60 protein-coding genes (1 of these 60 cut by a window edge) are annotated in these 54,565 nt (G+C 71.2%); 43 read left to right on the forward strand and 17 right to left on the reverse strand.

What is annotated here, in order from left to right; all coding sequences use genetic code 11:
• The 13 genes from KIP79_RS04375 to KIP79_RS04435 all read left to right on the forward strand — a co-directional run.
• Nucleotides 1–595: the 3' portion of an ABC transporter ATP-binding protein gene (locus KIP79_RS04375; RefSeq protein ID WP_250212644.1), read on the forward strand. 134 nt of this gene lie to the left of the window's left edge; the window shows 595 of its 729 coding nt (coding positions 135–729); its start codon lies off the left edge, out of view; its stop codon occupies nt 593–595.
• Nucleotides 592–1,326: an ABC transporter permease gene (locus KIP79_RS04380; RefSeq protein WP_214103338.1), complete on the forward strand. Its 735-nt coding sequence runs from the start codon at nt 592–594 to the stop codon at nt 1,324–1,326. The genes KIP79_RS04375 and KIP79_RS04380 overlap by 4 nt, the downstream gene beginning before the upstream one ends.
• A gap of 47 nt (nt 1,327–1,373) precedes the next feature.
• Entirely contained in the window at nt 1,374–2,168 is a 795-nt protein-coding gene (gene proC, locus KIP79_RS04385; protein ID WP_214103339.1) for a pyrroline-5-carboxylate reductase, read from the forward strand.
• Between the two features lie 100 nt (nt 2,169–2,268).
• A complete protein-coding gene (locus KIP79_RS04390) occupies nt 2,269–3,480 on the forward strand; it encodes an MFS transporter (RefSeq protein WP_214103340.1) in 1,212 nt (403 codons plus the stop codon).
• Nucleotides 3,481–3,502: 22 nt separating this feature from the next.
• The gene (locus KIP79_RS04395) at nt 3,503–4,858 is read left to right on the forward strand and encodes an efflux RND transporter periplasmic adaptor subunit (protein ID WP_214103341.1); all 1,356 of its coding nucleotides are present in this window, start codon (nt 3,503–3,505) and stop codon (nt 4,856–4,858) included.
• Nucleotides 4,855–5,553, forward strand: coding sequence for an ABC transporter ATP-binding protein (locus KIP79_RS04400; RefSeq protein WP_308169556.1), 699 nt, complete (start codon nt 4,855–4,857; stop codon nt 5,551–5,553). Before KIP79_RS04395 ends, KIP79_RS04400 begins: the two co-directional genes overlap by 4 nt.
• Nucleotides 5,550–6,734 carry an ABC transporter permease gene (locus KIP79_RS04405; RefSeq protein WP_214103342.1) on the forward strand — a complete coding sequence of 395 codons (1,185 nt, stop codon included), beginning with the start codon at nt 5,550–5,552 and terminating at the stop codon, nt 6,732–6,734. The genes KIP79_RS04400 and KIP79_RS04405 overlap by 4 nt, the downstream gene beginning before the upstream one ends.
• Nucleotides 6,735–6,757: 23 nt before the next feature.
• Entirely contained in the window at nt 6,758–7,921 is a 1,164-nt protein-coding gene (locus KIP79_RS04410; protein ID WP_214103343.1) for an acetoin utilization protein AcuC, read from the forward strand.
• Nucleotides 7,918–8,694 carry a phosphatase gene (locus tag KIP79_RS04415; RefSeq protein ID WP_214103344.1) on the forward strand — a complete coding sequence of 259 codons (777 nt, stop codon included), beginning with the start codon at nt 7,918–7,920 and terminating at the stop codon, nt 8,692–8,694. Before KIP79_RS04410 ends, KIP79_RS04415 begins: the two co-directional genes overlap by 4 nt.
• A gap of 302 nt (nt 8,695–8,996) precedes the next feature.
• Complete coding sequence (locus KIP79_RS04420; RefSeq protein ID WP_030456159.1) at nt 8,997–9,200, forward strand: helix-turn-helix domain-containing protein; 204 nt, start codon at nt 8,997–8,999, stop codon at nt 9,198–9,200.
• Nucleotides 9,201–9,408: 208 nt separating this feature from the next.
• Nucleotides 9,409–9,507 (forward strand): 30S ribosomal protein bS22, encoded by a 99-nt coding sequence (locus KIP79_RS04425; protein WP_018654693.1) that lies wholly within the window; start codon nt 9,409–9,411, stop codon nt 9,505–9,507.
• Between the two features lie 20 nt (nt 9,508–9,527).
• Nucleotides 9,528–10,523: an NAD-dependent epimerase/dehydratase family protein gene (locus KIP79_RS04430; protein WP_308169557.1), complete on the forward strand. Its 996-nt coding sequence runs from the start codon at nt 9,528–9,530 to the stop codon at nt 10,521–10,523.
• Entirely contained in the window at nt 10,520–11,350 is an 831-nt protein-coding gene (locus KIP79_RS04435) for a lysophospholipid acyltransferase family protein (RefSeq protein ID WP_214103345.1), read from the forward strand. The genes KIP79_RS04430 and KIP79_RS04435 overlap by 4 nt, the downstream gene beginning before the upstream one ends.
• A gap of 1 nt (nt 11,351) precedes the next feature.
• On the opposite strand, the gene KIP79_RS04440 is transcribed toward KIP79_RS04435, so the two are convergent.
• From KIP79_RS04440 to KIP79_RS04450, 3 genes are all read right to left on the reverse strand, one after another.
• Nucleotides 11,352–12,218, reverse strand: a complete 867-nt coding sequence (locus tag KIP79_RS04440) for an HAD family hydrolase (protein WP_214103346.1) — start codon at nt 12,216–12,218, stop codon at nt 11,352–11,354.
• 157 nt (nt 12,219–12,375) lie between these two features.
• Entirely contained in the window at nt 12,376–13,044 is a 669-nt protein-coding gene (locus tag KIP79_RS04445) for a DUF5667 domain-containing protein (RefSeq protein WP_214103347.1), read from the reverse strand.
• Between the two features lie 81 nt (nt 13,045–13,125).
• A complete protein-coding gene (locus tag KIP79_RS04450) occupies nt 13,126–13,758 on the reverse strand; it encodes a sigma-70 family RNA polymerase sigma factor (RefSeq protein WP_214103348.1) in 633 nt (210 codons plus the stop codon).
• A gap of 167 nt (nt 13,759–13,925) precedes the next feature.
• Between KIP79_RS04450 and KIP79_RS04455 the strand changes: the two genes are divergently transcribed.
• On the forward strand, nt 13,926–15,410 hold the full coding sequence (locus tag KIP79_RS04455; RefSeq protein WP_214103349.1) for a putative quinol monooxygenase: 1,485 nt from the start codon (nt 13,926–13,928) through the stop codon (nt 15,408–15,410).
• Here KIP79_RS04455 and KIP79_RS04460 read toward each other — a convergent pair.
• On the reverse strand, nt 15,407–15,646 hold the full coding sequence (locus KIP79_RS04460) for a glutaredoxin family protein (protein WP_214103350.1): 240 nt from the start codon (nt 15,644–15,646) through the stop codon (nt 15,407–15,409). The two genes, KIP79_RS04455 and KIP79_RS04460, sit on opposite strands and share 4 nt — an antisense overlap.
• A gap of 191 nt (nt 15,647–15,837) precedes the next feature.
• On the opposite strand from KIP79_RS04460, the gene KIP79_RS04465 reads away from it, so the two are divergent.
• The 9 genes from KIP79_RS04465 (at nt 15,838) to KIP79_RS04505 (ending at nt 25,181) form a co-directional block, all read left to right on the forward strand.
• Entirely contained in the window at nt 15,838–16,533 is a 696-nt protein-coding gene (locus KIP79_RS04465; protein ID WP_214103351.1) for a redox-sensing transcriptional repressor Rex, read from the forward strand.
• Complete coding sequence (locus KIP79_RS04470; protein ID WP_214103352.1) at nt 16,530–17,840, forward strand: glutamyl-tRNA reductase; 1,311 nt, start codon at nt 16,530–16,532, stop codon at nt 17,838–17,840. Before KIP79_RS04465 ends, KIP79_RS04470 begins: the two co-directional genes overlap by 4 nt.
• Complete coding sequence (gene hemC / locus KIP79_RS04475; protein WP_308169558.1) at nt 17,837–18,736, forward strand: hydroxymethylbilane synthase; 900 nt, start codon at nt 17,837–17,839, stop codon at nt 18,734–18,736. Before KIP79_RS04470 ends, hemC begins: the two co-directional genes overlap by 4 nt.
• Nucleotides 18,737–18,768: 32 nt before the next feature.
• Nucleotides 18,769–20,319, forward strand: a complete 1,551-nt coding sequence (locus tag KIP79_RS04480) for a bifunctional uroporphyrinogen-III C-methyltransferase/uroporphyrinogen-III synthase (protein ID WP_308169559.1) — start codon at nt 18,769–18,771, stop codon at nt 20,317–20,319.
• A gap of 20 nt (nt 20,320–20,339) precedes the next feature.
• Nucleotides 20,340–21,326, forward strand: a complete 987-nt coding sequence (hemB, locus tag KIP79_RS04485; protein ID WP_214103355.1) for a porphobilinogen synthase — start codon at nt 20,340–20,342, stop codon at nt 21,324–21,326.
• Between the two features lie 138 nt (nt 21,327–21,464).
• A complete protein-coding gene (locus KIP79_RS04490; protein WP_214103356.1) occupies nt 21,465–22,094 on the forward strand; it encodes a bifunctional DNA primase/polymerase in 630 nt (209 codons plus the stop codon).
• A gap of 10 nt (nt 22,095–22,104) precedes the next feature.
• The gene (gene hemL, locus KIP79_RS04495; protein ID WP_214103357.1) at nt 22,105–23,394 is read left to right on the forward strand and encodes a glutamate-1-semialdehyde 2,1-aminomutase; all 1,290 of its coding nucleotides are present in this window, start codon (nt 22,105–22,107) and stop codon (nt 23,392–23,394) included.
• 181 nt (nt 23,395–23,575) lie between these two features.
• Nucleotides 23,576–24,493 carry a LysR family transcriptional regulator gene (locus tag KIP79_RS04500; RefSeq protein WP_214103358.1) on the forward strand — a complete coding sequence of 306 codons (918 nt, stop codon included), beginning with the start codon at nt 23,576–23,578 and terminating at the stop codon, nt 24,491–24,493.
• A gap of 55 nt (nt 24,494–24,548) precedes the next feature.
• A complete protein-coding gene (locus KIP79_RS04505; RefSeq protein ID WP_214103359.1) occupies nt 24,549–25,181 on the forward strand; it encodes a histidine phosphatase family protein in 633 nt (210 codons plus the stop codon).
• Nucleotides 25,182–25,198: 17 nt separating this feature from the next.
• Here the strand turns inward: KIP79_RS04505 and KIP79_RS04510 are convergent, their stop codons facing one another.
• Genes KIP79_RS04510 through KIP79_RS04545 form a run of 8 tightly spaced genes read right to left on the reverse strand, consistent with a single transcriptional unit; the run spans nt 25,199 to nt 31,911 of the window.
• A complete protein-coding gene (locus tag KIP79_RS04510; RefSeq protein ID WP_214103360.1) occupies nt 25,199–26,320 on the reverse strand; it encodes a thiolase family protein in 1,122 nt (373 codons plus the stop codon).
• Complete coding sequence (locus tag KIP79_RS04515; RefSeq protein WP_214103361.1) at nt 26,317–26,715, reverse strand: Zn-ribbon domain-containing OB-fold protein; 399 nt, start codon at nt 26,713–26,715, stop codon at nt 26,317–26,319. Before KIP79_RS04515 ends, KIP79_RS04510 begins: the two co-directional genes overlap by 4 nt.
• On the reverse strand, nt 26,712–28,268 hold the full coding sequence (locus KIP79_RS04520; RefSeq protein WP_214103362.1) for a class I adenylate-forming enzyme family protein: 1,557 nt from the start codon (nt 28,266–28,268) through the stop codon (nt 26,712–26,714). Before KIP79_RS04520 ends, KIP79_RS04515 begins: the two co-directional genes overlap by 4 nt.
• A 6-nt stretch (nt 28,269–28,274) precedes the next feature.
• The gene (locus tag KIP79_RS04525; RefSeq protein WP_214103363.1) at nt 28,275–28,691 is read right to left on the reverse strand and encodes a MaoC family dehydratase; all 417 of its coding nucleotides are present in this window, start codon (nt 28,689–28,691) and stop codon (nt 28,275–28,277) included.
• Entirely contained in the window at nt 28,688–29,134 is a 447-nt protein-coding gene (locus KIP79_RS04530) for a hypothetical protein (RefSeq protein ID WP_214103364.1), read from the reverse strand. Before KIP79_RS04530 ends, KIP79_RS04525 begins: the two co-directional genes overlap by 4 nt.
• Nucleotides 29,131–29,610, reverse strand: coding sequence for a Zn-ribbon domain-containing OB-fold protein (locus KIP79_RS04535; RefSeq protein WP_214103365.1), 480 nt, complete (start codon nt 29,608–29,610; stop codon nt 29,131–29,133). Before KIP79_RS04535 ends, KIP79_RS04530 begins: the two co-directional genes overlap by 4 nt.
• Nucleotides 29,611–29,635: 25 nt before the next feature.
• Nucleotides 29,636–30,805 (reverse strand): thiolase family protein, encoded by a 1,170-nt coding sequence (locus tag KIP79_RS04540; protein WP_214103366.1) that lies wholly within the window; start codon nt 30,803–30,805, stop codon nt 29,636–29,638.
• Complete coding sequence (locus tag KIP79_RS04545) at nt 30,802–31,911, reverse strand: hypothetical protein (protein ID WP_214103367.1); 1,110 nt, start codon at nt 31,909–31,911, stop codon at nt 30,802–30,804. Before KIP79_RS04545 ends, KIP79_RS04540 begins: the two co-directional genes overlap by 4 nt.
• A 250-nt stretch (nt 31,912–32,161) precedes the next feature.
• Between KIP79_RS04545 and KIP79_RS04550 the strand changes: the two genes are divergently transcribed.
• Entirely contained in the window at nt 32,162–32,788 is a 627-nt protein-coding gene (locus KIP79_RS04550) for a TetR/AcrR family transcriptional regulator (protein ID WP_214103368.1), read from the forward strand.
• On the opposite strand, the gene KIP79_RS04555 is transcribed toward KIP79_RS04550, so the two are convergent.
• Together KIP79_RS04555 and KIP79_RS04560 are read right to left on the reverse strand one after the other, a co-directional pair.
• Nucleotides 32,789–33,835, reverse strand: coding sequence for an NAD(P)H-dependent flavin oxidoreductase (locus KIP79_RS04555; protein ID WP_214103369.1), 1,047 nt, complete (start codon nt 33,833–33,835; stop codon nt 32,789–32,791).
• Entirely contained in the window at nt 33,832–35,442 is a 1,611-nt protein-coding gene (locus KIP79_RS04560; RefSeq protein ID WP_214103370.1) for a class I adenylate-forming enzyme family protein, read from the reverse strand. Before KIP79_RS04560 ends, KIP79_RS04555 begins: the two co-directional genes overlap by 4 nt.
• 363 nt (nt 35,443–35,805) lie before the next feature.
• Here KIP79_RS04560 and KIP79_RS04565 point away from each other — a divergent pair, with 363 nt between their 5' ends.
• Genes KIP79_RS04565 through ccsA form a run of 11 tightly spaced genes read left to right on the forward strand, consistent with a single transcriptional unit; the run spans nt 35,806 to nt 46,510 of the window.
• Nucleotides 35,806–36,696, forward strand: coding sequence for a branched-chain amino acid ABC transporter permease (locus tag KIP79_RS04565; protein ID WP_214103371.1), 891 nt, complete (start codon nt 35,806–35,808; stop codon nt 36,694–36,696).
• Nucleotides 36,693–37,601, forward strand: a complete 909-nt coding sequence (locus KIP79_RS04570) for a branched-chain amino acid ABC transporter permease (RefSeq protein WP_214103372.1) — start codon at nt 36,693–36,695, stop codon at nt 37,599–37,601. The genes KIP79_RS04565 and KIP79_RS04570 overlap by 4 nt, the downstream gene beginning before the upstream one ends.
• On the forward strand, nt 37,598–38,332 hold the full coding sequence (locus tag KIP79_RS04575) for an ABC transporter ATP-binding protein (protein WP_214103498.1): 735 nt from the start codon (nt 37,598–37,600) through the stop codon (nt 38,330–38,332). The genes KIP79_RS04570 and KIP79_RS04575 overlap by 4 nt, the downstream gene beginning before the upstream one ends.
• Nucleotides 38,319–39,065: an ABC transporter ATP-binding protein gene (locus KIP79_RS04580; protein ID WP_250212647.1), complete on the forward strand. Its 747-nt coding sequence runs from the start codon at nt 38,319–38,321 to the stop codon at nt 39,063–39,065. Before KIP79_RS04575 ends, KIP79_RS04580 begins: the two co-directional genes overlap by 14 nt.
• On the forward strand, nt 39,062–40,240 hold the full coding sequence (locus tag KIP79_RS04585) for an ABC transporter substrate-binding protein (RefSeq protein WP_214103373.1): 1,179 nt from the start codon (nt 39,062–39,064) through the stop codon (nt 40,238–40,240). Before KIP79_RS04580 ends, KIP79_RS04585 begins: the two co-directional genes overlap by 4 nt.
• A 6-nt stretch (nt 40,241–40,246) precedes the next feature.
• Nucleotides 40,247–41,914, forward strand: a complete 1,668-nt coding sequence (locus KIP79_RS04590; RefSeq protein WP_214103374.1) for a class I adenylate-forming enzyme family protein — start codon at nt 40,247–40,249, stop codon at nt 41,912–41,914.
• A complete protein-coding gene (locus KIP79_RS04595; protein ID WP_214103375.1) occupies nt 41,911–42,723 on the forward strand; it encodes an enoyl-CoA hydratase/isomerase family protein in 813 nt (270 codons plus the stop codon). The genes KIP79_RS04590 and KIP79_RS04595 overlap by 4 nt, the downstream gene beginning before the upstream one ends.
• 51 nt (nt 42,724–42,774) lie before the next feature.
• On the forward strand, nt 42,775–43,338 hold the full coding sequence (locus KIP79_RS04600) for a TlpA family protein disulfide reductase (protein WP_214103376.1): 564 nt from the start codon (nt 42,775–42,777) through the stop codon (nt 43,336–43,338).
• 1 nt (nt 43,339) lies between these two features.
• Entirely contained in the window at nt 43,340–44,068 is a 729-nt protein-coding gene (locus tag KIP79_RS04605) for a cytochrome c biogenesis CcdA family protein (RefSeq protein ID WP_214103377.1), read from the forward strand.
• Nucleotides 44,068–45,621, forward strand: a complete 1,554-nt coding sequence (gene resB, locus KIP79_RS04610; protein ID WP_214103378.1) for a cytochrome c biogenesis protein ResB — start codon at nt 44,068–44,070, stop codon at nt 45,619–45,621. Before KIP79_RS04605 ends, resB begins: the two co-directional genes overlap by 1 nt.
• Nucleotides 45,611–46,510: a cytochrome c biogenesis protein CcsA gene (gene ccsA, locus KIP79_RS04615; RefSeq protein ID WP_214103379.1), complete on the forward strand. Its 900-nt coding sequence runs from the start codon at nt 45,611–45,613 to the stop codon at nt 46,508–46,510. Before resB ends, ccsA begins: the two co-directional genes overlap by 11 nt.
• A gap of 6 nt (nt 46,511–46,516) precedes the next feature.
• Here ccsA and KIP79_RS04620 read toward each other — a convergent pair whose 3' ends face one another.
• Nucleotides 46,517–46,804: a PLDc N-terminal domain-containing protein gene (locus KIP79_RS04620; protein ID WP_214103380.1), complete on the reverse strand. Its 288-nt coding sequence runs from the start codon at nt 46,802–46,804 to the stop codon at nt 46,517–46,519.
• Between the two features lie 232 nt (nt 46,805–47,036).
• On the opposite strand from KIP79_RS04620, the gene KIP79_RS04625 reads away from it, so the two are divergent.
• The gene (locus tag KIP79_RS04625) at nt 47,037–47,840 is read left to right on the forward strand and encodes a hypothetical protein (RefSeq protein ID WP_308169561.1); all 804 of its coding nucleotides are present in this window, start codon (nt 47,037–47,039) and stop codon (nt 47,838–47,840) included.
• Between the two features lie 11 nt (nt 47,841–47,851).
• Nucleotides 47,852–48,088: a hypothetical protein gene (locus KIP79_RS04630; RefSeq protein ID WP_214103382.1), complete on the forward strand. Its 237-nt coding sequence runs from the start codon at nt 47,852–47,854 to the stop codon at nt 48,086–48,088.
• Between the two features lie 260 nt (nt 48,089–48,348).
• Here the strand turns inward: KIP79_RS04630 and KIP79_RS04635 are convergent, their stop codons facing one another.
• Entirely contained in the window at nt 48,349–48,588 is a 240-nt protein-coding gene (locus KIP79_RS04635) for a BldC family transcriptional regulator (RefSeq protein WP_082776639.1), read from the reverse strand.
• 240 nt (nt 48,589–48,828) lie between these two features.
• On the opposite strand from KIP79_RS04635, the gene KIP79_RS04640 reads away from it, so the two are divergent.
• Nucleotides 48,829–49,038, forward strand: a complete 210-nt coding sequence (locus KIP79_RS04640; RefSeq protein WP_214103383.1) for a DUF4229 domain-containing protein — start codon at nt 48,829–48,831, stop codon at nt 49,036–49,038.
• Nucleotides 49,039–49,042: 4 nt separating this feature from the next.
• Here KIP79_RS04640 and KIP79_RS04645 read toward each other — a convergent pair whose 3' ends face one another.
• The gene (locus KIP79_RS04645) at nt 49,043–50,236 is read right to left on the reverse strand and encodes a delta-60 repeat domain-containing protein (protein WP_308169562.1); all 1,194 of its coding nucleotides are present in this window, start codon (nt 50,234–50,236) and stop codon (nt 49,043–49,045) included.
• Nucleotides 50,237–50,442: 206 nt separating this feature from the next.
• Between KIP79_RS04645 and KIP79_RS04650 the strand changes: the two genes are divergently transcribed.
• The 5 genes from KIP79_RS04650 to KIP79_RS04670 all read left to right on the forward strand — a co-directional run bounded on the left by KIP79_RS04650 (nt 50,443) and on the right by KIP79_RS04670 (nt 54,540).
• The gene (locus KIP79_RS04650; protein ID WP_214103385.1) at nt 50,443–51,171 is read left to right on the forward strand and encodes a demethylmenaquinone methyltransferase; all 729 of its coding nucleotides are present in this window, start codon (nt 50,443–50,445) and stop codon (nt 51,169–51,171) included.
• 307 nt (nt 51,172–51,478) lie between these two features.
• Nucleotides 51,479–52,342, forward strand: coding sequence for a helix-turn-helix domain-containing protein (locus KIP79_RS04655; RefSeq protein WP_214103386.1), 864 nt, complete (start codon nt 51,479–51,481; stop codon nt 52,340–52,342).
• 163 nt (nt 52,343–52,505) lie between these two features.
• Nucleotides 52,506–52,745 carry a DUF397 domain-containing protein gene (locus KIP79_RS04660; RefSeq protein WP_214103387.1) on the forward strand — a complete coding sequence of 80 codons (240 nt, stop codon included), beginning with the start codon at nt 52,506–52,508 and terminating at the stop codon, nt 52,743–52,745.
• 98 nt (nt 52,746–52,843) lie between these two features.
• Nucleotides 52,844–53,020, forward strand: a complete 177-nt coding sequence (locus KIP79_RS04665; RefSeq protein ID WP_214103388.1) for a DUF397 domain-containing protein — start codon at nt 52,844–52,846, stop codon at nt 53,018–53,020.
• A 254-nt stretch (nt 53,021–53,274) separates the two neighbouring features.
• Nucleotides 53,275–54,540: a geranylgeranyl reductase family protein gene (locus KIP79_RS04670; protein WP_214103389.1), complete on the forward strand. Its 1,266-nt coding sequence runs from the start codon at nt 53,275–53,277 to the stop codon at nt 54,538–54,540.
• Nucleotides 54,541–54,565: the final 25 nt, after the last annotated feature.

Genomic DNA, 54,565 nt, shown 5'->3' on the forward strand with positions numbered 1-54,565 from the left:
CGGCAAGACCACCCTGATCCGATCGATCGTGGGCGTCCAGGTCGTGGCGGGCGGCGAGGTCACCGTGCTCGGCCAGCCCGCGGGCAGCCCGGCGCTCCGCCGCACTATCGGCTACTCCACCCAGAACCCCGCCATCTACCGCGACCTGTCGGTGCGCGAGAACCTGCGCTACTTCGCCGCCGTACTCGGCGCGCCCAAGGACGACGTGGACCGGGTGCTGGAAGAGGTCGGCCTCACCCCCTACCAGCGGCAGCTGGGCGGCACGCTCTCCGGCGGCCAGCTCAGCCGGGCCAGCCTGGCGGTCTCTCTGCTCGGCAGCCCTGAGCTGCTGCTGCTCGACGAGCCCACGGTCGGCCTGGACCCGGTGCTCCGCAAGGAGCTCTGGGAGCTGTTCCAAGGCCTGGCCGAGCGCGGCACCACCGTGCTGGTCACCAGCCACGTGATGGACGAGGCGGCCCGCTGCCAGCGGCTGCTCATCCTGCGGGAGGGCGAGATCCTGGCCGACGACACCCCCCGTGCGCTGCGCGAGCGGACCAGGACCCTGGACATGGAGGAGGCGTTCCTGCGCCTCATCGAGGAGAGGCAGGCCGCGTGAACGCCACGATCACCCTGGCCACCGCGCGCCGGATCATGACCCAGCTCCGCAACGACCGCCGCACGGTCGCGCTCATGAGCCTGGTCCCCACCCTGGTCATCACGCTGCTCTACTTCGTGATCGACGACGAGCGCTCGTTCACCGCCTGGGCGCCCATCCTGTTGTGTGTCTTCCCGTTCCTGGTGATGTTCCTGGTCACCTCGATCAGCACGCTCCGGGAGCGCACCTCCGGCACTCTGGAGCGGCTGATGGCCTCCCCGCTCCGCCAGCTCGACCTCCTGATCGGGTACGGTCTGGCGTTCGGCTTCATGGCCGTCCTCCAGGTCTCGCTGGCGCTGGCCGTCTCGCTCACCTGGCTGGGCCTGGAGCTGACCGGACCGCTCTGGCCGCTGGTGCTGGTGGCGCTGCTCAACGCCCTGCTTGGCACCGCGCTCGGGCTGCTGTGCAGCGCGTTCGCCCGGACCGAGTTCCAGGCCGTGCAGTTCATGCCGGTGGTGATGATCCCGCAGCTGTTGCTCGGCGGCATCCTGGTCCCCCGCGACCAGATGGCCACCGTGCTGGAGTGGATCTCCAACGTGCTGCCCATGTCGTACGCGATCGAGGGCATGAAGCTGGCCGTGGTCAGCGACGACCTGAGCGGCGACTTCTGGCGGGACGTACTGGTCGTCGGGGGCTCCATCCTCCTCGCCCTGGGCCTCGGCGCGGCCACCTTGCGCCGCCGCACCCCCTAGATCGGTAGGCTGCGGGCGATCCCCAGAACAACGAGGTGTGACACGTCATGATCGCGATTCTCGGTACCGGCAAGATGGGCGAGGCCCTGCTCTCCGGCCTGGTCAGGGCGGGGCGCAGGCCCAGCGAGATCATGGTCACCGCGCGCCGTGAGGACCGCGCCAAGGACCTGACCGACCGGTACGGCGTGCACGTGTGCGGCAACGCCGAGGCGGCGGCCACCGCCGACACGCTCATCCTGGCGGTCAAGCCCCAGGACATGGGCGCGCTGCTGACCGAGATCGCCCCCCACCTGCCCCCCGGCCGCCTGGTCATCTCGGTGGCCGCGGGCATCACCACCGCGTTCGTGGAGGCCCGGCTGGGCGAGGCGACGCCGGTGGTCCGGGTGATGTCCAACACGCCGGTGCTGGTGGACGAGGCGATGAGCGTGATCTCGGCGGGGGCGCACGCCGCCGAGGAGCACATGCGCCGGGCCGAGGCGCTGCTCGCGCCGGTGGGCAAGGTGCTGCGCATCCCGGAGTCCCAGCAGGACGCGGCGACCGCGCTCTCCGGCAGCGGCCCGGCCTACTTCTTCTACCTGGTGGAGGCGATGGTGGACGCGGGCATCCTGCTGGGCATGCCGCGGGCCGCCGCGCTGGACATGGTCACCCAGTCCATCGTTGGGGCGGCGATCATGCTCCGCGACTCAGGCGAGCATCCGGTGATCCTGCGGGAGGCGGTCACCTCGCCCGGGGGCACCACCATCTCCGCCATCGCCGAGCTGGAGCGGCACCGGGTGCGGGCGGCGTTCCTGGACGCGATCGAGGCGGCCAGGGACCGGAGCCGGCAGCTGGCCGCCGGGTGAAAATCGCCTGATGGACCCCTGGTCACCTGGCGAAAAACCATTTAATGGTTAACAAACTTTCCAGATAAGCTTTGCCCTCCTGGACGTATTGGGGGGCAAAGTGGCGCAAGCCGTACAAGTCACGCCGGGGCTGTGGACGCGGGACTTCTCGCTCTACTTCGTCGGGCGGGCGGTGGCGCTGATGGGCGACGCCATGCTGCCGGTCGCGGTCACCCTCGGGGTGCTCAGGCTCTACGGCTCGGTGGGGGTCGGCCTGGTGCTGGCCTGCTGGATGGGCGCCTTCGGGGGTCTGGTGCTCTTCGGCGGGGTGTTCGCCGACTGGTTCACCGCCAGGAAGATGATGATCGGGGCGGACCTGCTCCGGGTGGTCACCCATCTGGTGGTGGCCGTGGCCTTCCTCACCGGCACCCCCGCGCTCTGGCTGATCGCGGTCATGTCCCTGCTCAGCGGGGTCGGGGCGGCGCTCTTTCAGCCCGGCGTGAACAGCATGATCCCGCAGCTGGCGGCGGACCCGCAGCGGGCCAACGCGGTGCTCCGGGTGGCCGACGCCGTCGCCCGCCTGCTCGGCCCGGCTCTCGCCGGGGCCGTGGTGCTGGCCGGGGGCCCCGGCCTGGTGTACGCGGTGAACGCCGGCACCTTCGCGGTCAGCGCGGCCTGCCTGCTCGCCCTGCGGGTGCGCCTGGCCGCGGTCGTCGGCTCCCAGCTGATCAGGGACCTGCGCGAGGGCTGGCGGGAGTTCCGGGCCAGGACCTGGATGTGGGCGGTGATCCTGGTCTGGGTCGTTTACGGCGTGTTGCTCTTCGGCCCGATCTGGCCGCTCGGCGCCGAGCTGGTCACCGGCAGCCTGGGCGAGGCCGCGTACGTCGCGGGGGTGAGCGCGGAGGGCGTCGGCAGCGTGCTGGGCGGCCTGGTGGCCATGCGCTACCGGCCCGCCCGCCCGCTCCTCGCCGGGGCGGTGGCCATGATCGGATTCATGGGCATGCCGCTGGTGATCGCGCTCCGGCTGCCGCTGCCCTGGCTGCTGACCGGGATGACGCTGGCGGGCGCGGCCTGGGCGTTCTGGTCGGTGATGTGGGCGACCAGCGTGCAGACCCAGGTGCCGGGGGAGGTGCTCAACCGGGTCACCGCGTACGAGGTGGCGGGGTCGGTGCTGAGCATCCCGATCGGGCAGGCGCTGGCCCCGGTGGTGGCCGCGCGGGTGGGGGCGGAGACGGTGGTGCTGTTCGGGTTCGGGGCGGGGTTGCTCGGCATCGCCGTCCTGGTCGGGACGCCCGCCGTGCGGAACCTTCAAGCCATTCAAAAGGGCGAGTAATAGCCACATTACGATGGGTCAGGTGGCGATCCGTCGCGGAATTCCCCCGCTTCTCGTCCTCACCTTCCTGCTCACCGGCTGCACCGGGGACGAGCCGCCGAAGGTGCAGCTGGCCCAGGTCGGCCGGGCCTCGGTGAGCGAGGTGGTGGAGGCGCCGGGCACGGTCGGCGCCCGGGCCACCGCGGCGCTCACCTCGCCCGCCGCCGGCACGGTCGACAAGCTCTACGTGAGCGACGGCGACACCGTGGAGAAGGGCCAGCTGCTGGCCAGGATCGACTCACCGGCCGCCAAGGACCAGCTCGACCAGGCCCGCGAGGCCGACCGCCAGGCCAGCGCCAGACCGGCCACCGCCCCCGCCTCGGTACGGCTGCCGCGCCTGCGGCTCCCCGCCGCACTCGACGCCGAGGTGCGCCACTGCTTCGCCAAGGCCAGGAAGGCGGCCCGCAAGATCGAGGACAGGACGGTACGGGAACACCTGCTGACCGCCCTGGACGCGGCGCAAGCCCAGCACAAGGCCCAGCAACGCGCGCTCAGCGAGATCGTGAACGGCCTCAACACCTCCGTACAGCAGGTCTCCGGCCAGCTCGGCGCGGGACTCGGCGGCCTCACCGCCTCGATGAGCTCCCTCCAGGCCGCCTCCCGCACACAGACCAAGGCGGCGGTCAAAGCCGCCAGGTCCACGGTGAAGGCGCTCACCATCAAGGCCCCCTTCGACGGCGTGGTCACCCTCGGCGGCGGCAGCTCCGGCGGCCAGCCGAACCTGGGCGCGCTGCTGCCGGCGGGGCTGAGCGCGGGATTGAGCGCCCCCGCGAGCACCGGCCGGTCCAGCGGCGCGATCGCGGTGGGCGTGCCGGTGGCCGCCGGGGACACCCTCCTCACCGTCACCGACATCTCCGAGCTCACCCTGGCCGCCGACGTGGACGAGACCGACGTGCTCCTGGTCAAGGACGGCACCTCGGCGGTGGTCGAGTTCGACGCGGTCCCCGGCGGCAGCTACGCGGCCGAGGTGACCGGGATCGGCGTCACCCCCAAGGAGGGCGCCACCGGCGGCGTCAGCTACCCGGTCCGGCTCACCCTCGGCCCGGGCAGATACGACGACGGCACCGAGGCGCCCGCCCCCAAACCGGGCATGAGCGCCGTCATCCGCCTCACCGTACGGGAGGCCGTGGATGTGGTCGCGGTGCCCACATCGGCCATCGTCACCAGCGGCCGGGAGAACGTGGTCTGGGTGGACAACGAGGGCCGCGCGCAACGCCGTACCGTGAAGCTCGGGGCCCAGGGCGACACCATGGTCGAGGTCCTCTCCGGCCTGAGCGTGGGCGACCGGATCGTGGTGCGCGGCGCCGACACCGTACGCGACGGCCAGGAACTGGCGTGACCGCCTTCGAGGCGATCGGGCTGACCCGCTCCTACCAGTTGGAGGGGGTCTCGGTGGACGCGCTCCGCGGCGTGGACCTGACGATCGGCGCCGGGGAGTTCGCCGCCATCATCGGCCCCTCAGGGAGCGGCAAGTCCACCCTGATGCACCTGCTCGGCTGCCTGGACCGGCCCACCTCCGGCATCCTGCGGGTGGGCGGCGTGGACGTGGCCACCCTGGACGACGGCCAGTTGGCCGACCTGCGCAACCGCACCATCGGCTTCGTCTTCCAGTCCTTCCACCTGCTGGCCAGGACCACCGCGCTGGACAACGTGGCGCTGCCGCTGGTCTACCGGGGCGTGCCGCGCGGCGAGCGGCGGAACAGGGCCAGGGCCGCGCTGGAGGCGGTCGGTCTGGAACACCGGCTGGACCACCGCCCCTCCCAGATGTCCGGCGGCGAGCAGCAGCGGGTGGCCATCGCCCGCGCCCTGGTCGGCGACCCCCAGGTGGTGCTGGCCGACGAGCCCACCGGCAACCTGGACTCGCGCAACGGCGCCGAGGTGATGAACCTGCTGCGGCGGCTGAACGGGGAGAACGGGGTGGCCGTGCTGCTGGTCACCCACGAGCGGGAGGTGGCCGAACAGGCGCACCGCCAGATCCACGTCAGGGACGGCCGGATCGAGCACGACACCGGGGGCTCGGTGACGCTCGCGTGAGAACCGCAGAAGCCATGCGCATGGCGCTGGAGGCGCTCCGGGTCAACCGGCTGCGCAGCGCCCTCACCATGCTGGGCGTGATCATCGGCGTCTCCGCCGTGGTGATCCTGGTGGCCATCGGCACCGGCGCCAAGGACGCCATCGAACGGGAGATCGCCGGCCTGGGCAGCAACATCATCCTGGTGGTGCCCGGCCAGCTGAACTTCGCCGCCGCGCCCACCCAGAGCCGCCTGGACCTGGGCGACGTGGCCTACATCCGGCGGGTGGTCGGCGACCCGACCAGGGTCACCGTCTCGGTGCAGTCCGGCGAGACCATCCGGGTCGGCCGCCAGGAGGCGTTCGTCACCGTGGTCGGCACCGACCAGTACGTGCCCAACGTCTTCGACCGCCCGCTGCGCCGGGGCAGGTACCTGAGCGAGACCGACGTGGACACCCGCCGCCGGGTGGTCATCCTCGGCTCGGAGGTGGCCGCCCGCCTGTACGGCGACGTGGACCCGATCGGCCGTCAGGCCACCATCTCCGGCGTGCGGTTCCGGGTGATCGGCGTGTACGAGACGGTCGGCGCCACCTTCGGGGTGGCCAGGGACCAGGAGGTGCACGTCCCGGTGACCACCGCGCAGCGGCTGATCGGGGTGGCCCGGATCAACGGCATCGGGATCGGCGCCTCCGGGCCCGACGAGATCGAGCCGCTGCGGGAGCGGGTGGTGGACGCGCTGGTGCAGCGGTACCCGGGGGAGAAGTTCTCGGCGGTCACCCAGACCCAGCTGCTCGGCACCATCGGCAGCGTGCTCGGCATGCTGACCGGCGTGCTGGCCGCCATCGCCGGGATCTCGCTGCTGGTCGGCGGGGTCGGGGTGTCCAACATCATGCTGGTCAGCGTGCGGGAGCGGACCAAGGAGATCGGCCTGCGCAAGGCGCTGGGCGCGCGGCAGCGGGACATCCTCGGCCAGTTCCTGATCGAGGCGGTGCTGCTCACCACCATCGGCGGGGTGCTGGGCATCCTGCTCGGGGTGGGCGGCTCGCTGCTGATCCAGGCGCTCTCCCCGGTCCCGGCCTCGATCACGCTCTGGTCGGTGGCGCTCGCCTTCGGGGTGTCGGCGGGGGTCGGGGTGTTCTTCGGGGTGGCTCCGGCCCGCCGCGCGGGGCGGCTGGACCCGGTGGTTGCGTTACGTGCGGAATAGGGCCGTACGGTAATTTCGTGGGCATGAGCGACGCGGTGCGGGTGGTCTGGGACGACGCGCTGACGTCGTACAACTTTGGGCCCAGCCATCCGCTGGCGCCGGTCCGGGTGGAGCTGACCATGCGCCTGGCCCGCGAGCTGGGCGTGCTGGACGCGGTGGAGCTGACCGGCTGCTCGCCCGCCACCGACGACGAGCTGGCCCTGGTTCACCAACGGGACTATCTGGAGGCCGTGAAGCAGGTCTCCAAGACCGGCCGTCCCGACCTCGCCTACGGCCTGGGCACCGCCGACAACCCGGCCTTTCCCGGCGTGCACGAGGCCGCCGCGCTGATCGCCGGGGCCAGTCTGACCGCCGCCAGGGCGGTCTGGTCGGGCGAGGCCCAGCACGCGCTGAACGTGGCCGGCGGTCTGCACCACGCGATGCCCGCCACCGCCTGGGGCTTCTGCGTCTACAACGACCCCGCGGTGGCCATCGCCTGGCTGCTCGCCCAGGGCGCCACCCGGATCGCGTACGTGGACGTGGACGTGCACCACGGCGACGGGGTGCAGACGGCGTTCTACGACGACACCCGGGTGCTCACCATCAGCCTGCACGAGTCCCCCCGCACGCTCTTCCCCGGCACCGGCCGCCCCGAGGAGACCGGTGCCGACGGGACCGCCGTGAACGTGGCGCTGCCCGCCGGGTGCGGCGACCGGGGCTGGCTGCGCGCCTTCCACGCCGTGGTGCCGCCGCTGCTGCGCGAGTTCCAGCCCGAGATCCTGGTCAGCCAGCACGGCTGCGACAGCCACGCGCTGGACCCGCTGGCCAACCTGACGCTCAGCCTGGACGGCCAGCGTGCCGCCTACCAGGCCGTGCACCGGTTGGCGCACGAGACCGCAGGAGGCAGGTGGGTGGCCACCGGGGGCGGCGGCTACGAGCTGGTCCAGGTGGTGCCGCGGGCCTGGACCCACCTGATCGCCGAGGCCGCCGGGGTGCCGGTGGACCCGGCCACCCCGACCCCCGAGGCGTGGCGGGAGTACGCGCGGCGACGGACCGGGGAGCTCCCCCCGTTGGTGATGACCGACGGCCGCGTCCCGGACTACCGCGACTTCTCCGAGGGGTACGACCCCGCCGACCCCGTTGACCGCGCGATCATGGCCACCCGGAACGCGGTCTTCCCCTGCCACGGACTGGACCCGATGCCATGACGCCCACGCGCGAGGATTTGATCGAACAGCTCGTTCAGACCAAGGTCGCCGGGGAGGTGGCCACCCCGCGGGAGAACAACCTCGACCACTATCGTTCGTTCGCGCTGCGCGACCCGCACTACCAGTTCGGGCTGACCTTCGAAGGGGCCTGGACCTACCGGGACGTGCTGGCCCTGATGGCCAAGTCGGCCGGGGTAGTGGCCGATCCTGAGCACCGCAGCGGCCAGGACACCATCGACCCGGAGCGCACGGTGGCCGCCCTGGAGGCCATGGGGGACCGGATCGCCGACGCGTTGCGGCGGCCGGGGAGCAGGTTCCTGCTCGCCACCGGGCACCCGACCGGGATCATGGTGATCCATCTGGCGCTGGGCCGGTTCCTCCGGGAGCGCGGGGCCACCGTGATCACCCCCGCCGAGGGCTGGGCGTACCTGCCGAACTCCTACGGGCGGCGGCGCCGGATCCGGTACGTCGAGGACGTGGCCCTGCTGGAGGACGGCGGCGCGCTGGTGCACACCCACGACCCGGCGCCGATGCGGGCCATCCTGGAGGAGGAGCGGCCGGACTTCGTGATCGCCGACCACGGCTGGGCGGGGGCGGCGGGCGAGGCCGGAATTGTCACGGTGGGCTTCGCGGACAGTAACGATCCGGCCCTCTTCGTGGGGGAGGCCGAGGGAAAAATCGCGGCGGCTGTGCCGCTTGATGACAATGTGCGGCCCAGATATTACGCACCGCTGACCCGGTACCTGGTCTCGTGGATCGCCGCTGGGCTTTAGGACCTGCTGTTAATGGGGTTTCACGCCCGCTTTTGCACCAGTGTGTCGACCGGTTGCCAACTTTTTTGTGATCCTGGGCGACTCTAATGTGAGAGAAGTTGGTCCGTTCCAAGATCAAGGCGAGGGGCACGGTCCGGCTGCTGGCCAGCGATTTTGCCGGTTTCAGCGGTGCGAGGCTCCGAGGACTGATGAAACGGGGGGTTTGCCTACTCGGAGTCCCGACTTACGCTGACGGCAGTACACGTGCGTGAGCAATGGCACCAGTGGGGATAACCCGTAAACACGTGCGGAAGAGGCGTCCGATGGGTGCAGGCGAAAGACCTCTCAGCGAGGTGAAGTTCCTGACGGTGGCCGAGGTGGCCACGGTCATGCGGGTGTCCAAGATGACGGTGTACCGGCTCGTGCACTCGGGTGAGTTGCCGGCCATCAGGGTAGGCCGCTCCTTCAGGGTGCCCGAACAGGCGGTCCACGACTATCTGCGGGATGCCTTCATCGAAGCTGGGTGAAGGCCCGCGACACGACCAGTGATCAGGCACTAGGAAGCGGGATCCGGTCGGCGCCAGCCAGGCGCGCGGCTCGGTGAAGGCTACGCGGGAACCCCCCAGGGGAGCGATCGACCGTCGATCGCCGGTAGTCTGTTGTGCCGGTGTGCAGGGGCCGGAAGCGGCCCCGGCACAGTGGTCCGGCATCCGTCTACCGTCACCTGGGGGTCCCGTGGGCTCTGTAATCAAGAAGCGCCGCAAGCGCATGGCCAAGAAGAAGCACCGCAAGCTGCTCAAGAAGACGCGGATCCAGCGGCGTAACAAGAAGTAGCCGCGGGAACGCTCGCCCCGGTGCTGGGCGAGCGAGCGTCGCATCACCTCTGCGAGGCGACGATGGGCAACACCGTGCTCGTCACCGGCGTCGCTCGATACGTCGGCGCCAGGCTGGCGACCGCCCTCGCGGCCGACCCGGGCATCGACCGGGTCATCGGAGTCGACACGGTGCCGCCGACCGCGTTCGCGCGTAGTGGCGGCGCCCAACTCGAGTTCCGCGGGATCGATCTCCGCAGCTCCGACCTCGCGAAGGTCATCGGCACGGCCGACATCGACACGGTCGTGCACATGACCCTGCTCAGCGGGCCCGCCCGCAGCCGGTCGGCGCTGAAGGAGCACAACGTCATCGGCACCATGCAGCTGCTGGCGGCCTGCCAGCGCTCCGCCACGGTGAGCAGGGTGGTGGTCCGCTCGACCACCGCCGTGTACGGTTCCTCGCCCGCCGACCCCGCGGTCTTCACCGAGGAGACCGAAGCGGCGGAACCCCCCGCCACCGGCTACGCCAAGGATGCGGTGGAGGTGGAGGGCCACGTCCGCGGCTTCGCGCGGCGCCGTCCCGACGTGGCGGTCTGTACGCTGCGGTTCGCCAACTTCATGGGCCCGGGGGTGGACTCCCCGCTCACCCGGTTCTTCGCCCAGCCGGTGCTGCCCACCGTGCTCGGCTTCGACCCCCGGCTCCAGTTCGTGCACGAGGACGACGGCGTGGAGGTGCTCCGCCGTGCCGCCGGGGAGGACCATCCCGGCACCTTCAACGTGGCGGGGGAGGGCGTGCTGATGCTCTCCCAGTGCCTGCGGCGGGCCGGGCGGGTCGCCGTACCGCTGCCGTCCCCGACCTTCCGGGTGCTCGGCGAGCTGGCCCGGGCCAGCGGGCTGCTGGACTTCTCACCCGAGCACCAGGCGCTGCTCACCTACGGCCGCGCGGTGGATCCGTCCCGGCTGTGGGCCGAACTCGGCTGGACCCCCACGTTCAGCACCGCCGACGCCTTCGCCGACTTCCTGGCGCGGCACCGATGAAGGACCCGCTCGGCTTCGCGTTCCGCCGGTTGGGCGGCCAGTACGAGGTGGACGAGTTCGGCTTCGACGCCGAGCTGACCGAGGCCCTGCTCGAGGTGCTCCGGCCGCTCTACCGGTGCTGGTTCCGGGTGGAGACGGCAGGCCTGGGCAACGTGCCCAGGGGCGGTGGCGCCCTGGTGGTGGCCAACCACTCCGGCGCCCTCCCGCTGGACGCGCTGATGCTGCAGGTCGCGTTGCACGACGAGGCCGGGCGGACGGTCCGGCTGCTCGGCGCCGACCTGGTCTACCGGCTGCCGGTGCTCAGCCACCTGGCCCGCAAGTCCGGCCACACGCTGGCCTGCCCGCCGGACGCCGGACGGCTGCTCGGCAGGGGCGAGCTGGTCGGGGTCTTCCCGGAGGGCTTCCGTGGCATCGGGAAGGCGTTCTGGCACCGGTACCGGCTGCAGCGGTTCGGGCGGGACGGGGTGGTGGCCACCGCCCTGCGGGCGGGGGTGCCGATCGTGCCGTGCGCCATCGTGGGGGCCGAGGAGATCTATCCGAAGCTCGGGGACCTCGGGGTGGCCGCGCGCGTGCTGGGGCTGCCGTACCTGCCGGTGACGCCGTTCTTCCCGTGGCTGGGGGTGCTGGGGCTGGTGCCGCTGCCGTCCAAGTGGCTGATCGGGTTCGGGGAGCCGATCCGGACCGACGGGTACGATCCCGGCGATCCGCGGGCGGCCTTCGAACTGACGGACCATGTCCGGGAGACGTTGCAGCGGCAGCTGCGCGCGTTGCGGGCCCGGCGCGGGCCCGCCTTTCCCCTTCCCGCCCTGCCGCGGCTCGCCTGGTGACTCAGTGGGAGCGGTAGTGCCTGCGGAGGGCGATTCCGGCGGCGATGCCGCCCGCCACCGCTCCGGCCGCCGCCGCGACCGGCAGGCCGATCATGGTCGCCTTCCGCCCGGTGCGGAAGTCCCGCACCTGCCAGCCCTGCTCCCTGGCGTGCTCCCGCAGCTCGCTGTCGGGGTTGATGGCGTACGGATGCCCGACGATGGACAGCATGGGCAGGTCGTTGGCCGAGTCGCTGTAGGCCGAGCAGCGGGACAGGTCGAGACCCTCCACCCGGGCCAGGGCGCGGATCGCCTCGGCCTTGGCCGGGCCGTGCAGCAGGTCGCCCACCAGGCGCCCGGTGTAGGCGCCGTCGGCGGTCTCCGCGACGGTGCCGAGCGCGCCGGTCAGGCCCAGCCGCCGGGCGATCACCTGGGCCAGCTCCACCGGGGTGGCGGTGACCAGCCAGACCCGCTGGCCGGCGTCCAGGTGGGCCTGGGCCAGCGCCCGCGCGCCGGACCAGATGCGGTCGGCCATCACCTCGTCGTAGATCTCCTCGCCGAGGGTGACCACCTCCTCCACCTTCAGGCCCGCCACGAACGCCAGCGCCATCTCCTTGGCCTTGGCCACGTGCTCGGGGTTCTCGTTGCCGCGCACCCGGAACATGGCCTGGCCGAAGGCGAACTTGACCAGGTCGCCGGTGGTGAACAGGCCACGCGAGGCTAGGCCCCTGGCGAAGTGGTAGATGGACGCGCCGCGGATCATCGTGTTGTCCACGTCGAAGAACGCCGCCGCGGTGAGGTCGGGGTCCGCGCTCGGGGGCGGCGCGGCCCCCGCGGCCGCCACCTCACCCGCGATCTCTGCCGGATCCTGCCGTCTCAGTAGCCGCCTCATAGCCCATCAGCTTAACCGCCGACCTGGGCGATTTCGGGTACGCGCTGTTAGCGGCGTATGACGGTTCAGTACTAACGAGAAACGCGTGATCTGGACAGCCGCAGCGGCGAGTCCTCTGGTTGGTGGTCATGCGGCTGGCTATGGGACGGGTTTCTTGTCAGTAGCTGCCTGCTGTGTATCCCTCGATGTAGGTCAGGTACTTGTTGGCGCGCTCGCGGTTCTCCTCGTCCATCTTCGGGAGCATGGGCTCGATCTTGTTCCGCTGTTCGCGGGCGAAGATCCGGACCTTCGGGTCGGCCTTGGCGCGGGGTTTGACCCGGTTGAGGGCGGCGCGGGTGGTCTTGTCCATGTCCTGGAGGGTCTGCTGGAGCAGTTCCTTGCGGTCCGGGGTGGCGGCCTGGAGTAACGCGGCAGCCTCGCTGGCCCGGGCCCTGGCCGCCGTCATCTGGCGGTCCAGCCGGTCGGCGTCGTCGGTGGAGAGGGTGAGCAGGGTGGACTCGGCGGCCCGCTTGAGCGGGTAGAGCAGGTCACCGGGCACGGTGGAGTAGGTGATTATCGCGGTGACCACGGTGGTCACGATCATCGCGCCCAGGGCGGCCCAGGGGCGGAGGCGGATCCATAACGGCACGGGCTTGATCTCGGGACGGTCGTGCGGCGGCGGGGTGGCCCTGACCCGTTCGGCCTCGTGGGTGCGGAGCAGCTCGTCACGGAGGCGGGCCCGGAACTCGGCCCGGGGGCCGCTGCCCAGCCGGTGGCCCAGGCCGCCGAGGCGCGCGAGGACGTCGCCGGAGAAGCGACCGGCGCGTCGCCGTCGCCACCACCCCATGGGACGCTCCCGCGTTTTCTGTGATCCACGCCCTGCGCAGTGCCCAACGACGCGCGGGCGGCAGAGGTTACGGCACGTGTCTTAACCGAGATCCTTGGGCAGCGCCCGGGCCAGCGCCTTGATCGCGCGGAACTGGAGGGCCTTGATCGCGCCGCTCTTCTTGCCCATGGCGACGGCGGTCTCCGCAAGCGACATTCCGTACAGGAAGCGAAGAATCACGCATTCCTGCTGTTCAGGGCCGAGTTGTTGCACGGCACGCATCACATGCTCGTTCACCATGTTGGTGACGACCGCGTTCTCCGGGATGTGCGGGCCGTCCAGCGGGGTGTCCAGCACCTCGGCGGTGGAGACCTCCAGGCGGTTTCGGCCTGATTTGAAATGGTCGGTCACCAGGTTGCGGGCGATGGTCACCAGCCAGGCGCCGAAGTCCTTGCCCTGCCAGGTGTAGTCGGTGATCCCGCGCAGCGCGCGCAGGAAGGTGTCGCTGGTCAGATCCTCGGCGAGCGGGTGCGACCCGACCCGGAAGAAGACGTAGCGGTACACCAGGTCCACGTACCTGTCGTAGAGCATGCCGAAGGCCTCGGTGTCTCCGGTCTTCGCCCGTAACACCAGCGTGCGCATCTCATCGTGTTCGGGGGAGACGGTGCTTGCGGTGTTCGGTTCGGGCACATCGGCCAGTGGAGCGATCCCGGCCAGGGGCCACGTGTTCTGCATCCGGGTATCCCAGGGGGAAGGGGAAGTCGGCGTGCTTGCACACTCTAGAAATCAACGGCAGATAACACAATCCACCCGGCCCAGGAATATCAGGCAGACGTCGCACCTGGGCATCAGGGGGCATCGGCTACCCGTCCGACGGTAATGTCCGGCAGCATGGGGGCACCATGGAAGTCCTAGTCGCAGTCATCGCCTTCGCGGGTGCCCTGTTGGCCGCCATCACCACTGGCGCCCTGATCGGGCGCCTGCGCGACGAGGCGTCCGGGTGGCTGACCGCCTGGAGCATCACCACCGCCGCGCTCTGCCTCTCGCTGGGGGCGGTCGCCGTCGGCCACCTGCTCGGCTTCGGGCCGCTCACGTTCCGGGTTTACCAGATCGGCGGCGCCCTGCTGGCCCCGGTCTGGCTGTCCGTCGGGCTGATCCAGCTGCTCGGTGAGAAGCGCTCGGCCCGGTTCGCCGGCTGGCTGCTGGGCGGCGGGCTCACCCTGGTCGGCGGCGTCATCCTGGTGCTCGACCCGGTCGACGGCGGGTTCACCAAGGAACTCCCGATCGGCAACAAGCACTGGGACCTGTGGCCGGAGTGGCTGCTGCGCGGCGTGCACGGCCTGGTCGGGCTGATCCTGCTGATCTCCCTGATGGTGGCGCTGGCCCGCTGGCGGGGCGGGGACGACTACGACGCGGACAACATGAACGCGACCGTGGTGCTGGCGCCCACCGGGATGGCCGCGGTCGGCTCGCTGGTGCTGGGGGTGCCCGGCCTGTTCGTGGCCGTCCTGATGGGCGGTCTGGCCGCGGGGATCTGGTACGCGGTGGCCCGGCCGCTCGCCCCGTACGAGGACGAGGAGGAACCGGCGCCCGCTCCTGCTTCTGCCCCGGCCCAGCAGCAGCCGTACCAGGCGCCGCTGCCGCAGCAGGACTGGCAGGACTACGGCCGCCGCGCCGAGCCGGAGCTGCCGCCCCAGATGCCAGGGCAGATGCCCCGGCAGATGTCACCGCGCCGGTCCGGCCTGGGCGACCTGGTGGCCGAGTACCGGGCGGGCGAGCAGGGCGAGGTGGACTACGCGGCCCGGATGCAGCCCGGCACCGACGGCTTCGGCGGCCCGCCCCCGGGCGCGCCCCCCGGCCCGGACGTCTTCGGCGGCCCGATGACCGGCACCATGATGCCCGCCGACCGCTTCGGCGGCGGCACCCCCGAGTACGGCATGCCGGCCCCCGCCCCGGCCCCCGAGTACAACATGCCGGCCACCGGCGTGCTCTACCCCGGCGCGGCCCCCATGGGCGGCCCGACCGGCGCCCCCAAGGCCGCCTCCGCCAAGCCGTCCCCCAACATCTACGGCCTGCTGACCGTCTTCACCCTGATGGACGGCGCCGGGGACGCCTTCGACAAGCTGGCCGAGGAGACCGTGGAGGCGGTCCAGCTGAACGAGCCGGACACCCTCGTCTTCGTCTGCCACGGCGTGAAGTCGGCGCCGCTCCAGCGCATCGTCTACGAGCTCTACCGGGACGAGGTGGCCTTCTCCGAGCACCAGCGGCAGCCGCACATGGAACGCTTCGCCACCGAACGCCAGACCCTGGTGCTGGCCACCAACGTGATCGAACTGAGCGTGAACGCGGCGAAGGTGGTGCCCCTGCCGTCGGCGTTCCGGCTCTAGTTCGCCAGCGCGGCCCGCAGCCGGGCCTCGTCCACCCGCCAGTAGTCGTGCTGCACGCCGTCCACAAGTGTGACGGGAATCATGTCGCCGTACTTCTCCAGGTCGGCGGGGTCGGCGGTGATGTCCCTTTCCTCCCAGGGCACCCCGAGTTCTGTGGCAACCCGGGCGATGATTGCGCGGGCGTCGTCGCAGAGGTGGCAGCCGGGCTTGCCGTACAGGGTGATCTGATGCGCCATGGCACCCAGAGTATGGGGGCGGATGTGGGACCGGCGTCCCCCAGTGGCACAGTGAGTGAGCACGGACGAATATGCCTCGACTTTGTGCAGCGCTTCACAAAGGCACTAACCTGAAGGTTGTTCTGTAACCGTCGCATCCGTCCTCGTGCGGCCGGGGATCTCCGGCCGCCGGCCCCCTGGAGCACCGGCAAGTGATCCGCCGTATCCCGCAAGCTCGCGAGCGTGGCATCCCCGACGCCACCGTCGCCAGGCTGCCGCTCTACCTGCGTGCCCTGAACGGCCTCGCCGAGCGCGGCACGGCGACCGTGAGCTCGGAGGACTTGGCGCTGGCGGCGGGCGTGAACTCGGCCAAGCTCCGTAAGGACCTGTCCCACCTGGGGTCGTACGGCACCCGGGGGGTCGGCTACGACGTGCAGTACCTGATCTACCAGATCTCCCGGGAGCTGGGCCTGACCCAGGACTGGGCGGTGGCCATCGTCGGGGTCGGCAACCTCGGCCGGGCGCTGGCCAACTACGGCGGCTTCGTCTCCCGGGGTTTCCGGGTGGCCGGGCTGCTGGACGCCGATCCCGCCGTGGTGGGCGACCACATCGCCGGCCTGACGGTGGAGCACTCCGACGGCCTGGAGGCCGTCATCCGCAAGCGTGGGGTGTCGATCGTGGTGATCGCCACCCCGGCCGCGGCGGCGCAGCAGGTCTGCGACCGGGTCATCGGCGCCGGTGTCACGAGTATCTTGAACTTCGCCCCCGTGGTGCTGACCGTGCCTGACGGAGTCGACGTCCGCAAGGTGGATCTGTCCATCGAGCTGCAGATCCTGGCGTTCCACGAGCAGCGAAAGATAAATGGGGGGCCGTTGATGGCCGAGGACTGGGCCGGGGAGGCCGGATGAGCATGCTCGTGGTCGGGCTCAGCCACCGGACCGCGCCGGTGGCTCTGCTGGAGCGTGTCACCGTCTCGGGTGAGGCGCTGGTCAAGCTGCTGCACGACGTGCGCCAGGACGCGCACGTGGCAGAGGCGATGATCGTCTCCACCTGCAACCGGGTCGAGCTCTACGCCGCCGTGGACAAGTTCCACGGCGGGGTCGCCGCGCTGACCGGCCTGCTGGCCACCCACTCCGGCATCCCCGAGGAGCGGCTGACCAGGCACCTCTACGTGCACTACGAGGAGCGCGCCGTCGAGCACCTGTTCTCGGTCGCCTGCGGCCTGGACTCGATGGTGGTCGGCGAGGGCCAGATCCTCGGCCAGCTCCGCGCCGCGCTCCGGCTGGCCCAGGGCGAGGGCGCCGTCGGCCCGGCGCTGAACGAGCTGACCCAGCACGCGCTGCGGGCCGGGAAGCGGGCGCACAGCGAGACCGGCATCGACCGGGCCGGGGCCTCCCTGGTCGGGGTGGGCCTCCAGCTGGCCGGGCGGGTGCTCGGCGAGATCGCCGGACGCCGCGCCCTGGTGGTGGGCGCCGGCTCGATGAGCGCGCTGTCGGCCGCCACCCTGGCCAGGGCCGGGGTGACCGACATCGTGATCGCCAACCGCACCTACGAGCGCGCGGTACGGCTGGCCGAGACCGTGGGCGGCCGGGCCGCCGAGCTGGCCGAGCTGGACGCCGAGCTGGCCGAGGCCGACCTGGTGATCTCCTGCATCGGCGCCGGAGTGCGCTCGATCACCACGGACATGGTGCTGACCGCCATGCGCACCCGGACCCGGCCGCTGTTCCTGCTGGACCTGGCGCTCCCGCACGACGTGGACCCGGGCGTACGGACCTTCCCCGGCGTCACCCTGGTGGACCTGGAGTCCATGCAGCAGGCCGGGGTGGGCGGCGACGGCGGCCGGGGCGAGGAGATCGAGGCCGTCCGGCGGATCGTGGCCGAGGAGGTCACCGCCTACCTGGACGGGGCGCGCGCGGCCCGGGTCACGCCCACCGTGGTCGCCCTGCGGAGCCGGGCCGCCGCGGTGGTGGAGGCCGAGCTGGGCCGCCTCACGGCCCGCCTGCCCGACCTGGACCCGCGGCAGCGTGAGGAGGTCGCGCAGACCGTGCGCCGCGTGGTGGACAAGCTGCTCCACGAGCCGACTGTGCGTGTCAAACAGCTGGCGGCGTCCCCGGCGGGGGATCATTATGCGGAGGCGCTGCGCGAACTCTTCAATCTTGACCCGAAGGTGCCAGACGCGCTTTCGCGGATGAACCGGACGGAGATCGAGCAGTGAAGCTGAGGCTGGGCACGCGCAGGAGCCTGATGGCGACCACGCAGTCGCGCCAGGTGGCCGACCGGCTGACCGCGCTCACCGGTCGCGAGGTGGAGCTGGTCGGGGTCACCACGCTGGGGGACGTCAGCAAGGAGCGGCTGAGCCAGCTCGGCGGCACCGGCGTGTTCGTCAGCGAACTGCGCACCGCGCTGCTGGACGGCGAGGTCGACTTCGCCGTGCACTCACTCAAGGACCTGCCCACCGCCGCCGCGCCGGACATCGTGATCGCCGCCATCCCGCCGCGCGACGACCCGCGCGACGCCCTGGTGGGCCCCGCCAAGCTGGTCGACCTGGCCCCCGGTGCCCGGGTGGGCACCGGCTCGCTGCGCCGCATCGCCCAGCTGCGCGCCCTCCGGCCCGACCTGGAGTACGTGCCGATCCGCGGCAACGCCGACACCAGGATCGGCAAGGTCACCGCCGGCGAGCTGGACGGCGTGGTGCTGGCCGCCGCCGGGCTGACCCGGCTGGGCAGGGACGGGGAGATCGCCCAGATTTTCGACGCCGACGAGATGCTCCCCGCCCCCGGGCAGGGCGCGCTCGCGGTGGAGTGCCTGGCCGAGCGTGCCGACCTGACCGAGCTGCTGGCCGTGCTCGACGATGACCGTACCCGCGCCGCCGTGACCGCCGAACGGGCGGTGCTGGCCACCCTGGAGGCCGGTTGTTCGGCCCCGGTGGGAGCCTTCGCGGTGAGCGACGGGCACACTGTGAATCTGACCGCCGTCGTGTCCGCCCTGGACGGCACGCGCGCGGTCCGCAAGTCCGCCTCCGGACCCCGTACGGCGGCCATGGCACTAGGCAGTCAGCTCGCGGCCGCCATGCTCGCCGACGGGGCCGGCACGTTGATGGGGGCCCTTTGAGTAGCTCTGATACTGGATCCGTCACGGGATTCGTGGCATTTGTCGGAGCCGGCCCCGGCGACGAGAACCTGCTCACGCTCCGCGGCGCCGACCTGCTCGGCAAGGCCGACCTGGTGATTCTGGACCGGGAGGCGCACGGCGCGCTGCTGCGCCACTGCCGGGCCGGGGTGACGGTCGCCGATCTGGCCGAACTGGCCGAAGGCCCGGAACCGGTCATCGCGACAGCGGTGCGCGACGCGCAGGCCGGGCACACGGTCGTGCGGATCGTTCCCGGCGACCCCTCCTTCTTCTCCTCGGTCGCCGAGGAGGTCGCGGCCTGCGCCAAGGCCGACGTCGACTTCGAGATCGTGCCCGGCGTGCCGCCCGCCACCGCCGTGCTGACCTACGCCGGGATCCCGGCGGCGGCCGGGGTGCCGGAGTTCCGCATCGTGGACGCCGCGCAGGTCTCCGACTGGGCGCCGCACGCCGCCTGCCAGGGCACCCTGGTCATCTACAACGGCGTGGCCGAGGCGGTGCCGATCGGCAAGGCGCTCATCGCGGCCGGCAAGCCCGACAGCACGCCGGTCGCGGTGACCAGCGACGGCACCACCACCGAGCAGTACACCGTGGTCTCCACGCTGGGCCGCCTGGGCCCCGACCTGAAGCACGCCGGCATGACCGAGCCCGCGCTGATCGTGGTGGGCGACGCGGTGGCCCAGCGGGAGAAGCTCTCCTGGTTCGAGATCCGGCCGCTGTTCGGCTGGCGGGTGCTGGTGCCGCGCACCAAGGAGCAGGCGGCCGGGCTCTCCGAGCAGCTGCGCTCCTACGGCGCGGTGCCCGAGGAGGTGCCCACCATCTCGGTGGAGCCGCCCAGGACCCCGCAGCAGATGGACCGCGCCATCAAGGGCCTGGTCACCGGCCGTTACGAGTGGGTCGCCTTCACCAGCGCCAACGCGGTCAAGGCGGTCCGCGAGAAGTTCGACGAGTACGGTCTGGACGCCCGGGCCTTCGCCGGCCTGAAGGTGGCCGCCGTGGGCGAGGCCACCGCCCAGTCCCTGGTGGAGTTCGGGGTCAAGCCGGACCTGATGCCCACCGGCGAGCAGTCCTCGGAGGGCCTGGTGGCCGAGTGGCCGCCGTACGACTCGATGCTGGACCCGATCAACCGGGTGCTGCTGCCCAGGGCCGACATCGCCACCGAGACGCTGGTGGCCGGGCTGACCGAGCTCGGCTGGGAGTGCGACGACGTGACCGCCTACCGTACGGTCCGGGCCGCGCCGCCGCCCGCGCCGATCCGGGAGGCGATCAAGAGCGGCGGCTTCGACGCCGTGCTCTTCACCTCGTCCTCGACCGTGCGCAACCTGGTCGGGATCGCCGGCAAGCCGCACAACGTCACGGTCATCGCGGTCATCGGCCCGCAAACCGCCAAAACCGCCGAGGAGTTCGGCCTCCGGGTGGATGTGATGGCCGACAAAGCCTCGGCTTCGGCCTTGGCGGCGGCGCTGGCGGAGTACGGTGCCAAGCAGCGCCAGGCGGCCGTGGCCGCGGGCGAGATCCCGCGGCGGCCTTCGCAGAACCGGCGCGGAGCCCGACGCCGAGCAAAGTAGATCTGTTTGGGGGAATCCCTGTGAGCGCTGAGTTCCCGGTCGCGCGGCCCAGGCGGCTGCGCCGGACCGCCCCGCTGCGCCGGATGGTGGCCGGGACCCGGCTGCATCCGGCCGAGCTGATCCTGCCGCTGTTCGTCAAGGAGGGCATCACCGAGCCGCATCCGGTCGGCTCGATGCCCGGCGTGCTCCAGCACACCCGCGACTCGCTCCGCAAGGCCGCCCACGAGGCGGCCGAGGCGGGAGTCGGCGGGCTGATCCTGTTCGGGGTGCCGCTGCACAAGGACGGCCGGGGCTCGGCCGCCGACGACCCCGAGGGCATCGTGCAGCTGGCCCTGGCCGACCTGGCCGCCGAGGTCGGGGACGCGCTGGTGCTGATTACCGACACCTGCCTGGACGAGTACACCGACCACGGCCACTGCGGGCTGCTCACCCCCGCCGGCGAGGTGGACAACGACGCCACCCTGGAGCGGTACGCGTCGGCCGCGCTGGCCCAGGCCAGGGCGGGCGCCCAGGTGATCGCGCCGAGCGGGATGATGGACGGCCAGGTCGCCGCCATCCGGGCCGCGCTGGACGGCGGGGGCTTCCCGGAGATCCCCATCCTGGCCTACTCGGCCAAGTTCGCCTCCGGCTTCTACGGGCCGTTCCGGGAGGCCGCCGAGTGCGCGCCCCAGTTCGGGGACCGCAACGCCTACCAGCAGGATCCGGCGGGTCCGGTCGGCGAGTCGCTCCGCGAGGTGCGGCTGGACCTGGCCGAGGGCGCCGACGCGGTGATGATCAAGCCGGCCCTGGCCTACCTGGACATCCTCCGCCAGGTGCGGGACGTGGTGGAGGTGCCGGTGGCCGCCTACCAGGTGAGCGGGGAGTACGCGATGGTCGAGGCCGCCGCCGCCAACGGCTGGATCGACCGGGAGCGGGTGATCATGGAGTCGCTGGTGGCCATCAAGCGCGCCGGGGCCGACCTGATCCTGACCTACTGGGCCACCGAGGTCGCCCGCCGCCTGGCCTAACCGAGCCATATCTGAGGTAGTCGGGGTCTTATCGGGGGGTCGCCCTGCGGTCGCGCACCCGCACCGGGCATTATCTGGTGCAACACCAGTCACCCCCGGGGTGGCTGCGCCATTCCATGAATCGCGGGGAGGGGCCCGATGGTGGGGGTACCGCTGGCACGCAAACGCCGCACGCACCGGGCACCGCGACGGATCACCTCGGTGCTCGGGTACGCCGAGCTCGGCTGGGCCGCCTGCCCGGGCGCGCACCCGGCCACGGAGGGCCACCGGGCCTGCTCCTGTGACCGGGTCGGCTGTCCTGACCCGGCCGCCCACCCGCTCTCGCCGGCCTGGCAGCTCCAGGCCACCACCGACCCGGCCCTGCTGACCCGGTGGTGGGAGCAGGACCCCGAGGCCAACATCATCCTGCCCACCGGACGGGTCTTCGACGTCTTCGACGTACCCGCCGAGGCGGGCATGACGGCCCTGGCCGCCATGGACGCCACGGGTTTCCCCACCGGCCCGGTCGCCGCGAACGGCGACCGGGTCCTTTTTTATGTGGCCACCCGCGGGGCGCCGGACGACGAGGACGAGTGGTGGTCCTGCCAGCTGGACTGCGGTCCCGAGACCATCGACTCCTCGCCGGGGCTGCGCTGGCACTGCCGGGAGAGCTACGTGCTGGCGCCGCCGTCCACGCTGGTGAACGGGTCGGTGGTCAGCTGGCTGCGGCCGCCGGACGGGCGCCCGTTGCCGGATCCCCTGCGCGTGCTCGACCTGATCGCGGACTAGTCTCTTGACCGTGAGCCGTACCGAGAAATCCCAGGAACTGTTCGCCCGCGCCAGGTCGATCGTGCCGGGCGGGGTGAACTCGCCGGTCCGCGCGTTCGGGGCGGTGGGGGGCACGCCGAGGTTCATGGCCTCGGGTCAAGGGGCCTACCTGACCGACGTGGACGGCAACCGCTACGTGGACCTGGTCTGCTCGTGGGGCCCGATGATCCTGGGCCACCGGCATCCGGCCGTGGTGGCGGCGGTCGAGGCGGCGGCGGCGCACGGGTTCTCCTACGGCACGGCCACCGAGGGCGAGGTGCTGCTCGCCGAGGAGCTGGTCTCCCGGGTCGCCCCGGTGGAGAAGGTCCGCCTGGTCAGCTCCGGCACCGAGGCAACGATGAGCGCGGTACGGCTGGCTCGGGGGTTCACCGGCCGGGCCACGGTGATCAAGTTCGCCGGGTGCTACCACGGCCACGTGGACGCGCTGCTGGCCTCGGCCGGGTCGGGGGTGGTGACCTTCGGGCTGCCGGACACCCCGGGCGTCACCGGCGCGTCGGCGGCCGACACGATCGTGCTGCCCTACAACGACCTGGCGGCGGTGGAGCAGGCGTTCGCCTCGTCCGAGATCGCCTGCGTGATCACCGAGGCGTGCCCGGCCAACATGGGCGTGGTGCCGCCGGCCGAGGGCTTCAACCGGCGGCTGCGCGAGCTCTGCACCGAGCACGGGGCGCTGCTGATCATCGACGAGGTGCTGACCGGGTTCCGGGTCTCGGCCGCCGGCTGGTACGGGCTGGACCCGGTGCCCGCCGACCTGATGACCTTCGGCAAGGTGATGGGCGGCGGCCTTCCGGCGGCGGCGTTCGGCGGCCGGGCGGACGTGATGGCGTACCTGGCTCCCGAGGGCCCCGTCTACCAGGCGGGCACGCTCTCCGGGAACCCGCTGGCCAGCGCCGCCGGTCTGGCCACGCTGCGGGCCTGCGACGCGGAGGTCTACGCCCGCGTGGACGCGGCGGCCGCCCAGGTGGGTGAGGCCGCGTCGGTCGCGTTGACGGCCGCCGGCGTCCCGCACCGGCTCCAGCGAGCCGGCAACCTGTTCTCGATCTTCTTCACCGATCAGCCGGTCCTGGATTTCGCCACCGCGAAAACCCAGAACACGGCTGCCTATACGGCGTTCTTCCACGCGATGCTGGACCAGGGCGTCTACCTGCCCCCATCGGCCTACGAGGCATGGTTCCTCTCGGCCGCCCATGACGACGAGGCCCTGAACCGGGTGGTCGAGGCCCTCCCGCTCGCCGCGAAAGCAGCTAGCTCACGTCTTTGAGCCGGGCTTCTTGGCGCGGGACTGGCGGGCGTTGCGGGCGAGGGTCTCCAAGTAGGAGGGCCGGGTCTGGGCAGGGTTCTTCGTGAAGAGGTTGTTCAGGATTCTCATGGCTTCATTTTCTCGTGCCTTAACTGTGAAGCACAATCGAGATTTTCTTAGGTGGATGGTTTAGACTGGCTACATGTTGGACTTGCACCGGTTGAAGGCGCTGCACGCGGTCGCGACCTACGGCTCGGTGGGTGCGGCGGCCGAGGCGCTGATGGTGACGCCCTCGGCCATCTCGCAGCAGCTGGCCAAGCTGGAGCGGGAGACCGGCGCGGTGCTGGTGGAACGGAACGGGCGCGGGGTCAAGCTGACCGACGCGGCCGGGCTGCTCGCCGACCACGCCGAACGCATCCTCGCCCTGGTGGAGACGGCCGAGGCCGACTTCGAGGCGCTGCGCGGCGCGGTGGTGGGCAAGCTCACCATGGCGGCCTTCCCGACCGCCATGCGCGGGATCCTGCCCGCGACGATCTCCCTGCTCAAGGAGCGCCACCCGGAGCTGAACCTGCTCGTACAGGAACGGGAGCCGGACCGGCAGGTACGCGACGTAACCCGGGGAGAGATCGACCTGGCCGTGGTGCAGGACTGGGTCAACCGGCCGATCGCCATCCCGGAGGGCCTCTCCCGGGCCTCGCTGGTGGCGGACGTGGCCGACGTGGCCGTGCCCGCCGACCACGAACTGGCCGACCGGCGCGAGGTGGCGCTGGCCGACCTGCCCGGCGACCAGTGGATCGTCTCCTCACCCAGTACGGTCTGCCACGACTTCCTGATGTTCCTGATCAGGTCCTCGGAGAAGGAGCCGTCCATCGTCTGCACGGCCGACGAGTACCCGAGCCAGCTGGCCATGGTCGCCGCAGGCCACGGCTACGCCCTGATCCCCCGCCTGGGGCGCGGGATCGTTCCCGAGGGCGTCCGGCTGGTCCCGATCGCGCCCCGGCCCATCCGCCGCGTCTACGCCCTCTGGCGCACCGACGCCGCCCGCCGCCCGGCCATCCGCGCCGCCGTGGAGGCCCTGCGCACCGCCTGCCTTCCGCTGGAGAGCGAACCGGCGTCCTGAACCAGGAGTGCCGGATCTCTGGGGAAAGGGCCTGACACAGTAGGCTGGCTTGACCATGACTGATACCACCGTTGTTCATCTGCTGCGCCACGGTGAGGTGTACAACCCCACTGGGGTGCTGTACGGAAGGTTGCCGGGCTACCACCTGTCGGACACCGGGCGGGCCATGGCGGACATGGTGGCCAAGTCCATCGCCGGGCGGGACATCGTCGCCGTCTGGAGCTCCCCGATGGAACGGGCGCAGGAGACGGCGGCCCCGACCGCCGAGGCGCTCGATCTGCAGGTCGTGCTCGACGATCGCCTGATCGAGGCGACCAACGTCTTCGAGGGCAAGCGATTCTCGGGGGGCGTGTTCCGCGACCCCCGCAACTACTGGCACTTCCGGGATCCGAGCCGGCCGTCGTGGGGTGAGGCGTACCGGGATGTGGTCGCCCGGATGAAGTCGGTGATCGACGACGTGCGGGAGGCCGCGCGGGGCCACGAGGCGGTGCTGGTCAGCCACCAGCTGCCGATCTGGATCATCCGGCTGGCCGCGGAGAGCCGCCGCCTGATGCACGATCCCCGGCGGCGGCAGTGCGCACTGGCCAGCCTGACCAGTTTCACCTTCGAAAGGGACCGGCTGGTGAGCATCGGCTACACCGAGCCCGCCGCCACCCTGCTCAGAGGGGACCCGCTGCCGGGCGCGTAGCCACCGGTGTGACCAGGTCAGGCGCCGAGGAGGCAGACGACGCAGGCGTTGCCGTCCACGCCGCCGGCGCCGCCGCCCATGGTCTCCACCAGCCCGATACGGGCGCCCGCCACCTGGCGCGGGCCCGCCTGGCCGCGGAGCTGCCGGACGATCTCGAAGATCTGGGCGACCCCGGTCGCGCCCAGCGGGTGCCCACGGGAGAGCAGGCCACCGGAGGGGTTCACCGGCTGGGGCCCGCCGAGGACGGTGTGGCCGTCCAGAGCGAGCCGGCCGCCGGCCCCCTCGGGTGCCATGCCGAGCGCCTCCAGAGTGACGATCTCGCCGATGGTGAAGGCGTCGTGCACCTCCAGCACGTCCACGTCGCCGATGCCGACACCCGCGGCCTGGTAGGCCCGCGCGGCGGTCTGCGCGACGAGGTCGAAGCCCCACACGCGCGGGCTGTCGTGCCCCCAGGCGGCGCCGGTGCCGAACGCGGTGGCGAGCACCGGCACGTCCCGCGCGCCGCGCCGCCGGTCGCCCACCACCACCGCGGCCGCGCCGTCGGAGATCGCGCAGCACTGGAGCAGGGTGAGCGGGTCGGCGATCATCCGGGAGGCGAGGACCTCTTCGGCGGTGACCGCCCGGCGGTGCTGGGCGCGGTCGTTGTGCACCCCGTGCGCGTGGTTCTTCACCGACACGGCGGCCAGTTCGGCGTCGGTGAGCCCGAACAGGTCCTGGTAGTGCGCGGCGGACATGGCGTAGAGGGCGGGCAGGCCGAGGCCCGCCCGGCCCTCGTGGTCGCGCCGCTCCACGGGCAGCGCCCCGGTGAACCGGGACGTCAGGTGCTCGACGCCGACCACGAGCACCTGCCGGTGCCGGCCTGCCTCCAGCGCCGCGCACGCCTCGTGGAAGGCGTGGGTGGAGCTGGCGCAGGCGTTTTCCAGCACGGTGATCGGGAGGCCGGCGATGCCCAGCCGGTGCAGCGTGCGCTGCGCGACGCCCGGCTCGCCGAAGCAGGTGCCGACGTAGACGGCGTCGACCTGGTCCACCTCCGCGTCGCGCAGCGCCTCCAGCACGGCCAGGCGCACCAGCGACGCCGTACTCTCCGCGGGCTGCTTGCCGAACGCGGAGCTGCCCGCACCCCAGACCCAGACGTTCACCGCGCCTCCTCAGGAATGGCTTCGAAGAGCGGGTCGCCGTGCTCGGAGAGCCCGGCGCCGCGCACCCGCGTCCCGGCGCGCAGCCGTTCGGCGGGCGGGCCCGCGAGGTGGCCCAGCAGCCGGGGGCCGCCGTCGAGGTCGACGTAGGCCAGCGCGGTGGGCGCGGGCCTGCCCGGCAGCGGGACCCGCAGGATCGTGGACGCCCACACGGTGCCGCGCAGCGGGAAGCGCTCCGTGTCGAGCGGGCCGCGGCAGCGTGGGCACCAGGGGCCGTCGAGGGCCAGCGGCGCGGCGCAGTCCCGGCACCGCCACCCCGCGAGCGCCAGACCGGCGGAGTCTGGGACGATCAGCGGCCGCGAGTCGGGCAGCGGGGGAAGGCCCCGGTCCCCGCTCATCCGATGTTCCGCTGACGGCCCGCCCAGTACGGCCGGCGCAACGCCACCTTGTCGATCTTGCCGAAGGGCGTCTCCGGCAACACCTCACGCACCTCGATCGACTTCGGGCGCGCGTACCCGGCCAGCTGTCCCCGCACCCAGGCCAGTACCTCCTCCACGGCGAACTCCCCTGAGACGGGGACCACCACGGCGTGCACCGCCTCGCCCCAGTCGTGGTGCGGGATGCCGATCACCGCGACCCGGCTGATCGCGGGGTGCTGGACCAGCACGTCCTCCACCTCCCGGCAGTAGACGTTCATGCCGCCGGAGATGACCATGTCGTTCTTCCGGTCCTGCAGGTAGAGGTAACCGGCGTCGTCGAGATAGCCGATGTCTCCGGTACGGACCCAGGGACCGAGGAACTTGGCGCGGGTCGCCTCCGGATCGCCGAGGTAGCAGTCGAGAGCGTACGGCGAGCGCAGGCAGATCTCGCCGGTCTGCCCCGGCGGGACCGGTGTGCCCTCGTCGTCCACCACCTGGACGTCGGTCATGATCGACGCCTGCCCGCAGGAGCCCAGCAACTGCGGCCGGGCCGGGTCGTGGTCGCTCTTGGGCAGGCGGGTGCCCCAGTTGGGCACCTCGGTCTGGCCGTAGAGCTGGATGAACACCGGGCCGAGGACGCGCAGCGCCTCCGCGAGCCGGGTCGGTGAGATCGGCGCGGCGCCGTACACGACGGTGCGCAGGCGCAGCGCCACCTCCGGGCGGCGGGCGAGCACGTCGAGCAGCCGGTAGATCATCGTCGGGACCAGGAAGGTCCAGGTGATCCGGTCGCGGTGGAGCAGTTCGACCGTCTGCTCGGCGTCGAAGCCGTCCCGGATGACGATGGTCGCCCCGCGCAGCAACGCGGACTGGGCGAACAGCCCGGCGGCGTGGGCCAGCGGCGTCATCAGCAGCAGCCGCTCGTCGTGCAGGATCTCGGCCTCAAGCAGCTGCGCGTAGTGCAGCGCGACGGCCGAGGACTGGGTGTGCACGACCCCCTTGGGCAGGCCGGTCGTCCCCCCGGTGAAGTAGATCGCCGCCCGGTCCGCAGGCGCGGGGAGGCTGAGCCTCGGCAGGTCCGGGACGTCGTCCGGGAGGTCGGCCAGGTGTGCCACCTCGGGGACGGCGGGCCCCGGGCCGTCGGCCACCTGTACCGGTGCCGGATCCACTCCCGACTCGGCTGCGGCCCCGAGCGCGATCTCGGCGAGGCCGACGCCGAAGACCAGCACCTTGGCCTGGGTCCTGGCCAGGATGTGGGCGACGGTGGCCTGCGGCAGCATGTGGTTCACCGGCAGCTTGACCGCGCCCAGCCGGGCGATCGCGACGTCGACCACCACGAACTGGGGGCAGTTGCGGGTGTGGACGGCCACCACGTCGCCCGTACCGACGCCCAGTTCGCGCAGTTGCCCGGCCACCGCGAGCGACCAGCGGTCGAGCTCGGCGAAGCTCAGCCGGCGCTCGCCGTACTCGATGGCGGTCCGGTCCGCGTGGCGGCGCAGGGCATGGTCGAACTCCTCACCCAAGGTGGTACGCACGGCTCCTCAACCTTTCCTTGCCTGACAAACGGGCAGGTCCACGGTGGCGGTACCGGTCAGCACCTCGGTGCCGCCGGGACCGCGCAGCCACACCCGTAACCGCACCCGCGACCCCTCCCCGTCAGCCACCTCGCCCCCGGCGGTCACCTCGTCACCGTCGAACACGTTGCCGAGAAACCGGACCCGCACCTCGCGCAGCGCCGCCGACGAGCCCGCCCACCGGGTGATCGCGCGCACCACGTACGCGACGTTCAGCCCGCCCTGGTTGACCAGCCGGTCGCCCAGACCGGCCGCGCGGACCGCCGCCACGTCGAAGTGGATCGGGTTCGGGTCGGCGGTGAGCAGGGTGAACACCCGCATCGGGCCCGCCTCGACGGTGGTGCGCACCTCGGGCAGCACGCCGTCCCACGGCTCGGCCGTCATGGCGCCCTCCGGACCAGGACGAAGCTGCTGGTGGCCGAGGCGGCCACCGTGCCCGCCGGCTCGTGCAGGTCGAGCCGGAAGGTGAGCACGTCGAAGACCCCGGACCGGCGGCCCGTCCTGCGGTCAAGACCGGTGACCTCACCCGCCACCGTGTACTCGGTCGCCGGGCGGAGCGGGACGATCTGGGACAGGGCCACCTCCCCGAAGAGCACGCCGTCCTCGACCCGCGCGTCGGCGAGTCCGATCAGCTCCGCGATGGTGGTGCCCATGCCGCGCAACCCGGCGACGAGAATCCAGGTGGGGTCGAGGACCCCGTCGTCCGGGTCGGCGCGCATCGCCTCGTGGCCCAGCCATGCCTCGTGCGGCTCGATCCGGACCCGCCCGCCGGGGAGCCGGTACCCGACCAGCCGGTCGGACAGTTCGGCCGCGCTCGCCGGGTTCACGGCTGTGCGGGCGCCACGGCGAAGTGGGCGATGTCGGTGATGGCGGCGGTGCGCTCGTCCGCCCAGACCGCCCGCACCCGGACCCCGCCGCGCAGCGCCTTGCGCGCGGCGTCCACGTCGCTCAGGTCCACTCCGCCGACGAAGTGCATGAGCAGCGAGTGGGTGCCGTCGATCTCGATCGCGCCGACCGCGTACGGCGCCTGCGGGCCGCCGTCGAACCCCTGGTAGACGATGGTCGCCGTGCGCAGGGTGCCCACCGGCTCACACTCCTGCCACCTGGTGATCGGTTCGTAGCAGGCCTCGCAGTAGCTCTGCGGGGGCAGATAGGTGCGGTCGCAGTGGTCGCAGGTGCTGGCGAGCAGCTTCCGGTCGCGCAGGCCGCGCATGAACCGGCTCCAGGCCCGGCCGAGCCGCACCCGGTAGTCGATCTCCCAGCGGACGTCGTGGATCAGGGCCGCTGTGCTGGTCTCGCTCATGATTTTTCCTCTCGGTGGCTCTGCGTCACAGGTCGACCCGTTCCAGCACGGTCGCCGTGTGGAACTGGAAGAACGTGCCGCCCGTGCTGTGCGCGAGGCCGCGGCGCGCGCCCTCGACCTGACGGGCGGTGGCCTGGCCCATCAGCTGCGTCGCGATGTGCGCGACCGGCGAGATCTGGCCGGCCACCCCGGGGTTGGTGCACTGGATGCCGCCGGAGAGGTTCACCGGGAGGTCGCCGCCGTACCGGGTGACGCCCTTGCGGAGCAGCTCCGGCGCGCCCCCGTACGGGCAGAGCCCGAACGCCTCCATCAACATGAACTCCATCGGCGCGTACGGGTTGAACAGCTCGACGACGTCGAATTCGCTACGCGGGTCGACGACCTGGGCCTCCCGGTAGGCACGGCGGGCCATCACCTCGACCACCTCGAAGGTCGAGAAGTCCCGCCGCTTGCCGCCGAGGTAGCCGTCGCTGATGGACTGCGCGGCGGTGATCCGCGCCACCGGATGCCCGGCCTGCCCGCCTACCACGCTCTCGGCGCCGACCACCAGGGCGATCGCCCCGGACGAGACCGGGCAGACCATGCCCAGCCGCAGCGGGGTGGAGACCATGCGGGCCGCGTGCTCGGCCGAGAGCGCGCTGGTGACGTGGGCGAAGGGGTTGTGGTCGGCGTTCTCCCTGTTCTTGGTGGCCAGCAGCTCGAAGTCGGCGTCGGTGACGCCGTACCGCTCCTGGTAGGCGGCGGGGAAGAAGGCGCCCATGTGCACCGCGCCCATGCCCAGCGGCTGCTCCATCACCATCGGCGAGTTGGTGTTGATCACGGCCTGCAGGTCGACCGGCCCGTCGAAGGTGTTGGGCGCGACGCACAGCACGCGCTGGGCGAACCCGGCGCGGATCAGCGCGGCCGCCTGGTTGGGCAGGTGCCCGCCGGTGGTGCCGCCGGTGCAGATCGGCAGCACGGTGGTGTACGGCGGCAGGCCCAGCGCGGGGGCGATCGTGCGCGCCGCCACGCTGGACGCCTCGAAGCCCGCGATGTCGCCGATGATCACCACATCGATGTCCCGCCGGTCGCAGCCGGCGTGTTCGAGGGCCCGGTCCACCGCGAGCCGGCAGAGCTCGTTCTTGGACAGTTCCTGCCGCCGGGGGGAGGTGGCCTCGGTGAAGCCGACCCCGGCGATGACCGCGTGGTCTCTCATACTCCCTCCAGCACCAGGACGTTGACGGTCGAGGAGACCAGCCCGCACAGGTCGTCGGCCGCGTGCACGACCGCGACGCCGCCGTGGTCGTCGGCCAGGTTGTCGAGCGTCTCCACCACCCGCAGCAGGCCGTTGGCGATGCCGGGGTAGTTGGCGCGCACCCCGCCCGAGCGGTTGATCCTAGGCGCGTCCAGGCCGTCCAGGTCGAGCGCGGACCGGATCTCCGCGCTGAGCGCGGGGCTCAGGTCGGTGAGCTCGACCGAGCCGACCTGCTCGGCCGGATGGTCGAGGCCGGCCATCGCGTAGGCGCGCGTGCGGGCCACCGCGGTGGCGGCGCCGGGGTCGGCGAGCCAGCCGGGGTTGGCGGTGGCGGGCGCGGTCGCCGAGCCCCAGCCCGCGATCCTGGCCCGGGGGCGGGGGCAGCGGCGCGCGGACACGCCCGCGGCGAGCACCACCGCCCCCACCCCGGCGGACGCGGCGGGCAGCATGAGCTCGGTCAGCGGCGCGACCGCCATCGGCGCCGCGGCCACCTCGGCGGCGGTCACGGCGGGGCGGGTGCCGCGCCGGGCCGCGCCCCGGGTGATCTCCGCCGCGGTCGCCGCCGCCAGCTCCTCGAACCTCGCCTGGCCCGCGTCGATCCGCTCGGCCGCGTGCAGGCCCAGGGTGACCGACGAGGTCATGCCGACGGGGCGGTCGAGGTGCGCGTCGAAGGTGTAGCTGCTCACGTGCTGGTCGAGCCGGCGGACGGCGCGCTCGGCGAGGCCGCCGATCTCGGGGACGTGGATGCCCGCGACGATCGCGAAGTCCACGGCGCCGCCGGCCAGCCCGGCGAGGGCCACCAGCAGGGCGGCGGAGGCGTCGCCCTCGACCCGCAGCTCGTCGTTGAGGTAGCCCGCCGCCGCCGGGGCGGTGAGCGCGTTGGAGATCGACCTCGCGTCGTACAGGTCGAGCGAGCTGGTGATCGCCAGGCCGATCTGGTGACGGCGCACACCGGCGTCCCGCAGGGCGGCCGAGCAGCACTCGAAGACCAGCTCGTCGAGTTGAAGGTCGGTGTCGTCGCCGACCGTCCGCCACGCCGATCCCACGACGTACAGATCAGGTGTCAATGGAACCTCACCCGGAAGTCTCCCTGCTTAGTTATTGGTTAATCACTAGCGTGCAGTCTAGGCATGACGTCGCTCGCGCGTAAAGACAGACCCCCCGCTTCGCGGCAATCACGCCCTTTTCGCCTGGGGAGATGTGGCATCATCGTCGAGGGGTGACCCTCCCAGGGGTACGTGGCGGGGTTCGAATCGCGTAGTGTGGAGCGCAGATTGACTGTTCACAAAGGCCGTTCCCGGGGCGAGGTGGCCTGAGATGACCGACCCACGCGGCCGTGTCCGCGACCCGGCCCGCCGGGACCGGATTCTCGACGCGGCCACCGAGCTCATCGCCCAGCACGGCTACCTCGGGGTCAACCTGGCCGACATCGGGACCGCGGCGGGCATCGTCGGATCAGGCATCTACCGGCACTTCGACAGCAAGGCGGCCATCCTCGTCGAGCTGTTCGACCGCGTGGTCGACCGGCTGGTCACCGACGCCGAGGCCACGCTGCGCACGGTCAGTGAGCCGCGGCAGACACTGGCCGCGCTGGTCCGCGCGCACGTGGCCTTCACCATGGACGAGCGCGATCTCTGCCAGATCTACCTGCGGGAGTCGCGCAACCTACCGGACGGGGACCACCGGCGGCTGCGCTGGAAGCAGCGCCACTACCTCGACCTGTGGCACGACGTGCTGTGCGCGGTCCGGCCCGAGCTGGACCCGGCGCACGCTCAGGTGCGGGTGCACGCCGCGATCTCCTGCATCCACTCGATCCTGCGCTACCGCAGCCCGCTGCCCTACGAGGAACTCGCCGACCAGCTCACCGAGGCGGCCTGCCGGGCCCTCGGCATCACCGTCACCGCCGCCGCGGACCAGCCGGACACCGCCACCGCGGCCTCCTGATCAGGCCGGCGGGGCAGGACGGGTACGGGCGTTCAGGGCCGCCAGCACGGCGGCGGCGTCGGCGACCATCGCGGGGAGGAACTCGGCGACGTCGACCAGGTCGTCGATCGCGCCGCTGACCTGCCCGGCGGGCAGGATCCCGCCGTCGACGTCGCCGTCCCGCTGGGCACGGATCAGCCGCTCGTCCTTCCAGGCGGTCAGCGCGGCCAGGTCAAGACCGCCGCCGGCCACGATCTCGGCGAGCTCGTCGACGCCCCGGCTGGGCAGCGCCCGGGACGGCCCGTAGATGGCAGGGAAGGTGATGTCCTCGCCCTCGCGGGCGGCGAGCACGCGCCGGGCGTAGGCGGGATGCCAGTCGGTGTTGTCGCGGCTGGCCACGAACCTGGTGCCCAGCGCGACCGCGTCGGCGCCCAGCGCGAGGGCGGCGGCCATCGTCGCGCCGTCCCGGACGCCGCCGGCCAGCACCACCGGGCAGTCCACGGCGGCCGCCACGCTCGGCCCGAGCACGAACGTGTGCACGGGCCGCGCGTGGGTGTGGCCACCCGCCTCGTACCCGGAGGCGACGATCACATCGGCTCCTTCGCGACGTGCCCGGATCGCCTGCCTGGTGCCGCCGACCTTGTGGGCGTGGAGCAGCCCGCTCTCGGCGATCAGCGGGCGCACCACGCCGGGCGGCCCCGCCGAGGTGGTGATCATCCGCAGCCGCCGGGCGATCTCCGGGTCGCGGACCGCCTCGACCACCGCCCCCACATAGGCGGCGCTGAACGGGAGCACCTCGCCGTCGGCGGCGGTGCCGACCGGCACGTTGACCGCGAAGGGCCGGTCGGTCAGCGCACAGGTCTCCTCGATGTAGCCGCGCAGGATCGCGGCGCCCCTGGCCGGCTCCTCGCTCACCCCCGGGATGCTGACCGTCCCCAGCCCGCCCGCGTTCGACACCGCGGCGGCGAGCCGTACCGTCCGGTACGGCCCGAGCCCCTCCTGCACCACCGGATGGGTGATGCCCAGCAGGTCGGCGAACCGGCTGGCGATGGTGACCGGCGCGCTCACGCCGCCCCCGTCCGGGCGCGCAGCGACCCGTAGGTGATGACGCCGTCGGCGTCCAGGACCAGGAGCCCGTCGACCTGGGTGCGCATCGCGCCCTGGTCCTTGCTCCGCTTGGCGGTCCGCGGCACCTCGTCGACCAGCACGTACAGCCGGGGCCGTTTCCACCGCTCCAGCTCCCGGATGCAGTGCTCGTCCAGCCGGTCCCGCGCCTGCTCCTCGGTGATGCCGTGCCGCATGGCCACGAACGCGGCGGGGACCTCGCCGAACCGCTCGTGCGCCACGCCGACGCAGGCGGCGTCCTGGACATCGGGGTGGTTGCGGAGCGCCTCGTCCACCTCCAGCAGGGACAGCTTCTCCCCGCCGGCGTTGATGATGTCGTCGGTGCGGCCGCGGATGAAGTACCAGCCGTCGGGGTCGCGGTAGGCCCGGTCGCGGGTGTGCAGGTAGCCCTCGTCGTCGAACGCCTCTGCCGTGCGCTCCGGATCCGCGAGATATCCCGGGGTCACCACGTCGCCACGGATGCACACCTCGCCCTCGACGTCGTCGCCGAGCAGCCTCTCGCCGGTGAACGGGTCCTTGAGCGCGACCTCGCAGAAGCTCCGGTTGGGCCGGCCGGAGGAACCCGCCGGTACCTGCGTCTCCTCGCCGTAGTAGAGCGACGGGCCGAGTACGCAGACCGGCATCGCCTCGGTGAGTCCGTACATGTTGCCGACCTGCGCGCCTTTGGCCAGCAGCGCGTCGCGTACGTCGGCGGGGACCGGCTCGCCCGCCACGTAGGTCCGCAGCCCTCGCAGGTCGAGGCCGGGCCAGCGCGGGTGGCGCATGAGGTCCCTGGCCATGGTGGGGATGATCCAGTAGGCGAAGTTCGGCCGGTGCGTCTCGATGATCCGTACGACCCGCTCGACGTCCCAGCCGCCGCTCCACAGCACGGTGCCGCCCGCCATGGCCAGCCGGACCGTGTCGTGGATGCCGCCGCTGTGGTACATGCCGACCAGCGAGAGGTTGCGGGTGCGGCTGTCGATGCCGCCCAGGAAGATCGCACCCCAGGCCGAGGCGCTCAGCGTGCCGTGGGTGAACCGCACGCCCTTGGACGTGCCGGAGGTGCCGGAGGTGAAGTTCACCGCGGCCAGGTCGTCCGCCGAGCGGGGCGCGATGCGCAGTTCCTCGGGGGCCGCGGCGGCGAGTGCGAGCAGGTCGCGGAAGGGCGTCCCGTCCGGGGCGGTGCCCGCGACCAGGACGTGCTCGACGGTGGGGCAGGTGGCCAGCAGTCTGCCCAGCTCCAGGTGCTCGGGGGCGACGACGGCCACCTTCGCGCGGCAGCGATCGGTGTCGCCGAGCAGCCGCTCGGGGCGCAGCTTGTGGTTGAGGCCGCTGAAGGCCGCGCCCACGCCGACGGTGGCCCAGAAGACCGCCATGTGCACGTGGTCGTCGGGCATCGCCGTGACCACCATGTCGTCCTGGCCGACGCCGAGTTCGGCCAGGACGTTGCCGATGCGGTTGGACAGGGCGCGGAGCTCCCGATACGTCGTCGAGGCGCCGTCCGCGTCCACCACCGCGACGTTGTCGGGCGTCTCCCAGCAGGTCCGCTCCAGCCACCAACTCAGGTTCATCGTTCGACTCCAACCGCGTCGGATTAGTGATAGTCGAATCACTATGGTGGTGCATGATAAGTGAGGACTTTCCTCGGGTAAAGCCTCCCTTCGCGGTCGCCTCGGCGGGGCGGTCCGCGGCCCGGCGATGTCCGGTCGCACCACGATGAGCTGAGCTGACGTTGTGAATCCGAGTCCAAGTTGGGGCTTTACAGCGCCCCCGCGTGCCGCCTACGGTCCCATAGTGAATGACCAATCTCTAGTTTCGCCCCCACCGGAGCGCGCCGTGGGGTGCGTGCCGTTCCGCAGTGCTGCGGACCGCGACGACGGACGCCGAGCACGGCGTGTCCGCGGACCCCGGCCGTCCGACCCGTAAGGAGCCACATGGGGGACTACCTGCGCGACGCCATCACATTGGGCGGCGTGTACGTACTGTTCAGCCTGGGCCTCACGCTCTCGTGGGGAGTACTGAACATCCTCAACCTCGCGCACGGCAACGTACTCGTCGCCGCGGCGTTGAGTGCATACCTGCTCACCACCCAGGTCGCTCTGCCGATGGCGCTGCTGCTGCCCGCGTGCATGCTCGTGGGGGCGCTCCTCGGCCTCGGGCTGGAACTGCTGGTCTTCCGGCCGATCCGGGCCCGCGCCGCCGACGAGGAGAGCACCCAGTTGGCTGTGCTCATCGGCAGCGTCGCGGCGGGGGCGCTGCTGTACGCGATCGCCGAGCGCATCACCGACGGCCGGGTGCGCGCGGTCGATCCCGGCACGTTCACGGTCACCGACTACCTGGTGGCCGGGGTGCGGGTCAGCAACCTGCAGCTCCTGATCGTCGGGGTCTCCCTCGTGCTGAGCGTGCTGCTCGCGCTGCTGGTCAGCCGTACCCGCCACGGTCGCGCCCTGCGCGCCATCGCGGTGGACAGGGTGACCTGCGGGCTGCTCGGCGTGCCCACCGCGCGGCTCGCGGCGGTCACCATGGCCACCGCGGGGGCGCTGGCCGGAGCGGGTGGCCTGCTGCTGGCACTCCACCTCGGCTCGGTGGAGGCGAGCATGACCGAATCGCTGCTCCTCAAGGCCTTCGCTGTGATCATCATCGGCGGGGTGGGCAGCGTCGGGGGCGCGATCCTCGGGGCGTACCTGCTGGCCGGTGCCGAGGTGTTCTCCGTCGCTTACCTGGGCTCCGGCGTCCGTGACGCCGTGGTGTTCCTGGTGATCCTCGGGTTGCTGTTGCTCCGCCCGCAGGGTTTGTTCGCCCGTACCGCCTGGCAGCGGTCATGATGCTCGCCGCGGCCGACTGGTTCGGCGCGGGCGACAGCACGATCCGCACCGCGTTGGTCTACGTGCTGCTCGCGTACGGCATTCACCTGGCGCTGCGGACCGGGACCTTCTCCCTCGCGGCTGTGGCGACCTACGGCACCGGCGCCTACACCGCCGGTGCGCTGGCGCTGGACGGGTGGTCGCCCGTCGCGGCGGTCGCGGCGGCGGTGGTCCAGGCCGCGGTCGCCGGGCTGGTCCTGGCCCTGGTGCTCGCCCGGCTGCGCAACCTGTACCTGGCGATGGCCACGCTGGCCGCGGTGCTGCTGGTCCACGTGCTGGCTCTGGAGTGGGAGTCGGTCACCGGGGGCGCGCTCGGGCTGCTGGGCATTCCGCGCGGCGTCACGGTTCCCCAGCTGTTGGTGATCGTCGCGCTCTGCACGCTCGCGGTGGCGCTCGGGGAACGCGGGCGTACCGGCCGGATGCTTGAGGCGCTGCGGCTGGACGACCAGCTCGCCGCGAGCGTCGGGATCGACGTGGTGCGGGCGCGGCGGGTGGCCTTCGTGCTGAGCGCCGCGCTCGGCGGGCTCGCCGGGTCGCTCTCGGCACTGCAGTTCAGCGTGCTGACCCCCGACGAGATCTCGTTCGCGCTGATCGTCGACGTCCTGACGATCGTGGTGATCGGCGGCACCGCCGCCTGGTACGGCCCGCTCATCGGCGCGGTGGCGCTGGCCTGGCTGCCCGAACTGCTCCGCTGGACCGGCGACCTGCGGCCGATCGTGCAGGCCGCGATCGTGGTCGTCCTGGTGGTCTGCGCCCCTGACGGCGCGGCCGGCCTGATCCGCGCCGTCGCCGCTCGGCTGCGCCGTCTCCGTCGCCGGGAGAACGGGCTGGACGTCGTACCCGCCGTGGAAGGAGCCGTCCGATGACCGCCCTGATGGAGCTCCACGACGTGGCGGTCCACTTCGGTGGGGTCCGCGCGGTGGACGGCGTGAGCCTCACGATCGGCGAAGGCTCGGTGCACGGGATCGTCGGCCCGAACGGCTCGGGCAAGACCACGCTGCTCAACGCGATGTCCGGCCTGCAGCCGCTCACCGCGGGCCGGATCGCCCTGCGCGGACAGGATGTCACCGGGCTGGCCGGCCACCAGATGAGCCGGGCCGGAGTGGTGCGGACCTTCCAGTCCATCCGGCTGCTGCCGTCCCTGACCGTGTACGAGAACGTCCTGCTCGGCGCGGAGCACACCCGGGGCCGCCGTCACACCGCGGAGACCACCGCCGGCGCCCGGGCGGCCCTCGCCCGGCTGGAGATCACCCACCTCGCCCGGCGACACCCGGACGAGCTGTCCTACGGGACCCGCCGCCGCGTGGAGATCGCCCGCGCCCTGGCCGGATCTCCGGCGCTGCTCCTGCTGGACGAACCGCTCGCCGGGATGAACCGGTCGGAGCGCACCGAGCTGATCGACACCCTCCGCCGTCTCGGCGGTGAGGGCGTCACCCAGGTCGTGATCGAGCACGACGTGCCCATGCTGCTGGACGTCTGCGACCACATGTTCGTCATGAGCTCGGGCCGGCTGCTGGCCGAGGGCCATCCCCCCGACGTGGTCGCCGATCCGCGGGTCCGCGAAGTCTACTTGGGACGCCACCATGACGCTGCTTGAGGTCAACGGGCTGGTCGTACGCTACGGCCGGCTCACCGCGGTGCACGGTCTCGACCTGACCGTGGCCGAGGGCGAGGTCGCGATCCTGCTCGGCGCCAACGGCGCGGGCAAGAGTTCCACACTCGGCGCGATCAGCGGCGTGGTGCCCGTCGCGGCCGGTGAGGTGCTCTTCGCGGGCAGGCGGCTCTCCGGACGGCCCCCGCACGTGATCGCCCGCAGCGGGCTGGTCCAGGTGGCGGAGGGACGGCGGATCATCGGACCGCTCACCGTCCGGGAGAACCTCGAACTGGGCGGTTACGCCGTGCGCTCGGCACGCCTGCGGGGCGAGCGCATCCGCATGGTGACCGACCTGTTCCCCGAACTCGGGCCGCTCGCCGACCGGCCGGGCGGCCTGCTGAGCGGCGGCGAGCAGCAGATGCTCGCGATCGGCCGGGCCCTGATGGCCGATCCGCGGCTGCTCATGCTGGACGAGCCGTCGATGGGCCTGGCGCCGGTGGTCACCGACCGCGTGATCGACGCCGTCGCCGACATCGCCGCGCGGGGCACCGCCATCCTCATGGTCGAGCAGAACGTCTCGGCCGCCTTCCGCGTCGCCACCACCGCCCACGTCATGGAGCGCGGCGAGATCACCCTGTCCGGTCCCGCCTCCGAGGTCGCCGGCAGTCCGCACGTGCTCCGCGCCTTCCTCGGCACCGCCGACACCCCCCAGGTAATAGAGGAGACCACGCCATGACCGTTCGCTTCCGTCGATGGCCGTCGGCCGTCGCCGCGCTGCTCGCCGCCACCCTGCTCGCCGGATGCGGCGGCGGCGCCGACACCTCCGGTTCGGCCGGTACGGCGAGTCCGGCCCGGCCCGCCGAGTTCAGCATCGACTTCGTGCTCGACCAGACCGGTGTCGTCCAGGTGTTCACCGGCGCCGTGAAGGAGGGCTGGGACCTGCGCATCGACCAGGCCAACCAGCAGGGCGAGCTGCCGGGGACGACCCTGCGCACCCGCATCCACGACACCCAGAGCGACCCCAAGGTCGGCGCCGGCCTGATGTCGGAGGTGGCCGCCTCCGACGCCCCTCTCGCGGTGTTCGGGACCAGCAGCTCCATCGCTCCCGCGGTAGCGCCGATCGCCCAGTCGGCGGGGCTGCCACTGGTCACCCTCTACTCCGGCGGCCCCGGCGTGGTCGACGCGGGCGACCACGTCTTCCGGGTGACCGCGCCGCAGTCCTCCTACCACCACCTGCAGAGCGCCTACTTCGCGAGCGAGGGGGTCAAGCGCGTCGCGATCGTCTACAACAACGACGTCGGCACCCTGAAGAACCTGGCCGAGGAGTTCTACCCGGAGGCGGCCGGAAAGGACGGCTACGAGATCGTGCACAGCGCCGGGGTGTCGGCGAAGGCGACCGACCTGTCCGCGGAGCTGACCGGGGTGCTCGCCGCCAAGCCGGACGCGGTGCTGATGCTGGTGCTCAGCCAGCAGAACACCTCCATCGTCACCCAGCTCCGCCGGGCCGCCTTCCCGGGCATCATCGCCGGTCAGCCCGGCATCGGCCGGCAGGCGCTGGAGGCGCTCGGGTCCGCCGCGGACGGCGTGGTCTATCCGATCGACTTCACCGCCGACATCGCGGCGCCGTCGGGCAAGGCGTTCGCCGAGGCGTACCGGGCCCGCTACAACAAGGACCCCGACACCTTCGCGGCCTCCGGTTACGATGGCGCGACCATGGTGATCGAGGCGTTGAAGGTGACCACCGGGTTCGACCGGGAGTCGATGCTCGCGGCGCTGAACAAGGTGGCCGCCGCCGGTTTCGACGGCGCCGTGGGTCCGCTGCGCTTCGAGAACCGGGACGCCAGGGTGGCCGGGATGATGGTGCGCTGGACGGAGGGCCGCGAGGTCCCGCTGAACGGCACCGGAGGCTGATCGACCATGGCCATCGATGTGGAGCGCCTGATCGACCGGCGCAACGACGACCGGTGGAACCGGATGGCCGTCGGGGACATCCTCGAACGCGTCGCCTGGGCCGAGCCGGACAAACCCGCGCTGATCGCCGCCCCCGAGGCGGTGGCCGACCCGCGGTACGCGCGGGTGGGGTACCGCCAGGGGGACCGCCTGGCCAACCAGGTCGCCAACGCCCTGCTCGCGCTGGGTCTGCGGCGCGGCGACCGGGTGGCGATGTTCTGCGAGAACTCGGTGGAGGCGTACCTGGTGAAGCTCGGCATCGCGAAGGCCGGCCTGGTCGCGGTGCCGATCAACACGATGATGGCCGGCGATCTGGTGGTGCACATGCTCCGCCACGTGGCGGCGGAGGTCGCCGTGGTGGACGCCGACCACTGGGCGGAGCACGGCGCCGCGTACCAGGCCGCCACCGGGATCATGCCGGTGGCCGGGATCCGCGGCGGCGTCCCGCTGCCCCCGGGGGTGCCGGAGTTCCACGACCTGGTCCGCGACATGCCCGACACCGAGCCGGACGTCCGGATCCACGGGGACGACATCTGGGAGATCCTGCCGACCTCGGGCACCACCGCGATGCCCAAGGCCGTGATGGTCTCGCACACCTACTCCTACTCCGCGGCCTTCGCGCACGCGCTGTCCTATACCCGGGGACTGGCCGTGGAGTCGCAGGTGCGCATCTGCACCTACCTGCCGATGATCTTCCACATCGGGGACCACGCCTACCTGCTGGCCGCGTTCCTCTCCGGGGGCACGGCGGTGCTCGGGCGCAGGCCCACCGGCGCGGCGATCGCGGCGACCGTCACCCGGGAGCGGATCACCGCGCTGTGGGGCGGTTCGCCGCAGTTCCTCGCCGAGCTCGCCCGCGCGGTCCGGGACGAGCCCGGCCGTTTCGACCTGTCCAGCATTGAGGTGATCATCTACGGCTGGTCGGCGATGCCGCCTGAACTGACCGACGAGCTCACCGAGATGTGCGGCGGCCGGGTGCAGTTCGTCGGCATCTTCGGCCAGACCGAGGCCATCGCCTGCCACCGGTTCTGGCCCAACTCCCGGCCGGAGCTGCACCGGCGGACCGCGCCGCAGACCAACTACGTGGGCGTCCCCGCGCCGCTGCTCGGGTCCACGGTGGTGGACGCCGACGGCCGGTCGCTGGCGGACTCGCCAGGGGTGCCGGGCGAGGCGGTGTACCGCTCCCCGGCGATGTTCTCCGGTTACTACCGGGACGAGGCCGCCACCCGGAACGCCTTCCGGCACGGCTGGTTCCACAGCGGTGACATGTGCAGTTACGGTGAGGACGGGCTGCGGATCATGGTCGACCGCTACAAGGACGTGGTGAAGTCCGGCGGAGAGAACGTCTCCAGCATCCGGGTGGAGTCGGTGCTCGGGCAGCATCCCGCGGTGTCCAGGGCCGCGGTGGTCGGCGTGCCGCACGAACGGTGGGGCGAGGAGGTCGTCGGGGTGGTGGTGGCGGAGCCGGGCGCCTCGCTCGACGAGCCCGACGTGATCGCCTTCTGCCGCGCCAGGCTGGCCGGCTACGAGACGCCGAAACGCCTGGTGGTGCTGGACGACCTGCCGAGCACGGTGGGCGGAAAGGTGCTCAAGTACCGGCTACGCGAGATGCTGCGCGACAGGCCCCCGACATGACCGGACCGGACGTCGGCTACGCGGTGTCCGACGGCGTCGCGGCCGTGACGATCAACCGCCCCGAGGTGCACAACGCCTTCCGCGAGCAGACGATCCGGGAGCTGATCGACGCCTTCGACCAGGCCGACGCCGACCCGGAGGCCGGCGTGGTGGTGCTCACCGGCGCCGGCGCGGAGGCGTTCTCCACCGGCGGCGACGTCAGGATGGAGGACGCCTTCGACCCCGCCGAGGGGCGCAGGATGGCCCGGCTGCTGATCAGGCTCGCCGAGGCGATCAGGGGCACCGGCAAGCCGGTGATCGCGAAGATCCGCGGCTGGTGCGTGGGCGGCGGCAACGAGCTCATCCTGCTCTGCGACTTCGCGATCGCCGCCGAGTCGGCCGTCTTCGCCCACACCGACTCGCGGCTGGGCAACTCCCCGATCTGGTACGGCACGCAACTGCTTCCCCGGCTGGTCGGCGACCGCCGGGCCAAGGAGATCCTCATGCTCGGCCGCCACTACCCGGCCGCCCGGGCCGCGGAGATGGGCTGGATCAACGAGGCGGTGCCGGACGACGAGCTCGACGCGGCGGTGGACCGGTGGTGCCGGACGCTGCTCGACGCCAGCCCCCAGGCGCTACGGCTGACCAAACTTTCCGTGGACACCACCGCGGACCTGTCGCTCCCGTCGGTACGGCACGGCTTCGAGACACTCAGCCACATCTACGGCAGCGCCGAGTTCCACGAGGGCACCACCGCCTTCCTGGAACGGCGTCCGCCACGCTTCCGCCGCTCAAACCCCAGAACCGGGGGCACCGAGATGGGACGGTAGAGTGTCGTTGCTCTACTGGCTGTAGAACAAGAGGATCTTTCCGCCGTGCCCATGAAACCGCTCGTGATACTGCTCGCCGTCCTGGCGCTGGCCGGGTGTGCGGGTGGTCAGACGTCGGGGCAGCCGGCGGCCGGGGACACCAGGTTCGTGGCCGGGGACGGGAAGATCCAGATCTTTGAGCCGGGGGAGCGGAAGCCGGCTCCCGCCGTACAGGGGCAGGCGCTTGACGGGTCCGCCGTCGGGATCACCAAGGACAAGGTGGTCGTGCTCAACTTCTGGGCGTCCTGGTGTGCGCCCTGCCGCGCCGAAGGTCCCATCCTGAAGGACGTCGCGGCCCGGACCAAGGCGAACGGGGTCGAGTTCCTCGGGGTGAACTTCAAGGACCAGAAGACCGCCGCGCTGGCCTACGATCGCACGCTGGAGCCGGGGTATCCGAGCATCCACGACCAGCAGGGGCAGGTGCTGCTGGGATTCCAGGGCACCGTGCCGCCCGCGGCCATCCCGTCGACGCTGATCATCGACAGGGACGGCAGGATCGCCGCCCGCGCGCTCGGCGCGGTCAAGTACCAGGCCCTGCTCGACGCCGTCACCAAGGTCAGCAGTGAATCTCTTTGACGTGAATCTCGCTGACACCGTCGCCTCCGGTTCGCTGCTGATCGCGCTGCCGATCGCGCTGCTGGCCGGTCTCGTGTCGTTCCTGTCGCCGTGCGTGCTTCCGCTGGTTCCCGGCTACCTGTCGTACGTGACCGGGATGACCGACGACCCCCGCAGGGGGCGGCTGGTGCTGGGCAGCGGGCTTTTCGTGCTCGGGTTCGCGGCGGTCTTCGTGGTCGGCGGCGCGCTCTTCGGCGGGCTCGGGGCGGCCCTGCTCGGCAACGCCGCGACCATCACCCGGGTGCTCGGGGCCCTCACCATCGTGCTCGGCCTGGCCTTCCTCGGCCTCATCCCGGGCCTGCAACGCGACTTCCGGGTGCACCGGCTGCCGGCGGCCGGGCTGGCCGGAGCCCCGCTGCTCGGCGTCGTCTTCGGCCTGGGCTGGACGCCGTGCATCGGCCCCACTCTGGCCGTCGTGCTCACCCTCTCCGTGGACCAGGGCAGCGCCGCCAGGGGCGCGCTGCTGGCGTTCGGGTACGCGCTGGGCCTGGGCCTGCCGTTCGTGCTGGCCGGGCTGGCCTACCGGCGCGCGCTGCACACCTTCCGTGCGGTCCGCCGCCACTCCCAGCTGATCACCCGGATCGGCGGGGGCATGCTGGTCGCGGTCGGGCTGCTGCTGGTCACCGGCCTGTGGGGTGAGCTGATCGCGGGCCTGCAGGTCTGGGTCGGCGGATTCGAGCCGGTGATCTGATGACCGTCGTCGACGAGGAGCAACGGCAGAGCGCCCCCCGCCCGGTCGGGCTCGGGGTGGTCGGGTGGCTGCGCTGGGGCTGGCGCCTGCTCACCTCGATGCGTACCGCGCTGATCCTGCTCTTCCTGTTCGCGCTGGCCTCGGTGCCCGGCTCGGTCTTCCCGCAGCGCGGGGTGGACCCCGGTCAGGTGGCCCGGTACTTCCGCGACGATCCTGGCAAGGCCGAGTGGCTGGACCGGCTCTGGCTCTTCGACGTGTTCCGCTCGCCCTGGTTCGCCGCGATCTATCTGCTGCTGTTCCTGTCGCTGATCGGGTGTGTGCTGCCGCGCACGCTGACCCATCTGAAGGAGATCCGGCGGCGTCCTCCGGCCGCGCCGCGCAACCTTGGGCGATTGCCGTACAGCGCGGAGTTCGAGGGTGAGCTGACCGTCGAGGAAGCCGCGGCGCGGCTGCGGAAGCGGCGGTTCCGGGTGGACACCGGGCCGGACTGGGTGGCCGCCGAGAAGGGCCACCTCCGCGAGACGGGGAACCTGGTCTTCCACGTCGCGCTGCTGGTGCTGCTGCTCGCGGTCGGCGCCGGCGCCCTGTACGGCTACCGCGGCAACGTCCTGGTGGTCGAGGGCGACGGCTTCGCCAACACGGTGGCCGCCTACGACCGGTACGTGCCCGGCAGCGCCGTCACGGCCGAGTCGCTGGAGCCCTTCTCCTTCACCCTCGACGACTTCCAGGCCAGCTACATCGCGCCCGGCCACGAGAAGCAGGGCCAGCCGCTGGACTACTCGGCCCGGCTGAGCGTCCTGGACACCCCCGGCGCTCCCGCGCGCACCTTCGACCTGCGGGTCAACGTGCCCCTGGACGTGAACGGCACGCTGACCTACCTGATCGGTCACGGTTACGCGCCCACCTTCCGGATCACCGACGGGGACGGGCAGGTGGCCTTCGAGGGCGCGGTGCCGTGCCTGGTCTCCAACACCGGCACCTACGAGTCCGAGTGCGTCATCAAGGTGCCGGACGCCAAGCCGCAGCAGTTGGCCTTCCTCGGGCGGTTCCTGCCGTCCACGCTGCCCGCCGGGGAGGCGTGGATCTCCGTCTTCCCCGGGGCCGCCAACCCGACCGTGCAGATCTGGCCGTTCGCGGGCGACCTGGGGCTGGACTCGGGGGAGCCGCAGTCCGTGTACGACCTCGGCGCGCACAAGAACATCAAGCCGCTCGGCACCATGACCGTACAGCCACGCCCGCTGGCCGTCGGGGAGTCCATGGACCTGCCCGGCAACGCCGGGAAGATCGAGTTCACCGGCGTCAAGGAGTGGATCACCCTCCAGACGACCTACGACCCGGGCCGGCTGCCCGCGCTGCTGGCCTCCATCGCCGCCGTGCTGGGCCTGGTGTTCTCGCTGACCGTGCGGCGCCGCCGGGTCTGGGTGCGGATGAAGGACGGAAGGGTCACGGTGGGAGGATTGACGCGCACTGAGGGCGCGAACTTCGCCGACGAGTTCGCCGAGATCACCGACTCCCTCCGGGGTCCCACTTCAGGAGAACGGGATGTCCGCTGAAAACCTGGCCACGCTGAGCGATCAGCTGATCCTGGCCGCGATCCTGCTCTACCTGGGTGCCATGATCGGGTACGCGCTGGAGCTCGCCTTCGCCCCCAAGCCCGCTCCCGTGCTGGTGGCCGCGAACGGGGACACCATCGAGCGGCCCGAGCCGCCGGTCGCCTGGCCGCTCCGGGCCGGGGCCATCGGGACCTTGCTGGCCTGGGTGGGCTTGGCGGCCAACGTGGGCGGCACGCTCACCCGGGGGCTCGCGGTCGGGCGGTGGCCGTGGGGCAACATGTACGAGTTCGTGGTGGCCATGGTGCTGGCCGCCGTGACCGTGTTCCTGGTCATGCAGGTGCGGTATCCCGTACGGTTCCTGGGCGCGTTCGTCTGCGTGGTGGGCGCGGTGGGGCTGGGGTTCGCGGCCCGCGTGCTCTACACCCAGGCGGGGCCCGTGGTGCCGGCGCTGGACTCGTACTGGGTGGCCATCCACGTGTCGGCGGCGGTGGCGGCCAGCGGGCTGTTCATCGTCGGCGGGGTGGCGGCGGTGCTCTACCTGGTGCGCGGCGACGGGCTGTCCCGGCTGCCCGGCAAGGCGGAGCTGGAGCAGGTGGCGCACCGGGTGATCGTGATCGCCTTCCCGATCTGGACGTTCGCCGTGATCTCCGGGGCGCTCTGGGCGGACAAGGCGTGGGGGCGGTACTGGGGCTGGGACCCCAAGGAGGTCTGGGCCTTCATCACCTGGGTCGCCTACGCCGCGTACCTGCACGCGCGGGCCACCGCCGGGTGGAAGGGCAAGGCGGCGCTGATCGTGTCGCTGGTGGCCTTCGGGTGCCTGATGTTCAACCTGGTGGGCGTGAACATCTTCTTCGGCGGGCTGCACTCGTACGCGGACGTGGCCAAGTAGGTGCGATCAGTCCTCGTCGCGTAGGCGGCGCTCCAGGTTCCGGAGGAACTCGGGGTCGTCGTCCGGGCCGCGCGGGGGTGTCTGAGGTGGTTGCGGCGGGGCGGGCGGGGCGGGCGTCGCCGACGGTCTTCCCGCCAGGAGCCAGAGCAGTCCGCCGAGGGCCGGGATCACCGTGATGAGCACCCACATGCCCTTGGGCAGGCCGCGGACCTGCTCGGCAGGGGTCGTGATCACGTCGAAGAGGCAGTAGAGCCAGAAGGCCAGCAACGCCAAACCGACCACCACGTTAGCCATGTCCAACACGTTAGGCCATGGTCTGGTGTGATCGGTGTGCCATCGCGATAGCCGTACATCATTAGGGATGACTCTGGCAGAACCACATCGTACGGTGGATCGGTACAAGCACCTTCCCGACACAGAGAGAGGTGCGATGGCGCAGCAGGGCGATGGAGGCCGCCACCGGCGAGGGAAACGGTGGTGGCAGCGGGGCCAGGTGGGGGCCACCTATGTGTCGCCTTTCCGTGGGGTGGAGACCGCTGACCAGCGGTCGGACAAACATCAGGAACGGCATCCTGAACGACATCCGGACAGACGTCCGGAAACGCACATCGAGCGCGGGTACGCGGTCACCGCCCCGGTGGTGGACCGGCCGCAGTACACCTGGCGCGACTTCGAACTCGACGACCAGCCGGCCAGGGCGGCACCGCACCGCCCCGACCGGCCCGACATCCGGGACGGCAGGCGGCACTGCGGGGCGCTGGAGCGGGTGCTGTACCGCCAGTGGGACGCCGCCGACGGGCCGCCCTCGGCGGACGCGGTGCGGGCGGTGGACAGCCTGGCGCGGCTGCCGGACCGGCTCAAGGAGATCCTGGCCACAGGGTTGGACGGGATCTACGTCGGCCGGGGTGGGGTGCCCGATCTCGACGACATGGGGTACCTGCGTGGGGCTCCGTTACCGTCCGGGCGGGCGACCTGGGATATCTGTGCCGGTGCGTACGGCGATCGCAAGATCGTTGTGGGGGATCGGCCGAGTCCGACACCCGATGTCATGATGCATGAAGTCGGGCATGCGCTGGACGATGTGGACGCCCGTCCGGGAGAGTGGGTTTCGGACTCACCCGAGTTCGCCGCCCTCTACGAGGAATGCCGTCCGTTACTCGCGTCGGCCTTCCACAAGCAGCCGGGCAACCTCGGCCGCAAGGAGTTCTTCGCGGACGCCTTCGCGGCCATCGCGTCGCGGCAGCGTCCAGCTCTGGTGGACATGCTCGGCGGGAACACCCGGACGGCTCTCAACGTGATGCTCTTCTTCAACCGGCGCTACGGAATCTAGGTGGTCCAGCAATGTTCGTGATCCGGCTCGCTGACGGGACACTGCGCGTGCCGCAGTCGTTGACGAGCGATGACGGGCGCCTGATCGGCAACGCATATGTCGAGATCGCCCCAGGCGAGCCGGACTACGACCATTACCTCACCGAATCCATAACCGAAGAGGAAGAAGCCACCCGCCGCCGCCGCTGGCAGGACGAAAACGACGCTTTGGAACAGGAGTTCCTGGCTTTCAAAGCCGAACAAGATTGACTACTCCCCGTACGGCAGCGGGTAGATCCACGGTAGCCGAGGGTGGGTGGAGAGAGGGAAGCGACCGGCTGAGAGCGGTCGGGTCGCCGCGGCGGAGGCGCGGCCTGTGTCACGTGACACAGGTGACCCTGCGGCGTGTGGGGGGGCTCGCAGGATCACCTCGCGCTGGTCAGGTTCAGCCTGGTAAGGCTTAGTGCAGGTGCTACCAGTGGTGCTGGTGTGTGAAGCTCGGGTTTGGTGCCAGGTAAAACTGTGGTGCGTCAGACTCGCGGGGAGTCGCCGTTCGGCCGATCGGCCGTCAGGACGTCCTCTCCGCGAAGGAGGGCGTGTACTTCCGACTCGCGGAATCGCCGATGCCCTCCGGGGGTACGGATGCTGCTGATTCGCCCCGCCGCGGCCCAGCGTGTCACGGTCTTCGGGTCGACCCGGAAGAGGGCAGCAACCTCTCCAGGGGTCAGCAGTCGCTCGCTGCTACTCTCCACAATCTCTCCCCCTCGCATCCCGCGTCCTGCAGCGGGCGGACAGGTAACCAGTGTGCCGAGCGAAGCCTGATTTATCCGTGGTTTTCAGAGAAGATCACGGGTTGTTACCGGCTCAGTGCCCGATTGTTATATGATAGAGCCTCTTTGGGGCGCTCATGGGTGTTTCTTTACGAAAGCGCCACGATGGGAACCCTAGCAGTGCTCGCGTGGGATGCGAAGAGCGTCCACGATACGGGAGAGTGACGTAACCTCGACGCTGTGCGCGCGGTTATCGTTTACACCCTCTCCCGCCTGGGCCTGTTCGCCATCGCTCTGGGCGTGCTCTATCTCCTCGGTCTGCAGACCTACGCACTGCTGATCGCGGCTGTTCTGGTCAGTGGACTGGCCAGTTACGTACTGTTGTCAAAGCAACGGGACGCGGTCAGCACGCGGATCAGTGAGAGGCACCACCGGCCGGAGGGCAAGTGAGGAGCTAGCGCATCGGGAACATTCCGACTCGGGCATGGTACTCACGTCCGAGCCGTGTGGTGTCGCTTCCCACCAAAAGCCCGTTCTTTACCGCGAGAAACGCTTTCACCCCGATTCCACGCTCCCGAGTGGGATTCCAGGCAAGGGCCTTACCTGTCACCGGATGGATAGCCCCGATACCCGGCCGGGACACCGCGCCCTTACCTGCGGTGTCAGCCCCGAGGGGGTTGTCCAGCCAGCGCTGATGCCCGCCGACGTACACCGCCGCGCCGGTCGCGGCCACCGCGTAGAGCGAGTCGCCGCCGGTGTGGTTCACCCAGGTCGGGCGGATGTTCGTGCCCCGCGCGTACGTCTCGAAGCGGGCCGCGGTGTCACAGAGCTTGCCGGTGCCCGGCGCCGGGCCTCCGGTGGTGACGACCACGAAGTACCGCCCGTCCGGGGACAGGTCCAGCCCTCGTACGTACGACGGGAAGGCCTTGCGGCACTCGGGGGCGTACGCGGCGGTGTGCCAGTCGGCGACCCGGCCGGTGGTGAGATCGATCACTCCGAGCTGGGGGCGGGCCAGCCCGTCCAGCGTGGTGAAGGACCCGTCCAGCACCAGCCGGTTCGCGGTGGCCGCCATCGCGGTGACCGTGGTCTCGCCGCCCCGGCCGTCACCGGGAGTGACGTGGAAGCCGGGGTCCACGGCGCCGGTGACCGCGTCGAGCCGGGCCAGCGCGATCCTGGTGGTGCCGCCGATCCGGTTGAAGTCCCCGCCGACGAAGAGGTGCGGCCCGTGCCGTACCAGACTGGTGACCTGGCCGCCGTAGGTGGCGGCGGTGAAGGCCCGGTCGGGCGACCCGTCGGCGAGCGAGAGTCTGACCAGCCCGCGACTGAACGAGCCACCCGCGAAGACCGTGTTGCCCGGCCCGGGGGCGAGCGAGAGCACCGGTCCGTCCATCTGCGGCCGGAAGCCGGGGTCGATCCGCCCGGTACGCAGATCGAAGGCGAACAGGTTGTGGCGCGCCAGCTTGGCGCGACCGCCGGCGTTCTGGACCGTGCTGAACTTGCCGCCGACGACGACCGTCCGCCCGACCACGGCCAGCGCGTTGACGATGCCGTCGAGCACGTGCGGCGTGTGGTCGACAGGGTTGGCCGAGACCACCTTCGACTGTTCAACACCCGCCCAGGCCGCGCCACCGGGAAGCAACAGCGCCACCGCGACTACGGTAAGCAATCTTCTGCCATGCATTCCCTCAGTCCTAGCACACTTAAAGTAGTCGCATAGTCACGTTAAGCAATTGGCGTGACCACTTGGGCTTGGCCGCGCCCAGAGCGGAGGAGGGAGGACACAGGCTCCCCGGCGGCCAAGCCCCGCCGATCCGGAGGATCGGCCGATGTCACAGCCCCCTCTAGGCTTGGGTCATGACTCGCGCTTTCCTCGACAAGCAGCCGCATGAAGTTGCCGCGATGTTCGATCGCACGGCCGAGCGGTACGACCTGGTCAACGATGTTCTCTCGCTGGGCCAGGACCGGTTGTGGCGGAAGGCCACCGCGCGGGCCGTGGACGCGGGTCCCGGGGAGCTGGTGCTGGATCTGGCCGCAGGCACCGGCACGTCCACCGATGCGTTCACCAGACTCGGCGCGCGGGCCATCGCGTGTGACTTCTCACTCGGCATGCTGCGCACGGGGGTGGCGCAGCGGGGGAGTTCCGGGCTTTCCGGAGGCGTCAACGGCGTGAGCTTCGTGGCGGGGGACGGGCTGCGGTTGCCGTTCGCGGACGGGGTCTTCGACGCGGTGTCGATCTCGTTCGGGCTCCGGAACATGGCCGACACCGGCCTGGCCCTGACCGAACTGCTGCGCGTCACCCGTCCCGGCGGCCGACTGGTGATCTGCGAGTTCTCCCGGCCGACGCTGCGCTCCTTCGACGTGGTCTACCGGCAGTACCTGATGCGCCTGATTCCCCCGGTGGCCCGCGCGGTCAGCTCCAACCCCGACTCCTACGTCTACCTGGCCGAATCCATCCGCGACTGGCACGACCAGGCCGAGCTGTCGAAGATCATTCAGACGGCAGGCTGGAGCCGGGTCGCCTGGCGCAACCTGAGCATGGGCATCGTCGCCCTGCACCGCGCGACCAAGCCCGAGTCCGCCTGATTGTCACCCGATCGCGACTTTTTCGGACGTCTCGCGAATTAACAGCCACCCTTTCGTTTCCAGTCCCAGGGGATGCCCGGCGCAATTCCCTCCGGCAATCGGCTTTCCAGGCCGAATATGTTTGCCCGGCCGCGCCGGTGTCTGGACTGAACGGAGGGAGCGCAGCGACCGGAGAGAGGGAAGACACCGGCTGCGAAGCGGCCGGGCCGGCGAGCCGAAGGCTCGCCAATAAACACAGACTGGAAAGCCACGTTATCCTGGGCTATTCACACGTATTATGGGCTGGTTTGCTGGAGGGAGACTGCCGGTGGCGCCGGAACTCAGCCCGACCGTCTGTCGGCGTCGTCTCGCGGTAGAACTGCGCCGGTTACGTGAAGCCGTCGGCCTCAGTGGCGTTCAGGTCGCCGACCAGCTCAAATGGTCCACCTCGAAGATCTCCCGCCTGGAGAACGGCCAGATCCTGCCGCGCGAGCGCGATGTGCGCACCCTGCTCACGCACTACCGTATCGGCTCCACCACCAGCGAGTTCCTGCTCGAACTCGCCTCCAGGGCGGAGAGCAAGGGCTGGTGGGACGCCTACGCCGACACGCTGCCGGAGTCGTACGTGACCTACGTCGGCCTGGAGTCGGCGGCCGAGGAGATGCTCACCTGGCAGTCCCGCGGCATCCCCGGCCTGCTCCAGACCGTCGCGTACGCGCGGGCCCTGAACAGCACCGAGACCTTCACCCGCCTGTCCCCCGGCGAGGTGGAGCGCCGCACCCAGGTCCGGGTACGGCGCCAGGGCCTGGTCATGGACGGCACCCTGAAGGTGAGCGCCGTGGTGGACGAGTCGGCGCTGCTGCGCAGGTTCGGCACCGAGGAGGTCATGCGGGACCAGCTCCGCCACCTGCACGAGCTGGCCGGGCTGCCCAACGTCTCGGTCCGGGTGCTGGCCCTGGACGGCCCCCACCCCATCGACTCCGACAGCTTCGTAATCCTGAAATTTCCCGAAATCAACGGTTTTGGACCGCTGTATGGGGACGTGGTGTACCTGGAGAGCGTGGCGGGCGGCACGTTCCAGGAGGACGAGGCCACCACCTACCGGTTCCGGCTGCTCCTGGACCACCTGCGGGACGCCGCGTTGACCGAGGCCGAGTCCATGGAGCTGATCGCGGCCCGAGTCGGCCTCTGAACGGCCGCAGCGGCAGTCAAGTCGGGGCACCAGTCAAGTTGCCCGGCCTTAGCCTGGAACGACCTGTAGTGTTGTTGTAAAGGTGCTTTGTAAACCCCTGCCGGATTTCTCAGCGGGAGATCGCGGGTATACCCACCCCGGTTTCCGGGAAGAGGATGCGGCGATGGCGGCAGCCAGTGGCAAGCGGATCGATTGGCGTAGGAGCACACTGAGCGGCGTGAACGGGGAATGCGTGGAGGTGGCGTTGGTCGGCAACGCCGTCGCGGTCCGCGATTCCAAGCACCCGAGCCGTTCTCCCCTGCTCTTCACGCCGGGGGAGTGGACGGCATTCCTGGCGGGGGTGCGCGCCGGTGAATTTGACCTGTCAAATTGGGAACCCGCCGAGCCAGATTACCGGGAGTGACTGACAGGACTGGTGGATTTGGGGGATCATGGCATCCCGTCGTACCCACCCCCGCCCTGTCCCTGGGACACGGGCGTCTTCATAATTGGAGAACGTTCATGCAGTCGCCGCACGACTGGTTCAAGAGCAGCTTCAGCAGTGTCAGCGGTGAGTGTGTGGAGGTGCGCTTAGGCGACCGGGTGGGGATGCGCGATTCCAAGAACCCCCAGGGCGCCGTCCTGGACTTCCCCCGCGACGTGTGGGCCGACTTCATCGCCTCACTCAAGGCTGAGTAAAACCTGCGTAGATCCGCGGGCAAGCCCCCCGCGCCGGAGGCGCTGCCCTGGACGCAGCGGCCAGGGCCGCCACGCCCGGAGGTGCGGGCGATGACACTCCCCGAGCTAGAGTGGTTACCGGCTGGTATCCAGCTACCCCCTAACCAATCGGTTGCAGGTAGGACTAGACTGCGGCGCGACAAGTTTGTGAAGAGGTTCACAAAGGCACGAAAGCCTTGACCCCCTGGCTTTCGTCCTAGGACAGGACAGGTCCCGTGAGCGAGTCAGGACCCGCTGCGAAGCGGAGCGCGGTGGACGCCGACGTGATCGTCGTTGGCGCCGGCCCCGCCGGGTCGACTACTGCCTATCACCTGGCCCGCTCAGGGCTCACCGTGCTGCTGCTGGAGAAGACCAGATTCCCGCGCGAGAAGGTGTGCGGCGACGGTCTCACCCCCCGCGCGGTCAAGGAACTGCTCGCGATGGGCGTCGACGTCGACGCCCCCGGGTGGACCAGGAACAAGGGCCTGCGCGTGGTCGGCGGCGGCCGCTCCTTCGAGCTCTCCTGGCCGGAACTCCAGACCTACCCCGACTTCGGCCTGGTCCGCACCCGCCAGGACTTCGACCAGATCCTCGCCGAGAACGCCGAGCGCGCCGGCGCGATCCTCCGCCAGGGGGCCAACGTGTCCGGCCCGCTGCTCGACGAGCGGAGCGGCCACGTGATCGGCGTGCGGACCCAGTCCGGCGAGGAGTACCGCTCCCGCCTGGTGGTCGCCGCCGACGGCAACTCCACCCGGCTCTCCCTGGCCATGGGCCTGCACAAGCGCGCCGACCGCCCGATGGGCGTGGCGGTCCGCACGTACTACACCAGCCCCCGGCACGACGACGACTACCTGGAGATCTGGCTGGAGCTCTGGGACGGGGACCGTCTGCTCCCCGGGTACGGTTGGATATTCGGAGTGGGCGACGGGACCTCCAACGTGGGGCTCGGCCTGCTCAACACAAGTGAATCTTTCAAGAACATCGACTACCGCGACCTGGTCCGGCGATGGGTCCGGCACATGCCCGCCGACTGGGGTTTCACCGACGAGAACATGACCGGCCCGATCCGGGGCGCGGCGTTGCCGATGGCCTTCAACCGGCAGCCGCACTACACCCGTGGCCTGGTCTTGGTCGGCGACTCGGGCGGCATGATCAACCCGTTCAACGGCGAGGGCATCGCGTACGCGATGGAGAGCGGCAGGATCGCCGCCGACACCATCGTCACGGCGCTGGCCAAGCGCACGCCGGCCGAGCGGGAGCGCACTCTGCGCGCGTATCCGGGGATACTCAAGGACGCGTACGGCGGATACTTCACGCTCGGGCGGCTGTTCGTGGAAGCGATCGGCAAACCGGGGGTGATGAGCTTCCTCACCCGGCACACGCTGCCGCATCCGGGACTGATGAGGTTCGCCATGAAGCTGCTCGCGAACCTCACCGACCGGCGCGGCGACGCGTCCGACCGGATCATCAACGCCCTGTCCAAGGTCACACCGCCGGCATGACTATCGTGAATCGAACCATCATGAT

This window comes from Acrocarpospora catenulata, from assembly GCF_018476525.1.
In the GTDB taxonomy this organism is placed as follows: domain Bacteria; phylum Actinomycetota; class Actinomycetes; order Streptosporangiales; family Streptosporangiaceae; genus Acrocarpospora; species Acrocarpospora catenulata.

What these genes read in the sequence shown, in the direction of transcription:
- proC (WP_214103339.1), top strand. Translation starts at nt 1,374, where the DNA reads ATGATCGCGATTCTCGGTACCGGCAAGATGGGCGAGGCCCTGCTCTCC.
- KIP79_RS04410 (WP_214103343.1), top strand. Translation starts at nt 6,758, where the DNA reads ATGAGCGACGCGGTGCGGGTGGTCTGGGACGACGCGCTGACGTCGTAC.
- KIP79_RS04415 (WP_214103344.1), top strand. Translation starts at nt 7,918, where the DNA reads ATGACGCCCACGCGCGAGGATTTGATCGAACAGCTCGTTCAGACCAAG.
- KIP79_RS04420 (WP_030456159.1), top strand. Translation starts at nt 8,997, where the DNA reads ATGGGTGCAGGCGAAAGACCTCTCAGCGAGGTGAAGTTCCTGACGGTG.
- KIP79_RS04435 (WP_214103345.1), top strand. Translation starts at nt 10,520, where the DNA reads ATGAAGGACCCGCTCGGCTTCGCGTTCCGCCGGTTGGGCGGCCAGTAC.
- KIP79_RS04440 (WP_214103346.1), bottom strand. Translation starts at nt 12,218, where the DNA reads ATGAGGCGGCTACTGAGACGGCAGGATCCGGCAGAGATCGCGGGTGAG.
- KIP79_RS04445 (WP_214103347.1), bottom strand. Translation starts at nt 13,044, where the DNA reads ATGGGGTGGTGGCGACGGCGACGCGCCGGTCGCTTCTCCGGCGACGTC.
- KIP79_RS04450 (WP_214103348.1), bottom strand. Translation starts at nt 13,758, where the DNA reads ATGCAGAACACGTGGCCCCTGGCCGGGATCGCTCCACTGGCCGATGTG.
- KIP79_RS04455 (WP_214103349.1), top strand. Translation starts at nt 13,926, where the DNA reads ATGGAAGTCCTAGTCGCAGTCATCGCCTTCGCGGGTGCCCTGTTGGCC.
- KIP79_RS04460 (WP_214103350.1), bottom strand. Translation starts at nt 15,646, where the DNA reads ATGGCGCATCAGATCACCCTGTACGGCAAGCCCGGCTGCCACCTCTGC.
- KIP79_RS04470 (WP_214103352.1), top strand. Translation starts at nt 16,530, where the DNA reads ATGAGCATGCTCGTGGTCGGGCTCAGCCACCGGACCGCGCCGGTGGCT.
- KIP79_RS04490 (WP_214103356.1), top strand. Translation starts at nt 21,465, where the DNA reads ATGGTGGGGGTACCGCTGGCACGCAAACGCCGCACGCACCGGGCACCG.
- KIP79_RS04500 (WP_214103358.1), top strand. Translation starts at nt 23,576, where the DNA reads ATGTTGGACTTGCACCGGTTGAAGGCGCTGCACGCGGTCGCGACCTAC.
- KIP79_RS04505 (WP_214103359.1), top strand. Translation starts at nt 24,549, where the DNA reads ATGACTGATACCACCGTTGTTCATCTGCTGCGCCACGGTGAGGTGTAC.
- KIP79_RS04515 (WP_214103361.1), bottom strand. Translation starts at nt 26,715, where the DNA reads ATGAGCGGGGACCGGGGCCTTCCCCCGCTGCCCGACTCGCGGCCGCTG.
- KIP79_RS04525 (WP_214103363.1), bottom strand. Translation starts at nt 28,691, where the DNA reads ATGACGGCCGAGCCGTGGGACGGCGTGCTGCCCGAGGTGCGCACCACC.
- KIP79_RS04535 (WP_214103365.1), bottom strand. Translation starts at nt 29,610, where the DNA reads ATGAGCGAGACCAGCACAGCGGCCCTGATCCACGACGTCCGCTGGGAG.
- KIP79_RS04540 (WP_214103366.1), bottom strand. Translation starts at nt 30,805, where the DNA reads ATGAGAGACCACGCGGTCATCGCCGGGGTCGGCTTCACCGAGGCCACC.
- KIP79_RS04550 (WP_214103368.1), top strand. Translation starts at nt 32,162, where the DNA reads ATGACCGACCCACGCGGCCGTGTCCGCGACCCGGCCCGCCGGGACCGG.
- KIP79_RS04560 (WP_214103370.1), bottom strand. Translation starts at nt 35,442, where the DNA reads ATGAACCTGAGTTGGTGGCTGGAGCGGACCTGCTGGGAGACGCCCGAC.
- KIP79_RS04565 (WP_214103371.1), top strand. Translation starts at nt 35,806, where the DNA reads ATGGGGGACTACCTGCGCGACGCCATCACATTGGGCGGCGTGTACGTA.
- KIP79_RS04570 (WP_214103372.1), top strand. Translation starts at nt 36,693, where the DNA reads ATGATGCTCGCCGCGGCCGACTGGTTCGGCGCGGGCGACAGCACGATC.
- KIP79_RS04575 (WP_214103498.1), top strand. Translation starts at nt 37,598, where the DNA reads ATGACCGCCCTGATGGAGCTCCACGACGTGGCGGTCCACTTCGGTGGG.
- KIP79_RS04580 (WP_250212647.1), top strand. Translation starts at nt 38,319, where the DNA reads ATGACGCTGCTTGAGGTCAACGGGCTGGTCGTACGCTACGGCCGGCTC.
- KIP79_RS04585 (WP_214103373.1), top strand. Translation starts at nt 39,062, where the DNA reads ATGACCGTTCGCTTCCGTCGATGGCCGTCGGCCGTCGCCGCGCTGCTC.
- KIP79_RS04590 (WP_214103374.1), top strand. Translation starts at nt 40,247, where the DNA reads ATGGCCATCGATGTGGAGCGCCTGATCGACCGGCGCAACGACGACCGG.
- KIP79_RS04595 (WP_214103375.1), top strand. Translation starts at nt 41,911, where the DNA reads ATGACCGGACCGGACGTCGGCTACGCGGTGTCCGACGGCGTCGCGGCC.
- KIP79_RS04600 (WP_214103376.1), top strand. Translation starts at nt 42,775, where the DNA reads ATGAAACCGCTCGTGATACTGCTCGCCGTCCTGGCGCTGGCCGGGTGT.
- resB (WP_214103378.1), top strand. Translation starts at nt 44,068, where the DNA reads ATGACCGTCGTCGACGAGGAGCAACGGCAGAGCGCCCCCCGCCCGGTC.
- ccsA (WP_214103379.1), top strand. Translation starts at nt 45,611, where the DNA reads ATGTCCGCTGAAAACCTGGCCACGCTGAGCGATCAGCTGATCCTGGCC.
- KIP79_RS04620 (WP_214103380.1), bottom strand. Translation starts at nt 46,804, where the DNA reads ATGGCTAACGTGGTGGTCGGTTTGGCGTTGCTGGCCTTCTGGCTCTAC.
- KIP79_RS04630 (WP_214103382.1), top strand. Translation starts at nt 47,852, where the DNA reads ATGTTCGTGATCCGGCTCGCTGACGGGACACTGCGCGTGCCGCAGTCG.
- KIP79_RS04635 (WP_082776639.1), bottom strand. Translation starts at nt 48,588, where the DNA reads ATGCGAGGGGGAGAGATTGTGGAGAGTAGCAGCGAGCGACTGCTGACC.
- KIP79_RS04650 (WP_214103385.1), top strand. Translation starts at nt 50,443, where the DNA reads ATGACTCGCGCTTTCCTCGACAAGCAGCCGCATGAAGTTGCCGCGATG.
- KIP79_RS04660 (WP_214103387.1), top strand. Translation starts at nt 52,506, where the DNA reads ATGGCGGCAGCCAGTGGCAAGCGGATCGATTGGCGTAGGAGCACACTG.
- KIP79_RS04665 (WP_214103388.1), top strand. Translation starts at nt 52,844, where the DNA reads ATGCAGTCGCCGCACGACTGGTTCAAGAGCAGCTTCAGCAGTGTCAGC.